Source organism: Verrucomicrobiales bacterium (assembly GCA_016793885.1).
Classification (GTDB): Bacteria; Verrucomicrobiota; Verrucomicrobiia; order Limisphaerales; family UBA11320; genus UBA11320.
On the sequence record JAEUHE010000055.1, the window covers coordinates 57,672 to 114,401 of the forward strand.

General features: G+C 58.5%; 32 protein-coding genes and 2 tRNA genes (1 of these 34 cut by a window edge). 10 read left to right on the top strand and 24 right to left on the bottom strand.

Annotation, left to right across the window (positions count from 1 at the left end):
- The 18 genes from JNN07_07330 to JNN07_07415 all read right to left on the bottom strand — a co-directional run.
- Window positions 1-452, bottom strand: partial view of a class I SAM-dependent methyltransferase gene (locus tag JNN07_07330; protein ID MBL9167539.1) — the 5' portion only. It extends 148 nt beyond the left edge of the window; only the first 452 of its 600 coding nucleotides appear in the window; it begins with the start codon at window positions 450-452; its stop codon lies off the left edge, out of view.
- 137 nt (window positions 453-589) lie between these two features.
- Complete coding sequence (locus tag JNN07_07335) at window positions 590-2,326, bottom strand: hypothetical protein (protein ID MBL9167540.1); 1,737 nt, start codon at window positions 2,324-2,326, stop codon at window positions 590-592.
- Between the two features lie 236 nt (window positions 2,327-2,562).
- A complete protein-coding gene (locus JNN07_07340; protein ID MBL9167541.1) occupies window positions 2,563-3,534 on the bottom strand; it encodes a hypothetical protein in 972 nt (323 codons plus the stop codon).
- 10 nt (window positions 3,535-3,544) lie between these two features.
- Window positions 3,545-4,984 (bottom strand): MBOAT family protein, encoded by a 1,440-nt coding sequence (locus tag JNN07_07345; GenBank protein ID MBL9167542.1) that lies wholly within the window; start codon window positions 4,982-4,984, stop codon window positions 3,545-3,547.
- 66 nt (window positions 4,985-5,050) lie between these two features.
- Window positions 5,051-5,851: a polysaccharide deacetylase family protein gene (locus JNN07_07350; GenBank protein ID MBL9167543.1), complete on the bottom strand. Its 801-nt coding sequence runs from the start codon at window positions 5,849-5,851 to the stop codon at window positions 5,051-5,053.
- 16 nt (window positions 5,852-5,867) lie between these two features.
- A complete protein-coding gene (locus tag JNN07_07355) occupies window positions 5,868-6,788 on the bottom strand; it encodes a hypothetical protein (protein MBL9167544.1) in 921 nt (306 codons plus the stop codon).
- 23 nt (window positions 6,789-6,811) lie between these two features.
- Complete coding sequence (locus JNN07_07360; GenBank protein ID MBL9167545.1) at window positions 6,812-8,209, bottom strand: O-antigen ligase family protein; 1,398 nt, start codon at window positions 8,207-8,209, stop codon at window positions 6,812-6,814.
- Between the two features lie 106 nt (window positions 8,210-8,315).
- On the bottom strand, window positions 8,316-9,218 hold the full coding sequence (locus JNN07_07365; protein ID MBL9167546.1) for a glycosyltransferase: 903 nt from the start codon (window positions 9,216-9,218) through the stop codon (window positions 8,316-8,318).
- The gene (locus JNN07_07370; protein ID MBL9167547.1) at window positions 9,215-11,050 is read right to left on the bottom strand and encodes a hypothetical protein; all 1,836 of its coding nucleotides are present in this window, start codon (window positions 11,048-11,050) and stop codon (window positions 9,215-9,217) included. Before JNN07_07370 ends, JNN07_07365 begins: the two co-directional genes overlap by 4 nt.
- A gap of 82 nt (window positions 11,051-11,132) precedes the next feature.
- Window positions 11,133-11,205: transfer RNA gene (locus JNN07_07375), tRNA-Leu, on the bottom strand.
- A gap of 80 nt (window positions 11,206-11,285) precedes the next feature.
- Window positions 11,286-12,173 carry a hypothetical protein gene (locus JNN07_07380; protein ID MBL9167548.1) on the bottom strand — a complete coding sequence of 296 codons (888 nt, stop codon included), beginning with the start codon at window positions 12,171-12,173 and terminating at the stop codon, window positions 11,286-11,288.
- Window positions 12,174-12,188: 15 nt separating this feature from the next.
- A complete protein-coding gene (locus tag JNN07_07385; protein MBL9167549.1) occupies window positions 12,189-13,139 on the bottom strand; it encodes a glycosyltransferase family 2 protein in 951 nt (316 codons plus the stop codon).
- Between the two features lie 8 nt (window positions 13,140-13,147).
- Window positions 13,148-14,362: a hypothetical protein gene (locus tag JNN07_07390; GenBank protein ID MBL9167550.1), complete on the bottom strand. Its 1,215-nt coding sequence runs from the start codon at window positions 14,360-14,362 to the stop codon at window positions 13,148-13,150.
- A gap of 56 nt (window positions 14,363-14,418) precedes the next feature.
- Window positions 14,419-16,527 (bottom strand): glycosyltransferase, encoded by a 2,109-nt coding sequence (locus tag JNN07_07395; protein MBL9167551.1) that lies wholly within the window; start codon window positions 16,525-16,527, stop codon window positions 14,419-14,421.
- Window positions 16,528-16,749: 222 nt separating this feature from the next.
- Window positions 16,750-19,131, bottom strand: a complete 2,382-nt coding sequence (locus JNN07_07400; protein MBL9167552.1) for a hypothetical protein — start codon at window positions 19,129-19,131, stop codon at window positions 16,750-16,752.
- A 436-nt stretch (window positions 19,132-19,567) separates the two neighbouring features.
- Window positions 19,568-20,110 carry an N-acetyltransferase gene (locus tag JNN07_07405; protein MBL9167553.1) on the bottom strand — a complete coding sequence of 181 codons (543 nt, stop codon included), beginning with the start codon at window positions 20,108-20,110 and terminating at the stop codon, window positions 19,568-19,570.
- 3 nt (window positions 20,111-20,113) lie between these two features.
- The gene (locus JNN07_07410; GenBank protein MBL9167554.1) at window positions 20,114-21,166 is read right to left on the bottom strand and encodes a Gfo/Idh/MocA family oxidoreductase; all 1,053 of its coding nucleotides are present in this window, start codon (window positions 21,164-21,166) and stop codon (window positions 20,114-20,116) included.
- Window positions 21,114-21,974 carry a sugar transferase gene (locus JNN07_07415; protein MBL9167555.1) on the bottom strand — a complete coding sequence of 287 codons (861 nt, stop codon included), beginning with the start codon at window positions 21,972-21,974 and terminating at the stop codon, window positions 21,114-21,116. Before JNN07_07415 ends, JNN07_07410 begins: the two co-directional genes overlap by 53 nt.
- Before the next feature lie 593 nt (window positions 21,975-22,567).
- On the opposite strand from JNN07_07415, the gene JNN07_07420 reads away from it, so the two are divergent.
- Window positions 22,568-24,754 (top strand): fibronectin type III domain-containing protein, encoded by a 2,187-nt coding sequence (locus tag JNN07_07420; protein MBL9167556.1) that lies wholly within the window; start codon window positions 22,568-22,570, stop codon window positions 24,752-24,754.
- Window positions 24,755-24,852: 98 nt separating this feature from the next.
- Window positions 24,853-24,926, top strand: a tRNA-Arg gene (locus tag JNN07_07425).
- Between the two features lie 293 nt (window positions 24,927-25,219).
- Here the strand turns inward: JNN07_07425 and JNN07_07430 are convergent.
- Entirely contained in the window at window positions 25,220-25,576 is a 357-nt protein-coding gene (locus JNN07_07430; GenBank protein ID MBL9167557.1) for a hypothetical protein, read from the bottom strand.
- Window positions 25,577-25,719: 143 nt separating this feature from the next.
- Between JNN07_07430 and JNN07_07435 the strand changes: the two genes are divergently transcribed.
- From JNN07_07435 to JNN07_07450, 4 genes are all read left to right on the top strand, one after another.
- Window positions 25,720-26,037, top strand: coding sequence for a hypothetical protein (locus JNN07_07435; protein MBL9167558.1), 318 nt, complete (start codon window positions 25,720-25,722; stop codon window positions 26,035-26,037).
- Between the two features lie 3 nt (window positions 26,038-26,040).
- Window positions 26,041-26,331 (top strand): helix-turn-helix domain-containing protein, encoded by a 291-nt coding sequence (locus JNN07_07440; GenBank protein ID MBL9167559.1) that lies wholly within the window; start codon window positions 26,041-26,043, stop codon window positions 26,329-26,331.
- A 607-nt stretch (window positions 26,332-26,938) separates the two neighbouring features.
- Window positions 26,939-28,876, top strand: coding sequence for a DUF1592 domain-containing protein (locus JNN07_07445; GenBank protein MBL9167560.1), 1,938 nt, complete (start codon window positions 26,939-26,941; stop codon window positions 28,874-28,876).
- A 38-nt stretch (window positions 28,877-28,914) separates the two neighbouring features.
- Window positions 28,915-30,285: a DUF1552 domain-containing protein gene (locus JNN07_07450; protein ID MBL9167561.1), complete on the top strand. Its 1,371-nt coding sequence runs from the start codon at window positions 28,915-28,917 to the stop codon at window positions 30,283-30,285.
- A 322-nt stretch (window positions 30,286-30,607) separates the two neighbouring features.
- On the opposite strand, the gene JNN07_07455 is transcribed toward JNN07_07450, so the two are convergent.
- Window positions 30,608-30,901, bottom strand: coding sequence for a hypothetical protein (locus tag JNN07_07455; GenBank protein ID MBL9167562.1), 294 nt, complete (start codon window positions 30,899-30,901; stop codon window positions 30,608-30,610).
- Window positions 30,902-31,530: 629 nt separating this feature from the next.
- Between JNN07_07455 and JNN07_07460 the strand changes: the two genes are divergently transcribed.
- Together JNN07_07460 and JNN07_07465 are read left to right on the top strand one after the other, a co-directional pair.
- The gene (locus JNN07_07460; protein ID MBL9167563.1) at window positions 31,531-32,244 is read left to right on the top strand and encodes a hypothetical protein; all 714 of its coding nucleotides are present in this window, start codon (window positions 31,531-31,533) and stop codon (window positions 32,242-32,244) included.
- A 117-nt stretch (window positions 32,245-32,361) separates the two neighbouring features.
- The gene (locus JNN07_07465; protein ID MBL9167564.1) at window positions 32,362-39,465 is read left to right on the top strand and encodes a hypothetical protein; all 7,104 of its coding nucleotides are present in this window, start codon (window positions 32,362-32,364) and stop codon (window positions 39,463-39,465) included.
- A 42-nt stretch (window positions 39,466-39,507) separates the two neighbouring features.
- On the opposite strand, the gene JNN07_07470 is transcribed toward JNN07_07465, so the two are convergent.
- Window positions 39,508-48,183, bottom strand: a complete 8,676-nt coding sequence (locus tag JNN07_07470) for a hypothetical protein (protein MBL9167565.1) — start codon at window positions 48,181-48,183, stop codon at window positions 39,508-39,510.
- Window positions 48,184-48,447: 264 nt separating this feature from the next.
- Here JNN07_07470 and JNN07_07475 point away from each other — a divergent pair, with 264 nt between their 5' ends.
- Entirely contained in the window at window positions 48,448-49,272 is an 825-nt protein-coding gene (locus tag JNN07_07475; GenBank protein MBL9167566.1) for a BON domain-containing protein, read from the top strand.
- Window positions 49,273-49,482: 210 nt separating this feature from the next.
- Here JNN07_07475 and JNN07_07480 read toward each other — a convergent pair whose 3' ends face one another.
- The 3 genes from JNN07_07480 to JNN07_07490 all read right to left on the bottom strand — a co-directional run bounded on the left by JNN07_07480 (window position 49,483) and on the right by JNN07_07490 (window position 52,888).
- Window positions 49,483-49,761, bottom strand: coding sequence for a hypothetical protein (locus JNN07_07480; protein MBL9167567.1), 279 nt, complete (start codon window positions 49,759-49,761; stop codon window positions 49,483-49,485).
- A 317-nt stretch (window positions 49,762-50,078) separates the two neighbouring features.
- Window positions 50,079-50,663, bottom strand: coding sequence for a DUF3341 domain-containing protein (locus JNN07_07485; protein ID MBL9167568.1), 585 nt, complete (start codon window positions 50,661-50,663; stop codon window positions 50,079-50,081).
- Window positions 50,664-51,064: 401 nt separating this feature from the next.
- Complete coding sequence (locus JNN07_07490) at window positions 51,065-52,888, bottom strand: hypothetical protein (GenBank protein ID MBL9167569.1); 1,824 nt, start codon at window positions 52,886-52,888, stop codon at window positions 51,065-51,067.
- A gap of 496 nt (window positions 52,889-53,384) precedes the next feature.
- Here JNN07_07490 and JNN07_07495 point away from each other — a divergent pair.
- Window positions 53,385-56,730: hypothetical protein (locus tag JNN07_07495; GenBank protein ID MBL9167570.1), on the top strand; the 3,346-nt coding region annotated here is incomplete at its 3' end.

Genomic DNA, 56,730 nt, shown 5'->3' on the forward strand with positions numbered 1-56,730 from the left:
AAGGCCAACGGATTATTCTTCTTGTGCATCGAGATCACGAAAAAGCCGTTCGGGGACAAAGACTTCTCAAACTGTCGAAGCGGCGACACAGGGTCGTGCATATAATACAAAACCTCGTTGAAGAGAATCACATCCCACTTCCGCGATGGCTTGAACTCCTCAATTGGGCTGCACACATAACTGTCCTGCTCCCGCTTGGGTTGGATGGCATTGAGCGCCGACTCGGCAATATCGAGCCCGGTAAAATGGTTGATTCGCTCCAAATCCAAGTGTTGCAGCATCACGCCGTGGCCACACCCAACGTCCAGGAGGCTCAAGGAGGGGCCAAAAGAATGGATCCAGCCGGCAACGACCTTGTAACGAGCGAAGTCAGGGCTACTTGCCAGGTTCTCCCACTTGCCAGCCTGATACTCATTCTCCCAGGCGGCGCGATCTTGTTTGACGAGCGACATGTCAGCGAAAAGGAAGCAGTTGTCGGGCCGAAGCAACGACCCCTCAGGTCCGACAACCATGAAAGTAGTCGAAAAAAACCGCAAGCGGATACGGATCGAAACTCAGTGGGTCCTGGCGGACATCGTCAGACCCGTCGCTAGGGCGAGGTCACCTGGCGAAGGCGTTGGGGAGCCTCGCTATCAGGGCTGTTAAAGAACCTCCGCTGCGCCGGTATCAATGCCACCATCGGCTGCAGATCCGGTCCGAGAGCAGGCCAACGGAGATCCGACGGCCACCAAGCGGGCTTGGCAGCATGATACAAGGAAGCGGGCAGGACCCGATCGGTGATCTTGCTGTCCCAATTGGTCTTTTTAGTCGCGTAATCAAAATTGCCGTGGCGAAGCAAGGTGCCAGCCACCCCCAGGTCCAGGGCCATGATGTCTTTTGAGGGCGGGTTCGTACCCGTATATCCATTGTTGGCCATGCCGGGATAACCGAGCCGATATATCGTCGGGACGCGATAGCTGTAGTTATTGGTAAAAGTCTCATAGGCTCCAGTCCAATTGGGGAGGCCTAAGACATTGCCCACGATATTGAAATTCCGAGACCAGCGGCAAAGATCCACCGCCTTTTGATTGAGGGTCAAGGTGGGGTGCGACCCGCTGAAAAAATTGCGAAAGGCGGTGATCTCACTGGCCGACCCGAAGTACCCGTCGGACTGCAGCATCGAGCCCACATTGCCCTCGTAGAGATTCATGACGTTGTGGGGCCCGTGATTGCAGTTAAAGTCGCCGCCGATGAGCACCGACCCGCTTTGAGGATTGTGGCTGTAATTGTAGGCCACAACGCAGCCCGACGAACTGCCGGAAAGCATGGTCGAGGGAAAGGCGCTCTCGATGATGTTGTCCTCGATCAGGAAGCCGGTGTTGTGGGTGTAAAGCTCGATTCCGGCGCCGGAGTTGGCTCCGTAGCTGAAGGCCTCATGAACATAACACTCGCGCACCTCGTTCAGCACGGTATAGAAGCCAAACACATGCGCAGCACTGGCCTTGTGGGTCTCGACTCCCTTGAGCCAGCAGCCATAGGTTTGCTGCAGCGAGATAAGATAGGCGGACACGTTCGAAGCGGCGCTGATGGTAAGATCCTCAATGCCGGAAGCGTGGGTCAGAAAAAGATCGTGATGCTTGAACGTGGGCTTGTTCGTAAAGTCGTAAACAAGCGGGGGCCAAATCGTCAACTTGGTCCCTTCAATCTTGACCACCTTGGCCATCTGCCGAGTCATGTTGATGGTGGATCCCGTGTGTTTGACGGTAGGCAGGTTGGTTTGCCAGATCTTTAGCAGGGTTCGGTCCACCGTCAGCCCAGCCGCCGACGAAACCACGATGTTTGAACTTCCCTTGGTAAAGCCCGAGATAATCGCCCGCTCAGCTGCCGGGCTCTCACGGAAGGTGCCCATCGAGAAAAAGCCGCTGCAGTTGTTAACTGTGTCAGCGATGATGACCGTCTTCCCCATGCCCTCTCCCCGCAGCGTCACCCCGTCGCTCCGAATACTCAAACAGCTCTTGGCCAAATACCGCCCAGCCGGGAGGAAAACAACCTTGTTGGAAGGGCAGGCTCGCAGGGCCGCCTCGATCGCCGGAGCGTCGTTGGCAATACCATCCCCTTTGGCCACGATATTAGTACCAGGGATGGAGACCCTGACGTTGCAGAAAATACTGGTCCGGTTCGGGATTCCACCCGGGACGCCTACCATCCCTCGCGACCAGTTAATGCGCCGCCCGGTCGGTATGATCTCCCCTGACGCCGAGCCGGTCAAAAGCACCATCGCCAGCAGCCCTAAAACCGGCATCCATCCGAACAAGCGCCGCCTGCAGGACGAAACCTGCTCAGACACAGGACAAAGATGAGAACTTATCCGACACATGGCAGCCTTAAAGCAGCTTCAATACCATAACAGAACCCAAACCCGGTGACCATCCACCCGGCAACAGAACACCTCAATGCCAGATGTCAAGTGAACGGAGCGAACCGGAAGATGATGCCGGAGTAGACGCGGTTACGTTCGAACCAGACGGGTTTTGCCTCGCACGCTCCGGTCTCCAACAGTCACTGCAGAAATAGCAGCCATGCTCAGGGAACCGAACTAACGGGCTTATTTAGTGAAATAGTATTGTTGAGGCGTTTTGCCAGTTCAAGGGAAAACAGCCTCGAGCCTTGACGGTTAAGATGCTGGGAGTTGTAAAAGTGTTCCCGCTTCGCACAAACCTCCGATTCGCTGAAATCCATGAATGTGGCGTGCCCTTTCTCTGCCACCTGCCTGAACATGCCCATGAGTTCCTGCCGGTTGCTGGTGAGCCGCTGCATCTCGAGATACTCCGGAGAGTAGCACAACACCAAAGGTATTCCTCGGCTATGACAAAGCCGGATCAGGGACTCCACCTGCTCCACCCCCTTGGGGTCAATTTGGATTTTGAAGCCGTCACGATGCTGCTCCTTGAATCGCTCAAAATCACCAGTCCACTGAGTATCCCTCGGGTTGTAGCCTCGGAAATGATCCTCTCTCGGATGAATGCCAAACCAGGCGGCAAAACCCCTGAGCCAGGTAAACCGCATGTCCTCGACGACATACCCGTAGATCGGCAGATACTTCCACCTCCAAGCCTGCGGATGAATTTTCAGCAGAGCCCCATAGAGGGACTCGTCGTGCAAATAGGGCATGTACTGAGCCGGATCATACACCTCGTCGGTCGGAATAAAGGTGTGCGGATCCAGGTTCTGGATAACCAGCTCCGGCTTGTCGTTCTGGCGCAGATACGCCTCTAGAACCGCAACTTGCATATCGATGTGCGATCCATTGCGTCCCAGGTTATAAGCCGTGCGCCCGGTCTGCTGCTGGATCAAGACCGGATCGTAGTGAACCAAGGCCCGCGAGGATCCATTGATGACAATCTGCGCATTCACCTTTCCAGACATGGCGGCGTTGAAGGCGCCCTTGTCCGAGGTTTTGATCCGACGCAATCCCGAGTCGATGGCAGCATCCAAACCAAAGGCCACGACCGCACACAACAGGAAAAACGCGGCTATTCTTGAAAATCCGTGCATGAGTTCAGAGTTAGAACTGGAAATAGATAAACTCAGCCTTCCGATAGACCCCAAAGAAAACCACCGAATAAAAGAAAGTCAAATAGCACGCCCACCGGGGAACCAATGGCAGCCGGACCCAAAGACGATCAAACCAAACCGCCCCACGCAGCAACTGGCCGATCTCCAGAAGCAGAATGCTCAGGATGGCCACCGGCAACTGTCGCAGCAGAAAGTGCTCGGTAGCCACTGCACCCAAATCCCAATTCACGGCCAAATGAGTCAGAATGTAGTGAGCGTCAGACATCGACTTCGCCCTGAAGAGCACCCAAGCAATACAAGTCAGGAAGAACGTGGTCAGCAACATGATTACCTTTCGAGCGAGCGTATCCCGGCCCAATCCAACTCCACCGAACAAACGGTCCCTGAGCGGTAGAGTCAGCGCGCCGCAGACTAGGTAAAGCCCGTTTAAGAAACCCCAAAACACATAGGTCCAGTTGGCTCCATGCCACAAGCCGCTTATCCCAAACGTGATCAAAACATTCCTCGCCCAGCGAACCCGATCCACCCGACTCCCCCCCAAGGGCACATAGACGTAGTCCTTAAACCAAGTCGAAAGGGATATGTGCCAACGTTTCCAGAACTCGCCCACCGACAGCGACCAATACGGTGTGTTAAAGTTTTCCATCAGGTTAAAGCCCAGCACCCGGGCAGTGCCCAAGGCGATGTCGGAGTAACCGGAGAAGTCACAGTAGATCTGATAGGCGAAGAAGACGGTCGCCAGGGTCAGTTGCAAGCCGGTGCACTGTTGGGGCGCCCCATAGACATCGTTGACGTAAATCGCCAACCGGTCAGCAACCACCAGTTTCTTAAAGAAGCCCCACGCCATCCTCCTCAGCCCGATGCATGCATCCGTCGCGTTGAAATCCTTCAGCTCGCTAAACTGATGCAACAGATTCTGCGGCCGCTCAATGGGACCCGCTACGAGCTGAGGAAAAAACATCACGAACGTCGAATACTTGATGAAGTCCGGTTCGGCCTTCTGACGCCCGTAGTAAACCTCCACCACATAGCTCAAACTCTGGAACGTGTGGAATGAGAGGCCGATGGGCAGGAGAATGTTCGAAGCGCCAAGGGAGACTTTCCAGCCAAACAGGCCGGCCAGGCCAACGAAATTTCCCATGAAGAAATCAAAATACTTGAAGACGAACAGCACGGCGCAAGTCGCCACGAGGCTGAATACCAAGAGCGAGCGCCGCCTTGGCCCCTGGCTGGCCTCGATCTTCAGGCCGCAGACATAATCGATCAGGATCGTGACAAACAGGATCAGGATATACTGCGGAACAAAGAACATGTAGAAGACGCAGCTCGCCACCAGAAGCATGGGAAGCCGCATCGACTTGGGCCCCATAAAGAACAGGGCGCAGACGATCGGAAAAAACAGCGCAAACTCAAGTGAATTGAACAGCATGACTCGCTAAGCAGATATCGAAAGACTTGGCCCGGGACTCAAGCAGGGAAACATGGACAATTTTAATTACCGCGAAACTGATGCGGGCTCTGAATGCCTGGCATTCGGCACCAATCCCAGGTGCTCCAACGCGGCCCCCACCGGCAGGACCCGCGCTCCCGAGTCCCCCACCGCAGCGACTACTTCTCGAAAAAACCCGGTTGTAACCCCGTAACGCGTGGGGGACGCTTCCACATCATGGGTGGAAAAAATAAGCCAGCCCTGGCAACGCACCGTCTGCTCGATCGCCTGCCTGACCGCACCCATGTTCTCACCAACCTGCTCCAGGAAGAAGGAACGGAGATGATTCAAATCGAGTCGGCCCTGATTGCAAGCCTGCCCGCCTCCGCGACAGCCGGCAAAACGCGCGCCGGACCGCCGCTTCACGCCGGGGTTGGGACAGCTGATCGGATAGGACAGCGTCGGGAACACAGCACCAGGAAACCGACTGGTCAGGAAGCGCTGGTTTTGCTCGATCCCCGCCTCGAACTCCGCAGCAGGCGTGTCCCAAGAGTGAAGATGCCCAAAGGTATGGCATCCCAGTTCGTGGCGCTGCGCCAACAGAACCGGCAAATCGTCCAGGTCAAAGATCCTGCCTGTCGGAGCGATCGTCCCGGCCAGTCCGAACGAGGTGTAGTAGGTGCCCTGCCAGCCGCGATCGCTGAGCATCGAGCCGGCTGCCAGCAAGGCGGACTTCGGAAAGTCATCGAAGCTGAAGGAAATAATGGGAGTCTCCGTCCTCAGGAACGCGTCCCGCCGGGCAAAGTGTTCGGCTCGCTCCCGCCGCAGCCGATCACGTATCCGCAACCATAAATGCATTCCAGCCATGATGGGTATGCCTGGGTTAGCTGGCCGATTCCGGATAGGAGTTGATCCACTCTCCCTCCCGCTTCGGTCCGGTCTGGAGGCTTGCACGATAGTTGCGGCGACGTGTCGCGTTCTCCCAATAGCGCGCGAGGCGAGTCCTAAGGAAACCCTCCGACTTGCGCCAGGAGGAGCCCATCAAATGCGCGCCATAGTCACCAAACCGGTGCCAGGTTTTAGGCTCGCAAACGTTGGTGGGGAACAGCACCGTGACCGAGCTTCGCAGGCCAGGGTTCTCCGCCAAAGTCCGGGTCACCAAACCGGGACCGGTCGTGTTCGTGACGATGAACTGGCCCCGAAATGGCGATGGGATATTCTGATACATCTGCAGGGCCCAAGCAGGATCCTCGACGGAGCGCACACAATTCTTGATCACCGCCAGGAGGAACGGATGCCCCGCCTCGGCGCCGAAAGCATAGTTCCCCACCTCCCAATCGAACCCGCATCCCTCCCTCAGATGACGACTCAAGGTCAACTCCTCAAACGGGAAGACGCAGGCCTGGTCGCACAATGTCGCCAAACTCCGCGCCAGATAAACATCCAGATCCAGATAAAAGCCGCCCAGGCGGTAGATGGCCAGATACCGAAAAAAATCGAAGCGTTGGATCGGAAAAGGGAACCGACCAAACACGTCTCGATACTCCGGGAACTCCCGCTCCATGAAGTCGGAGATGCGGGCGTCGTCGAACAGACAATAGTCGAAGTCGGGATGAAGCAGCCGAGCATTGACCGCAGCCGCGCGGCACGCCAAGGGAAGCTCAGGCTTGGCCTGGGCGGGGGACTTCCCGCTCGGAGACCCCCAAATATGAATAATTCGTTTGGGGATACGCGGGCTGCGAGCGCCGGTCCCGGAAGGCTCGGTCGCCGGTTTGTCAGGATTGACTGTGCTTGTTAGGCTCATGTTGTGCTTCGCCGGATCACTCTTCAGGCGTTCCGCAGATCACCAAAAGCCGACCCATCCTCAGGTCGGGCCGCCTCTTGCGATCCTCCGTCCTCAGCCTGCTCCGATCCCAACAGATGGTTCCATAGGAGGGACCCGACGGTGACCGCGATCAAAACGAAACTAAACCAGAGCGGTCCGCGCCGGGCAAACGTGGACTCGGAAAAATTATACAGGACGGTAACCAGGAAGAACGCAAACTGCAGCCGGGCAAAATGATGCCTTTGCTGGAGATTTCGATAGATCCCCACCGCCAACACCAGCAGGACCAGGAGCAAAAGCCCCAGGGCGATGAAACCGCCGTCCAGATAAATCTCGAGATAGCCGTTGTGGGCGGTCTTGAGCTCCGCCTCGTAGTCTCCAATCTCAACCACGCCCGTTTTGTCCCAATAGGCCAGATAGCCCGAGCCGAGCAGCGGGTTCACGGGATGTTCCCTTACCACTCTCCAGATTTCGGTGCGTCCGGTGAAGGTCGAGTCCCGACCGATCATCGCCAGGAGGGTGTTCGAGATCTTAAAGAGCTTGTCCAAGCCGAGGAACGTAGGCCCCCCCAACAAGCAGAGCCAAAAAATGGTGGTCGGACTGGTTCGGAGCAAGGGGAGACGATGGCTCACCAGGATCACCGTGCCAGCCACCAGACAGATCATGGCCGTTTTCGAGTCCGAGATCTGCAGACAGTACAACCCCATCAGAATAACAAGAGAGGGATAGAAAAAGTTTTTCCGCTTCGCCTTTCGCTCCGGATCGTCCCAGGACTGCACCATATCCCAGATGAGAATCAGGGAGAAGATCAGCACAATCTCCCCCAGCGAATTCTTCTGTTCGGTCACTCCGCAGTACATCACTCCACCCTGATTGGTGTAGGCCCGGCCAAACTCGGGAACATACTTGATGAAGAGCACCGACAGAGGAATGAGCACATAAGCACAGCGGATATACACCGCCTTCAATGCCTCCATGGGGTTCTTCTCCGTCAGGATCAGCAGCATCACAAAGATCCCGCCGATTTCCTTGAACCAGCGCTTGAAGGTCACAAAAGGATAGCCAGACCAGAGTAGGGTCAGCAGCAGCCAGGCATAAAAGAGGAAGAGGGCGGTGTTGTTGCGAGAAAAATCCCCGAAGGGAAATTGCCGGCGTGCCAAAATCACCATCGAAATCAGAATCTGCACCAAGTAGAAGGTTCGATCAAAGGCGTTGCCCTCCAGGGATCCCCCGCTGGAGGTGAATCCGAACCAGAACGAGAGGGGTCGCGAACCCAGGACCATCAGCCAGATGACGGGTATCCAGATAGCCGGGCTCAGTTCCCGGCGCTGTTGATGGTCCTTGCGCCAAAGCCAGGCGATGAACAGCAACGAGAGAAGGATGGCGAGTGAACGGGGCATTTCTCAGAGGGGATGGAACCAGAACATCAGGGGCGTCACAACGCCTCCCGAAACGGGTTCGAACGCACGAGTCTGGACCGACTGAAGTAAGCGTCTCATCTGGATCCTACATTTCACGCTGCTTGACGGGGTTAAGGCCGACGACCCCCAGGAGTCGTCCAAGATGGTCCATCAGCTTGACCAGATACTTCATAAACAGGTGATGACCCGCCACCAGCAAAAATGGCAGCGAGAGGGTATAAAGTGGGGCGGCTACCATCGACTTCAGGATTCCCTTGATCCGACCTTTGGGATGGCGGAGGGAATTCCTCCCACGCAGGAGCGCACGCTCAATCATGAATCGACGACGCCAGCGGTTCGGCGGAACCGTCTCGTAGGCGACCGCCTCGTCGCACCACACAAACCGCGCCCCAGCCGCCATCGCTCGGCGAAAAAAGTCCTGATCCTCACCACCGTTATTGAATTGAGCCAGAAACGGTTCGGTCATCCGGCTCAGGATTCCCCTCCGAAAGAGAACGTTGCCGGTGCGGCATTCCTGCCAGCCCATCTCAAAGCCGGTCTCATGACGTGGGCGGTCGTAGAAACCGCCCCGACGGATCCAGGCCGGCGGTTCCTCGTCAAAATGCGGAAGAACCGGGCCCAGAACGCCATCCACCTGCAAGCGCTCGCAGGTGCTCATCAGCAGATGGGCCCATTCCCTCACTGCAAACTCGTCGTCATCGATGAACGCAATGAACTCACCCGGGGCATTGGCGATGGCGCAGTTGCGCACCAATGCGATATTCTTTCGCGGCTCGACACAGTAGATGAGCGTGAAGGGGGCTTTGCCCTTGAACGCCTCGACGGTGGAACGTCCCGACTCCGCCGCATCGTTGTCAGCCACCACCACCGAAAGTTCGATGCCATCGGCGTTTGTCTGCGCAGCCAACGATTCCAGGAGCCTGAGCAGCAGCTTAGGCCGCTGATAAGTGCAAATGCAGACACTGAGCGTCACAGGTGCAGTGCTCATGGGTTCCAGGACTTCTCGATGAGCTGGCGAAAAGTCAGCTCGGTGCTCAGCAGGCGGTGGATCTCGCTCGTTCGATTGGCCCGGCCAGAGACATGGTCGTTCACCATCCGTTCTACCATTTTGCCATCCCAGAGCCCGCGATTGAGAGTTCTCCGGTCGAGGAGAACCTCCTTAAGGTAGTTACCCAGCCGATCGCGATACCAAACGCGGAAGTGATAAAACTTGTGTCGACCAAGGAACAACTTCTCCAGATGCAACGGCTGAAGCACACGATCAACCTTCGCCAGCCACTGCGGCATGCCGTAGTCGTAGGCATATTCCGCCCGCACGGTGAACTCCTGATAGCCATTGCGCAACTTCGTGAGCACCGGGGTGGGATGCCAGGACACCCCCCGATCGGTATCGATGCGGGTAAGCGAGGGCGAAGCGTCCTGGATGAGCCGGAGCGAGGGTCCTAAGCTCCGGCGCAACTCCTCGGGCGCTCGGTAAACGCTGGAGACCAGCTCCTTCTCCAAAAATGGGGTCCGCATCACCAGCTGGGACTCCTCTACTGCCAGGCGCGAATAGTGGTGCCAGGGCACCTGCTTGAAGAGAATGAACGAGAGCGGATGCCCGCTGGCCAAGGCTCGGTAAGTCTGCCCCGCTTCGCCGATTTGACGGACAAACTCCGCGTCAAAATGCTCGCCCGCCTCTCGGGAGGGTCGGAAAGCCACATTGTGACGAATCACCTCCGAGCCATAATTTCCTGTCACTCTCACCGGCGCGATCTGGCGCGCGGCCCGGTTGACGTAGAGCTCAACCGCCCCCGTGACATCCATGGTGCCATCGGTCAGATACACCGTCCGAGGAGCCAGTTGCGGGAACTGGCTCAAAAAATCCTCGGCCACGGGGATCAGCTGGTAAGGCTGCTGGCAGAGACGCGCGACCTCGCGCGCGAGGCGGACGTCGGCGCACTCGCGGTAAGCGCCAGCAAACGTGTAACAATCGACAGAATTGGGCGCCAAATGCGCGCCAGCCATGAACATGCGGCTATCGAGCCCACCGGTCAGGGACACGCCCACTTTCTGCGAACCAGACAGACATCGTGGAAGCACCTGTTCAAAACTGGACTTGAGCCCCTGGTAGTAGGTCTCCGCAGTCCCCGCGCCCTGCCCCTCCCACACACTCGGGGAAAAATAGGTCGTCCGCCTGGTTTCGCCCGACCTCGACAGGAACCACAGGGACGCACCCGGAAGGAGCGATATCCCCTGAAACAAGGAGCGATTCTCGAGAACACACCCGCAACTCACCACCTCGGCGAGGCCGCGGGTATCCAAACGTCGCACCTCGGGCAGGACCGCCAGCAGCGCCTTGGCCTCGGAGGCAAAATAAATGCCGTCCGCGTTCTCATGGAGGTAGATCCGACTCAACCCATACCGATCATTGAAAAGCACCGCCGATCCCGCACGCTGATCGATGACCAGACCACTGAACCAGCCCGGAATGTCGTGAACAAAGGATTCACCTTTCTCTTCATACCAGTGCACCAGCGCCGACGGATCAGGGGATATCCCGGCATGCCCGCGAGATCGGAGCTCCTGCAACACCTGGGGATCGAGTGGAAGGTCCCCGCGAAAGATCAGCCCAATGTCCCGAGTTTCGTTCCAATAAGGCTGGGATGCGGCGCCGGATTCGGCGTGCATGGACCAAGCCACCCAGAGACCGAGTTCGGGAAAGGATCGGTGTCCCGAAAGATAGTGGGCCTCGTGCTGCAAAGGAGCCAGCATTCGGCTCAATCGTTGATCGAGATCCGCAGCTCGCTGCTTGGCTATGAATCCAGCAAATCCAGGCATGGGTTTGAGTGAGCTGGAGGCAGTTCAGCTAGCCGACGACGACAGACGCGCGAAGAGAGGCCGAGGTGGCGGCGATGGGAAATGGAGCAGGGAGGGATTGAACTTCCATATTCGCGGCTTGCGCCGAGACGCTCTGCCAATTGAGCTACTGCCCCATCAAAATCGATCTCTATAAGGTGACGGCCGCTTATGCTGCGCAGGTCACCACCATGTGCCGTTCGGAGCGGCAACATTTTCACCGTCCAGCTGCCGTCTGTTGCTTGTAGCGAATGCCGTACCACTTTGCCCGCCAGGCAGTCATCGTGTCCAACATCTTCTCCGGAAGGTAGTCGGTGAGCTGATGATGCAGCTTGCCCTTCAACAGCAGCTCGCCCTTCCAGCTCAACGGAACAAAATACCGCGGAACCTCGACGCATTCGAACTTGTGGTTGATCTTGAACTCGCCAATCCCCCGTCGACTCCACATGCCGTAGTGCAGATTCGGCACCTGCTTCTGGGCACAAATCTCCACCGCCTTGGCGATCAGCGCATTCGTCGGAGCTTTGTCCCGATGCGCCATCAAGGAGAGAATCTGCATCAAATTCGCCACCTGGTTGCCGTGCACCAGCTTGATGAATCCGATCAGCTTGCCTTCAAAAAAGGCCCCGATGAACTCGCTCCTCTCCAGGTAGCTGGCATGGTCGCGCTTCAAGACCTCCAGGGTCTTGCCGTAGTGCTTGAACGGCTTGCCCTGGCGAAGCGGAGACTCATCGTAAAGGACCTTGATCCCCGCCACCAGCTCGTCGTTGAACTCGACCGTTCGAATCTCAACACCGGTCTTTGCGGCCTTGCGAACCATGTTCCGGGTTTTGTCCTTGAGGCTCTTCCACCAAGCCTCGTAGGTGGTGATCGGCATCACCGCGATCCGATCCGGCTCCACATGATACTGAAATCGCGGGGTGCGGTCCGCGACGCTCTGAAGAAAGGTAAACAGATCCGCACGGCCGCCCGCCTCACGAAGCTTCTGAAAAAATGCCGGGGGATCCTGGATCGTGTCGTAATACTCCGCACGCAACCGGCCGCGTCTGAGAAGCTTTCCGGCGATCACCACTTCCTGATTGTCGATCGTCAAATTTGAACTCATAGGAATCTGCGCTGCCTAAGTCTGCGATGCTCGCGCTGCCACCTTCTCCGGCGTAGGCTCAGCCGGGCGAGCAAAGGGGAATAGCCTTCCGAAAACCTTCCGCAGGCGAACCATCTGCTCGCCGCGGTGGAACGCGATCAGTTCTTGAGAAACTGGCCGTTTCATACGGGTGATCATGGCCCAGAGGAAGCCGCTCAGAAAATAGAGACCACCGATCAGATAGGGCCGGTCCTTCATCTGAAAGCAACCCCGCAGCAGCTCCCAAAGCGGATGCCCGCCTACATAGTAGGCCTTCTGACCATAGCGAAAACGCACCATCAAGGGGTTGTCGTTGCCCGTCCCCAACTGACGATGATGCGAGCAACTCTTCTCAACATAGGTGCGGGTCTGCCAGCCTCGCATGCGGGCCGTGGTCACCGCTATCCAATCGATGGCCCCTCCCTTGATGGGTATGTATCCGCCCACCTGCTCGAAGCACTTCCGGCGAAAAAGCTGACAGGCTCCGGAGACATGCTCCAGGTTGGCAAACTGATGGCCGTAGCTGTGGTTGTTGCCGGTGTCGGACTCCACGAAAGGCGTGCCCGTGACGCCGAGCTTCGGGTTGTCCACAAACTTGGAAGTCAGGAACTCCAGGTAATCAGGTTCGAAGGTGATGTCCGCATCGAGATTCCCAATCACATCGAACTCAAGGGACTTGAGCCTCTCGTACCCGGCATTGAAACAATTGGCCTTCGCCGCAAAAGTGCGGTCCCGGCGGTCGGGCATGCGGACGAGCTCGATCCATGAATGCTGCGCCGCATACCGTTGCACAATCTCGTCGGTCCGATCCGTAGATCCATCGCTGACGATCACCCACTTCTTCGGCAGCAGGGTCTGGGCGGCTACGGACCGGATCGTGTTCTCGATCAACGCCTCCTCGTTCCGGGCCGGAGTCACCAAAACATAACTGAGTCGTGAAGTGTTCATGGGAAGGTTCAGCAGGAGAGATGGCCGCTAGGGCGATCCACATGTGCCACTAGATTCATCCGCGTGCCGTTGCAGGGCATTTTGCACAGAAGATGAGCCAGCGCCTTGAACATCGTGGCCTGCCCCCAATGGAAGTACGGGGTCCGCGCAATCATCATCGGATACTGGCGATAGTAGAAATAGCCGGTCGGATCTTGCATCGTGGTGATGGTCCAACGGGCCACTTTCTGCGCCATCTCCAGCGCATCCGGATCGAGCTCAGAGAACAAGGCAAACGTGTCGATGGCCTGGGAAGCGCACTGAATATCCACCGGGAAAGTGTGGTTGTGATAGTACCTCGGCCGGCCGGTGTCTTCAAAAAACACGTCCTTGAAGTACTGATACCCCTTCATCAAGTGCGGCTTGAAGGTTGTGTCCCCCGTCGCGTCGATGTAGCGCTTGATGTTGTCGAGATTGTACGCGGTGTGGAAATTATCGATCCAATGGAACGATGGGTGCTCACCATACCACCAGGACCCGTCCTCACGCTGACGGCTGCAGGAGTAGAGCACCGCCTGACGAGCCAAATCGATGTATTCATCCTTCTTGGCGTGCTTCCATGTCCGGGCGAGCATGCCGGCTCCGAGCAAGCTGGAATTGTGGATGGAGCTTTGTTCGTATCCGACGTAGCTCAAGCAGGTGCCGGTCGCGGTCCGTTCCCGAGGAATGCTCTGAATCCAAGTGCAGATTCCCTTCGCCACCTCGAGCCAGCGCTCGTTCTGAGTTTGCTCGAAGGCTTCGAGAAACCCCTGCCCGATCAGACTGCTCCACACGATGGTAGGCTCGCCCTTCGGAATGCTGCCTCCCCGCGCGGAAAACTTGAAGTGGTTGCCCCAACTGTGTCCGGGGTAAGTGGTGGTGTGATTTTTATCGAGCCAGTCCAGACACGCCTCACCCTTCAACCGGTCCTCATCCCGTCGGAATTTCTGAAAGAGCAGCATATGCCCGAAGGCCATAAAGCCGCGTCCCTTGGTCGAATCCAAGGGCTTCACCCCCAGTACTGGCCGAAGATTGATGGGAAACTTCCAGATGATCTGCTGAAGAACGCGCTCGGCAAACAGATTGCCGAAGGTGAGCGGCGCAAGGAAGGATGTCTGCCCATCCCCGGGATCATAACCCTTGTAGTTGCGCTCTTCCACCCACTTCTGAACAGCAGTCAAGCTGGATTGAAAAGGTTCATTCATAAACTCAAGCCAAACATTACCACGATCTTTTGTGCACGGTATGACCGTGACCCCGACTACTTGTTCTTCCCGTCGATCAAACCATCCACCAAGGCGAGGTATTCCGTTTTCTTGCGACCCCAGCCGTTCTCAGCCACATAGCGATACCCATTGGATGCAAGTTGCTTCCTCAGGCCGGGACTGGAGGCGACCTCTAGCATCGCGTTCGCCAGATCCTCCACATTTTCGCTTTCGAAGAACCTCACTTCTTTCTCTGTGAAATAGAAGCTATCAATTTTAGTTCTCGAAACCACTACCGGCAAGCCTTGCGACATAAACTCCATGATCTTGGTGCTGTAGGCCTCATTGCCAAACGAGTTGGCCCGCTTGGGAACCACCCCGAGATCCGCCTCCGCCAGCAGCTCGGGAATCCGCTCCGTCGGCACCGGTGGATTTATCTTCACCTGGTCCGACAGATGCAACTCCTTGACCAACTGCTCCAACGCCTCGCGCTGATCGCCCTTCCCGTAAACATGGAATTCTGCATTCGGCACCCGCTTGACGAAGAGGCTGAAGGCACGAATCGCCAGATCCAAACCCTGGTGCCACTGAAAGCCGCCCGGAAAGATAACGATGTAACGGTCGTCAAAGCGACGCCGGATACGCGGAGCAAACACACCCAAATCGATGTAGTTGATGTACGTGGAACAGTGTTCCGGCTTCACCGACCGCTTGGTGATCTTGTCGTACCAAAGGTGGTTGGAAATGATAACGTGGTGGGAGAGCCCCGCACAGACCTTCTCCACGAGCAGGAGCGTCTTCTTGAGCAGGCTGTCAGGTCCGGTCTTAAATTTGCTCTCGAAGAACTCTGGGACGATGTCGTGAATATCGAGAATGACCTTGGCGCCGGTGAGCCGGGGAAACAGCGCGCAGAACACCAGGAAATCAGGAACATTGTGAACATGGATGGCATCAAACCCATGGCGGAAATGCCTTCCGGTTAGAACCGCGCCCGCACGCAGGCTGAACAGTAGAATCCTCCTCAGGTAGTCCCACTTCCCGCGCTCGTTGTGGAGCCGCGTCTGCAAATGGGAGACGTGCACTCCCTCATGAAAACCATCTTTCTCCCCATCGCTGCCGTCGCCTAGAGAAAGCACTTCAACCTGATCCCCCCGATCAGCCAAAGCCGTCGCATAGCGCTTGATCCGATTGTCCGACTCGTAGTGGCTGTAGGCCACCATGCAGACATGCCGGCCGACCCGCTGGGGTCTCATCGGTCGCTGCGGCTTGCAATAGCGTGAGAGATCCTTGGCCAAACCGTGCCAGTATTCACCGGCATAGCGGTCCTGAATGTACCTCAGCAAGTCGCGATAATGGCTCGCCGGAAACTCACCGGCCGGGGCATCTCCGCTGCCAAAGAAGACGTAGTCCGGGTGCACGTTGAGCAGGACCATCCCACCTTGCTTGGCCACCCAGTCCACCTTTTGCTTCCAAACATCGATCGTCTTCTCCTTAAGCACCGTAAAGAGCGTAAAATCCTGAACCAAGGTATAAGGCATCTCCATGTAGCCCCCTCCGGTCCGAGGGTTCGGCACCCAGAAGGGAAAGATGGTGTTCATGCCGTCGGGCTGTGGCTCGAAGGGATCCGTGTCGAAGGTGCTGGCGTCGTACTCGATCTCCAGATCGTGGATCCAATCCAGATTGTGGTGCATGAAAGGCGACCGAAAACCGACCGCCTTCCAATCCTTCAGATACTCATTGATCCGCAACGCCCGGCTGCGAAAAATCTCACGAGAGCCATACAGCTTGCCATCGTGCTTGAGCCCGTGAACCCCCACTTCAAATCCGTGCGCCACCACCCGCTCCCGAAGCTCCTTCGGCGTGGTGTAGGCTTCGGGAACGAAGTTGAAGGAAGATTTGTAACCGAGGTCCTGCTCCAATCGCATCAACTGCTCGACCCTGGATACCCCCAAGGGGCCCTCCACATCATGAGTGAGCACGACAGCGAAACGCTTTTGATCAGGCCACCCAGCCCAATTCTCGGGTGGCAGAAAGGAGGAGGCGCTAACCGGCCAGACCTGCTGGTGTGTCGACCGTTTAATGGAGGCGCGCAGCTGACGTGCCGAGATGCGCAACCACCAAGGCAACACCGGCTTCAGCCAATAGTATGCAGTTCGGGCGAACATGGTTTGATGGGCTAACGCGTCGGCAACTAACTTCGTCTACTGAGCGGGCGGCCGGCGTTCAGCCGCCGGCAAAGGTACAGGCTGCCGCCCTTGGTGTCAGCCCTGGCACATCGGCTGACTTGGCACTGGCGGCGTCACCGGTTTCCAACGGCCATGCCTGTGAAAACAACAAAGAGACATTGGCCAACAGTCAGTCAGGCATCCGCAACAGCGGGCTTCCGGTTACGGAAGCTCCTGGCTCAGGCTTTCCGGGACATACTGACGCGTCCGATTCAAAACGGCTCCCACGTGGGTTCCGGTATCGGACAAAATTTGCGCGGACTGGCGAAGCACTGCGGCATTGGTTCGCTCCGACTCAGCGACCACCAAAACCATGTCCATGAAGCGCGCCACTCGCGGTGCAATGCTGGTCTGGCTCATGGGAGGCAGATCAAACAGAATATAGTCGTAACTGCTCAGCTTCAGCTTGGGCAGCAACCCCAGAAAACGCTTGTGCAGAATCTTCGGAAGATTGCCGGTCACATCCTGCTCGGAGACGACAAACAGGTTGTCCTGAACCTGGGCCTCGTTCCGCCGGCTGCCCTCCAGCACATCCACCAGACCTAGCTGAGGCTTGCCACGGAAGAACTGCTGAACCGCACCGCCGTCCTCTTTCATATCGACGACCAGGACATTCCCGTCGCCGCTGTTCGAGAGCGACGCCGCCAAGCCGGCGACCACCGTTGTGACCCCCGCCTCGGCATGACACCCGGTAATCCCGAGCAGCTTGGGCTTATGGGTCAGCTGGTGAGCATCGAAGAACGCGACCAAGCGGTCTCTGAGAGTCTCGAACAAGGGCTGAAGCTCGGCCGACTCGGTAACCGTAGGCAGCACCACCGGCATCACCTCACCTGCGGCAGCCGGCGAATCTGATGGGGCCTTGACAGCGGTAGGCTCACCTCCGGCAGGCAGTAGCTTGCGCGCCTTGGGAGACGCGAGTTCGGCGTTCTCGGGGATGGAAATGAACAACGGAACCCCAGCCTTCTTCTCCACTTCGGAGGGACGACGAATGCTCTGATCCAGGAACAGATCCAGAATAAAGGCCAGCAGCAGAGCAAAAGCAAACGGAATAACCAACGCGGCCGCGCTGAGCTTCAACCGTTGTCCGGAGTCTTTCGCCGCCGTGGCTGGCGCCTGGACGAGACTCAGGTTCATCACCTTGCCCGGCCCCAGCGCCTCATCCACCGCCGCCTGATCCAGATTCTGTTGATAATAGCGGTACTTCGCTTCCTGCAGATCCTTGGTCCGCTTCAGGTCGCCTATTTTAATGTCCGCATCGACCAGTTCCGAGGCTTCGCGCTTGGACTGAGTCAGATAGTCACGCAGGGTGGCGATCTTCGCCTGCAAAGTCCCGATCCGGGAGGTTTCTCGTTGGATGGCCTCGGCGGGATTCAAGGCAATCTCAGCGCTGGTGCGGGCATACCCGCCGCTGGAGCTCGAACTGGCCGGCGTGATGCTCATCTGGAATTGGATGTTCGGAAAGGCCTTCCGCAACTCCTGAACCTGGCGATCGGACTCCACGATTAGGTTTCGCACCCGCTTCACCGCCGGATGGGCTTCGGTGTACTGCTTCAGCAAATCTTTCTCATGCTTCCTCACCAACTCCAGCTCCGACGTCAAGGCTCGGTAGGCATCCAATCTGTCCTGGGGAATCACAGCGAAGGCGGCGGCAACATTGGTAGGACCGAGCGGCGCAGAACCCGGATTGAGGTTTGCGGCGGAACCTTCCGCCGACGGCGCGGAGTTGGAAATCGACTGCGACGCGGCCGCAACGCCTTGCGTGGGCGTCAGGAATGCCAGCGAGACTTTGGCTTCGGCCAACTCGGTCTCAGCTGAGAGCAACTGCTCCGAGAGCTTGCTGATCCGATCCTGCAATGTCCGCTTGCTGTCCTCCACCGAGAGAATTCCCTGGTTGGTCTGGATCTGCACCAGCGCACTCTCCGTCTGAGTCAGAGACATCCGTAGCGCTTCTCGCTGGCGCTTGAGCACATCATCAAGCACTCCCGATTGGCGGTGGATCTCCACGTGCTTTTCCTGATAGGCCGCGACGAATTTCGTCAAAATGGGCTGAACAATCTCGGGATCCGGATGAGTGAATGAGACCAGGATGATGTTGCTGCGCTTCGGGTTGATAGCAACCATCCCTTCCTTCAGGACGGCGGCCGCAGCCACCTTGTTCGTGCCGCCTCCAACCTTGGCCAGAATTCTCTCCGGCCCAAATTCCTGAGCCACTTGCAAAGCGAGGTCGAAGCTGTTGAAGATCTCCACCTCAGAACTCATGACGTTCTCACCATAGCGGTCCGGGGAGACCACCGTCGCATCCGAGCCGGTCGGTGAAATGGAGCGCTTCTCCATCACAAACCGCACCAGAATTTTGGCTTCGGAGGTGTACACCGGTTTGATCACGAGAAAGGCACACGTCGAAGCCACAATCCCGAGCAGCGCAAATCCCAGGATAAGCTTCCAGCGGCGGAACAGCGTGAAATAGATGTCGGTGAGACCAAAACCTTGCGGCTGGTCCGTCACATTTTTGAGGGCTTTTCCGCCCGCCTGATGTAAGGCCATGTGTTTACGAGAAACGTTACGATTTACCGTCACCAAAAGCTGCTCACTCAAGATTCGCCGGGGGCTAGCAAACGATCCGCCTCACCCCGGCACCGTGAGAAACCACCGCCCGCCTGCCACCCCTGGAGATCCGTCCTGGGCGCAAGAGATGCTCCGACCACAATCTAGTAGCTTATCGTCAGAAGGAACTGACGGGTTAAGCTCAAATTCACCACTCCATGGACAGCACAGGCACCCGATCGCCCAACTCTTTGTCACTCTCAGGCCGATGATGTTCAATCGGGCGAGGCCGCTCAGCCAGCCAGGAAACCTTACAGAGTCTTCATATCCAACGGAATACAAACAGGATAGAAAAAATGCAACCCTATCCTGGCCGCCTGGGGGGCCAGAACCGACCGATATCAGGGCAGCAGCCCCTTGCTCCGGGTGATACGAGTTAGCTGGAAAGGGTTCGGAGAACCCGAGCCGGGTTGCCAGCCACAACCGCATAGGGTGGAACGTCCTTCGTCACCACGCTTCCGGCACCCACGATGGCATGCTCCCCGATAGTAACGCCACAAAGTAGAGTGGCTCCCGATCCGATTGAGGCTCCCTTGCGCACAACGGTTGGACGGCACTCCCAATCCGCTTCGGTTTGAAGCCCGCCTGCGCTGGTGGTCGCCCGAGGAAAGAGATCATTGATGAAGGTGACGGAATGCCCAACAAACACCTCGTCTTCGATGGTCACGCCCTCGCAGACAAAACTGTGGCTGGAAATCTTGCACCGGGCGCCGATCTTGGCGCCTTTCTGAATCTCGACGAATGTGCCGATTTTCGTTTCGTCGCCGATCTCGCATCCGTAGAGGTTAACAAAACCGAAGAGCCGGACACCGCGACCCAAACGAACGTCGGGAGCGACCCGGAGGAAGGATTGATTTGCATCCATAGAAAGGACCACGGGACGGAGGTCTGCGACCGCGGCCCCATGGAAAGGATCCATCTGTTAGTGTTTAGCGTCGGAGGCGTCGCTGCTTAATTCATCCAGGCGAACTTCAGCACCGCCGCGCTTCAAGGACTCGGAAGCCGCCTCGAGAATTTTGACGACCTGCATGCCTCTGAGCCCAGAGGTGATCGGAGTCTTGCCATCGCGAATGCAGTCCACGAAATGCTGACACTGCACCTTCAACGGCTCCTCCTGCTTGACGTAGGGCGTGTAAACATCCCCGTAGTGGTAGGAGTAGTGAAACTCCGCGAAGCTATCATAGTGAGGGGGACGTTCCACTCGCGCATCAAAGACCTTGATCTTCTCCAGGGTGGCCACGTCGTCGTACACGATCATCCGCTTCGAGCCCACGATGGTCATCTCCCTGATCTTACGGGGATCTAGCCAACTGCTGTGGATGAGCGCAGACCGATGATTGCTGAAGTTGAGGCAGAGCATGGTGACATCCTCCACCCCGGAAGTGACATGGGGTTCGCCCCGGCAGTTCACGCTGATGGGCTCCTCCTCCATGATGTACAGGATGATCGAAATGTCATGCGGGGCCAAATCCCAGGTGACATTGATATCCTTTTGAAAAAGCCCAAGATTCAGTCGTCGCGCGCTGATATAGCGAAGCTCGCCGATGTCTCCAGAATCAGCAATCTTCTTAATCTTCCGAACCACCTCGGAGTAGAGGAAGGTGTGACCTACCATCAAGGTCACCTTCTTTTCTTTGGCGATCGCAATCAGCTCGGCGCACTGAGCGGACGAAGCAGCCATCGGCTTTTCGATGAAGGTATGCTTGCCCGCCAGCAAGCTGGCTTTCGCCATTTTGTGATGGAACCGAACGGGGGTTGCGATCGCAACTGCGTCGATCTCACTGCTCTTGAGCATGTGCCCATAATCCCGCTCGGGGTGAGCATCCGGATAGAGCTTATGCATGTGAGCCAGCCGCTGCTCACTCGTATCGCAAATAACACTTAACTTACATCCATCAATGCTGTTGAAATTGCGGATGAGGTTAGGCCCCCAGTACCCGCACCCGACCACTCCGACCTTCAGCTGAGTCTTCATTCTCCGTAATTGATTTGGCTTTCGCTAGTTCAGCATCGCCGTTTGAGCCCATCCTGGTCTGTTTCGCAGCCGCTCGGGCCGCAAGGAGTTGAACAACGAGCGCGGGAATCGTTCGGACAATGATGGACAGGTCCAAGGAGAGGCACTTGTGCTTCCCATAGGCAATGTCCATCTGAACCATTTGGCGGAAAGTCGTGCGGTTCTTTCCACAAACCTGCCAGAGCCCAGTGAGCCCCGGAGTCGCGTTGAACCGCTCTTTCTGCCACGTCTCATAGTTCGCAAACTCAAACGTCGTGCAAGGACGCGGCCCCACCAAACTCATCTCACCACGCAGAACGTTAAGCAACTGAGGCAACTCATCGAGCCCACTGGCCCGGATCCACTTACCCAAGGGGATCAGTCGCGAGTCGTTGCCGTCCATCTTCTGCATTGGCTTCTCAGCACCCATAAGCTGCTTGAGATGCTTATCGTGGACCGCAGTGTCCGCTCCACAATGCATCGACCGAAATTTCAATAACCTGAACGTTTTACAGCGAAAACCCACACGCTCCTGCCGGAAAAAGATAGGACCCGGAGAAACGACCTTGATGAAAATGGCGAGGGGAATGCAAACGGTGAGAGTCACCGGCAACGTCACTAGGATAGCTGTCACATCCAAAACCCGCTTCCAGAGTGGGAGCCCCGCTTCCGTGCTTTCCGTGGTTCCACGCTGGACCTGACCGTTCTGACCTGCTGCTACTAACTTCCTACCAATCAACTTCGAAAACTTGTTATTCAACTCAACATCTAACTGCGTCCAATTACTCATAGTTGTTTTTTGTCTGAGGCCGCAACACTACACCTGATTTACGATTTCCTCAAACGACATCTTACAGGCCGCAAAATTAGCTTATGTAAATTGCTGGGTAAGAACAAGCTTTTTCTTAACTTTACCGAAAGAAAATTCTCTCCTGACGGCTGCTCGAAAGAAGCAGGGACGGGCCGAGAATTCACTTGAGTATCCAACGATCGATGCCTACTTAGCTGAAAGACTCGAACCGAATTGAAACGACATGCGTAACCTTTGTATATCAGGCGGTGAGCTCGGCCTGGCAGCGCGGAACCCGGTCCGCCCCCCAGTTCTGTGGTGTCCCATTTCCTATCCAGGCACGTATCGGATTGATACCTTACCCCGAAATTGAAGAGCGACGGACAACTCTCGTGAAAGCCCCTCCCAGCGCATCGCATCCGGCTCTGATTCGGACGTTAGAGCCGTCCATCACCCTCTAAGTCTCTCCAGCCTATCTGCCCCTTCATCGAGCTGATCAACCCCTTCAATGTCCCGGTTCGAGTCAGATTGATGGGGATGGGGTCGCCTGGCAAGGTGTCTGCTAGTCGCTCGCTGGCGACCGGGGTTGCCCTATGAACATGGAAGTAGCAAAACAACGACAATGGATAGCGCTCCTCCTGGGATCGATCCTGGTCGGTTTGCTCCAACCCCAGAGCCAAGCCGAGGACGTCCGATTGGCCTGGGATCCCCCGATTCCCCCAACGAACGTCTCAAGCTACGCCGTGCACATTGGAACCACGTCTCGGCAATACAATACGGTGACGAATGTCGGTAAGGGTACTAACATTGTCTTGAAGGGCCTCGTTCCCGGCCGACGATACTTCATCGCTGCGTCTTCCATCAATAAACAAGGGCGTGAAAGCCGATTCTCCAACGAGTTGATTGTGGATGTTCCGGACACCTACCGGCTTCCGGTCATTGCCGGCATCACCAATCTCACTCTCCGACGCAGCCAGCCCTCGGGGGTGCTCCCTTTCAGGCTGGCCAACGGAGTGGGAGCAAGTTCCAACTGGACGGTCGAGGTCTCCAGTTCCAACCCACTGCTAATCCCCCGCGAAAACATTTCTTTGGGTGGGAGCGCGACGAACCGCACCATCCAAATCTCCCCCGTGACCGGGAAGGTGGGGATCGCCGCGATGATGCTCTCGGTGACCGACGGCCGCCAAACCAATCGAAGTTCGTTCAATGTCACCGTGACCGATACCAATGCCCCTCCGGTAGTCGACGCCGGACTCGGCACCACGGTGCGAACGAATCTGAGCTTCATGCTGCGCGGACGCGCCACCGACGATGGCCTGCCTGTCACACCGGGCCGGCTACAGGTTCAATGGAGCAAGGCGTCGGGCCCCGGGAACGTTTCCTTCGGAAACTCGAACTACGCGCTGACCACCATCCGGTTCAGCTCGCCCGGACTCTATCGTCTGCGACTCACAGCTTTCGATGGCGAGCTAACATCCTCCAGCGAAGTGGTCATCCGAGCCCAACTGGTCTCCGATGTCACCCCGCCCGCCATTACCGACCTGACCGTTACGGACGTGTCCCCCACAAGCATCAAGCTGGCTTGGACCACCGACGAGCTCGCCGATGATCAAGTGAAATACACCACTGCGGGGGAGGGCATCCCAAAATTCTCGCTCCTGAATCAGACTCCTAAGCTAATCCACACCGCCACCGTCACCAACCTTGCTCCCGGAACCACGTACACCCTGTATGCCCGATCCCGCGATGCCGGTGGCAACCAAACATTTTCTGATCCCGTGATCATAGAAACGCTCCACGAAGCTCTCCTCGTGGCGGAGGCGGGGGTAACCGCCAACAACTCCAGCATCCCGAATGGATACGCTTATGACCGTGACGATTTGGCCACCGATGGCTCCGAAACCGCCGCCTTCGGAATCTATGCTCCCCTTCCCGACGCCTACTTCGTGTGGGCGCGAATGGCTTCACCATCCGATATCTATCAACCGTTCGCAGTCTCCATAAACCTCGGCGTTGCCGATACTTTCGATCCTCCGGAGGGATCTTGGAATAACTCACCCCAGTGGGTTCTCTTAAACGGCCGCAATGAATCAGCTCCCCTGACCCTCTCTCCCAGGACGTTAGAGCTGAGCGCGGGGCACCACACGCTGGTTTTCTCGGGAAAGCAAGCCCGGGCGAGTGTGACTCGGGTGCTGCTCAGCAACAACCCCGACTTCGTGCCGGCCGATGGCGAGGCATGCTGTCCGGTATCCAGCGAGTCCGGACTTCCTCAACTCTCTCTGGTGGTCCGCAGCGGGTGGAGCATGCTGGCCTGCCCGTTGGAATCCCAGTTCCCCATCATCGCCAGTCTCCTTCCCAATCCGCCCTCGGGCACAACCTTCTTTCGCTACGATCAGGAGATGGGGACTTTTGTGCAGAACCAGTTTGATGGTGTGGACTGGGAAGACCCCGAGATGCCGCTGCACGCGGGCACGGGAGGCCTGATTTACAATCCAGGAGACCACTTTACCTGGATTCTCCGCGGAGGTTTCGTCAGCACTCCGGATTCGGTGCTTTCCAAGCTGCAGATTGGCCAGAACTTTGTAGCCTTGGACACACCGAAGGCTGGATTGCTTACCAAGGTGCTTTCCGGCTTCACCTTTAAGGCAGGAGACAGCGTTCAGCGGATGGTGGGCGACAACGGCACCTACCAGACGTACACCTACGATGGCACCAGTTGGGATGGGATTCCGGTCATCGACATCGGTGAAGCAATATTCGTCACGTTGGTTCCTCGCTAAGAGGGATACCCGGAACCGGGCTGCGCCTGGCGACAAAATCTTCGTGAAATCGAGCTGGATTTTTTTCTCCATCCAGGTTTGGGTAGTCAGACGCGAATGCGCGCGTAGCTCAACTGGATAGAGTGCCGGCCTCCGAAGCCGTAGGTTGTGGGTTCAACTCCCGCCGCGCGCAATCTCCTTTTCCTGCGGAGAAAAATGTCAGTTCGCAGCGCAAAAAGTGAGCGAAAGCGCGATCACATCGACTTCCCGGCAGTTCCCACCCAACTCGATTCTATGACAGATCTATGACACTCGAGCGCACTTAAGCGATCAAGATTGGTTTCCACTCCAGCGTTTGAGTAATATGGTATATCCATACCGCCACTTTCCTACAGATTCGATGGGTCTGTGCGTATGCCATACGCATTCGGTCCAGAGGCTAGCACCTCGAACGATTCTCGCGTGCTACCTTCACGATCAGTTCCTTCAGGCCGCGAACGGTTGGAGGCCTACCTCTGGTAAGCCCGCCTCTCGACAAGCGTTGATCATCCGGTGGATACCGCTACCCCATTGCTCAATCAACTTCAACTCGTGGAAGACACGACCGATGACGCGATTCCGCAATTTTGAGACACCACGGAGGATGTCGTCGATGGTGAGGCCAGGCGGCAAGTTTACAAGATTCTCTACCTCGATGCGGTCGCGAAACACCCCCAGTCGCAGTGAAGAGCCTCGCTGAGCATAGTCAGCATGGACAAAGGCATTGATGATGGCTTCGCGCAAGGCCACCACTGGACCCCCCCATACCTCTCGATGACGGACGTTCCCGATCATTGGCCCCATGATGTCGGCGAGATAGTCAAAGCCTACACACAGCTCACCTACCAACCTGCCAACCAGCCGCCAAGCGAGTCTTTCCTAGTGACGATCGGGAGCCGTTGCCATCCCTAAGGACCCAGTTGACACTTGTACGCCTTTGGCGTAGTTTGGCACACGTGGTTTTCATCGAAACACCCACGTTCACAAAGCGGGTAGTGGAGTTAATGGATGACGAAAGCTATCGGGAGTTGCAATCCCATCTGGCGGCGCATCCCGAGGCTGGTGACCTCATTCGCGGGACGGGAGGCATGAGGAAGATTCGATGGGCCGGGAGCGGGCGGGGAAAGCGAGGCGGTCTTCGTGTCATCTACTACTGGTGGACGGCAGCGGACCGTATCTCGATGCTGCTTGTTTATCCCAAGAGCGAGCAGGACGAGCTGAGCCCCGTCCAAGTTAAATTGCTACGAAACATCCTGAAGGGTTGAGTTATGAAAAAAGCACTTTTTGACGAACTGCTGCAGAGTGTTAAAGAAGCCGCTGCCATCGAGCGGGGTAGCGCAAAGCCTTCCCGGACGTTCGAGATCAAAACTCCTAACGATGTAACGAAGATCCGGAACAAACTGGGCGTTTCCCAGTCCAGGTTCGCTCAACTGCTGGGCATCAGCGAGAATACCCTGCAGAATTGGGAGCAGGGCCGCCGGAAGCCATCTGGCTCAGCGAAGATCTTGCTTAAAGTCGCGGCTTTACACCCAGAGGTGATCTTGGAAGCCGTCGCTTAGACCTCATCCGATTCTAGCGTAGCTTTGCGGATGGCGACCAGAGAGTTGAACCGCTACGAACGCAAAGAACACCAGGGTAGGAAGCCTCAGCCTCCGGCGACGACGGGCTTCGACGAACATCCCCAGGGGCTACGGCTTGGCAAGCCGACCTTCTAATGGTCTAACCGACACATCGAGCCTTCGCCTTGTGGAACACAAGCAAGGCTGCCACGTCATAGCCTCCGGCGACGACGGGCTTCGACGAACATCCCCAGGGGCTACGGCCGGCAAGCCAGCCTCAAATAGTCTACCAGACATCTCGAACCTTCGCCTTGTGGAACACAAGCAAGGCTGCCACGTCATAGCCTCCGGCGACGACGGGCTTCGACGGACGACTTGTCCTCCATGGTAGGGCGAGACTCCGTCGAGCCCTGAATGGCTCAAGACCACCGAACACCCACCAAGCCCCGTCGCGGAGAGCCTTCGATGTTAGACTCCCATCACTCGTCACTCATCAGCCGATCACCGCCACGTCGTTCTCGATTTCGGTCCGACCGGAGTGGAGCACACCCGGGTCGTGAAGGGATTGCTGGCGTCAGCGGATTCTTTGGGTTACAAACTAACAAGCATGCCACCATCGCCGACCATCCGGATTCTTCCCGCGAAGATTGCGGCCTTGGGCTGTTTGCTGGTCTTGTCAGTGGTGGCTCCGTGTCAGGCGGCGGAGGTCGACGGGGCGGGCGCGGATGAGGCGGCGCTCCGGGCCGACGCCAGGAAGATCTTCAAGGATAACGTGGCCCCCTTCGTGAAGACCTACTGCACGAAGTGCCACGGCGGTGGCCGCGCCAAGGCGAACGTCAACCTCGAGGTGGCGCTGAAGGATCCCGGCCGCGGCGCGGCGTTCCTGCATTGGAAAAAAGCCGTTGCGAACGTCAAGGTGCATGACATGCCACCGGAAGACGCAGCCAAGCAACCCTCCGACGAGGAGCGCCTCCAGTTCATTGACTGGATCGGCAAGCTCAAATACCTGAGCCCAAAAAATCCCGGCCCGTTCGTGATGCGCCGGCTGTCCAAGGTCGAGTACGCCAACACACTTCATGATCTCTACGGGGTGAACACGTCCCTCGCCGACAGCCTTCCGGAGGAAGTCGTCGGCGAGGGCTACCTCAACTCGATTTCTCCGCTGCAAACGGAACTGTTCCTCGAAATCGCCAACGATGTGGTCGAGCAGATCGTCGCTCCGGAAGGCGGGGCCCCGACCGCAGTTCAGAAAAGGCTTTTTGGCAGGAAGCCACCCAAGGGTGCCGATCTTCGCCAGGCCGCACGCCAGGTCGCACGCTCCTTGACCCGCGAGGCCTACCGCCGACCGCCCACCGAGACGGAACTGGACGTCCTCGTGGACGTCTTCGACCTCGCTCGCGAGAAGGACTTGGATTACACGGCATCGCTGGGGTTGATGCTCAAAGCGGTCCTGGTCTCTCCACAGTTTCTCTTCATTGCGCCCGCCGAAGTAGTCGAACGCGACGAACAGATCGTCCGCTTGGACGACCATCATCTGGCGGCGCGCCTGTCCTATCTGTTGTGGTCAGCGCCCCCCGACGCCGAGTTGTCCGCCTTGGCTGACAAGCGTGAACTGCACAAGCCCAAGACCCTGCGGACCCAGGTGAATCGGCTTTTGCTCCACCCTCGCGCACGGGCCCTGTTTGACGGATTCGGCGCCCAGTGGCTGCGTGTGAACGACCTGGAGCGCCAGGTTTTTGATCCTGGCCTATTTCCTCAGATGACGCCGGCGCTACGGGACGCGATGATCGATGAAGCCCGCTTGTTCTTCGAAAGTATCGTGCATGAGAACCAACCGGTAATCCGGTTTGTGGACAGCGACTATACTTTCATGAACAAGCCGCTCGCCGAGTTGTACGGGCTCAAATCCTCCGCGACAGGACCACAAATGCGCCGGGTTAAGGTGAAGAACCCCAACCGGGGCGGTGTCCTCGGCATGCCGGCCACGCTGGCGGCCACGTCGTTCCCCACCCGGACCAGCCCGGTTCGTCGGGGCGTGTGGGTGCTTGAGCAGCTGCTGGGCGAACGCGTGCCGCCGCCACCGCCCGACGTTCCCGTACTCGACGCTCAGGAACCGACGCGTGTGGAGGGCTTGACCCTGCGTCAACGGACCGAACTCCACACCAAGGACCGCGTTTGTGCCAACTGCCATCGGATGCTCGATCCAATCGGTTTCGGTCTAGAGAACTTCGACGCCATCGGCCGCTGGCGTGAGAAGAATGAAGCCGGACTCGCGATCGACTCGGCCGGAAGACTTCCCACGGGAGCAAGCTTCTCCACCCCCGCAGAATTGAAGCGCCTCCTGGCCGGTCGGAAGTCCGACCTGGCCCGGAATCTGACCGAACGGCTGATGGCTCACGCGCTCGGGCGACAGTTGGAAGGCTACGATGAGGTCGTCATCGACCAATTGATGGCCCGGATTGCCGGAGACGAATACCGGGTCAGGACGATCATTACCGAAGTCATTGCCAGTTACCTGTTTACCCATCGCAGGATCGAAGAATGAACAGCCTTCACACCAAGCCGAGCCTAACTATGAACACCATGAGTCACCCGCCTCTTGTGAATCGCCGCACTTTCCTCAAAGGAGTGGGCGTCTCCCTCGCGCTGCCGTTCTTTGATTCCTTCGGCTGGGCGGCCGGCACGACCTCAGCGAAGCCGCCGGTGCGCCTGGCGTTCATGTATATGCCGCACGGGGTGATCATGGACCAGTTCTGGCCCACGAGTCAGGAGGAGTTCCTCAACTCGCCGCCGCCCATCATCCGCTCCCTGCAGCCGATCATGGATCAGTGCCTCATGATGAAAGGCATCTCAGGCGTGCCGACCGTGCCCTTCGGCGGCGCTCCGCATGCGCTGGAGTTGTCCACCTGGCTCACCGCGCGGCTGCCCGACGCCGATTCGCGCGACCGCATCAACATCTCCATTTCCGCCGACCAGATCATGGCCAACTATGTCGGCGCCCAGACCTTGCTCCCTTCGCTGGAGCTGGCCACCATGCCCCAGACTTGGAAGGAGAATCAGGAAGGCCTGCACGAGGGATACTACAATCACTGCAGTTTCCGCTCGCCCACGCAACCCGTGCCGGCCGAGACCGATCCCCGCAATGTGTTGAACCGGCTCTTCGGAAAACGCGGCAAGGAAGGCAAGGTCACGCAGGCCAACCCGCTGGACCGTCAGATGCTCGACCGGGTGCTCGGCGGCGCGCGCGACCTGCGCCGTACCCTCGCTAGGGGAGATCAACAGAAACTGGACGAATACCTCGACAGTGTGCGCTCGGTGGAACGACGCATCGCCGCCATCGAAACCCGCCAACGCGAGGCGGCCCTGGAGCAGAACGGTGTCGCCCCCTCCAAACGCCACGCCCACGACTCGGCGCCCATCGAGGTGAAGATACCCGAGGGCGACAAGCGCAGTGAATACATGCAGGTGATGTGCGACCTGATCATCCTCGCCTTCCAGACCGACACCACGCGCGTCAGCACCTACATCAGTTCCCGGCCCAACGGCGCTTCCTACCCCGAACTGGGATTCTCCGACCAGCACCATTCGCAGACGCATTACGGCAGCGATCAGGAAATGATCCGCAAGGTGGCGGCCATCAACACGCTGAATGTGGATCAATTCGCCTACATGGTGAAGAAGATGCACGCTCTCAAGGAGGGCGAAGGAACCCTGCTCAACAACTGCATCATGCTGTGGGGCTCTGGCCTTGAAGACGGCGACAAACACCGCCGCGACAACCTCCCGTTTATCATCGCCGGAAAAGGCGGGGGATCCATCAAGACCGGCCGATTCCTCTCCATCGTGCAAGGCAACCAGGGCGACCTGCTCACGACGCTGCTGTCCTGTGCCGGCATCCCGCTGGATCGCCCGATCGGCATTGCGACCAAACAACTCCTCGAAATGAAAACCTAAGCCTAAAAAGGAGAATGGAGCGGTATCAAGATGTGCAATAGCTTGGATGGGCATGGCTTGCTTCGGGTGCCCTTGTCAAACCGGACGGCTCTCGAGTGACCCTCAAAGAGGGCGAACTCCGCAAGTTTTCGGGCGCGGGCAACACACGGTGGACGACTCGATTCCGGCAACATTAAGGTCACCTATTGGTGCAGGGTGTCACTTAACACCCTGCACCAGTAGGTGATTCCTGTTCATGCTATCTGGAGCTTCGCATCGGAAGCACGCAGAGGGTTTGGTGCCGACGCGTTCTCCGCCCCTGCCTGTGCTCGAGGCGTGGGAGTCATGACTTTTCTGTGGACCGGCGAAGATCATAGACCCGAAGCCAAAGCAGCAGGTAAAAGAATGCCATCATCGCCGCCGTGGGGCCAGCCCAGACGGACCAGAGAGCGGCCAACACCACGAATACAGGGACCAACTTCCGTAACTTCTCCGCCGACATGAACGGAAACAAGCTGAGCGCGAGGTAAGACAATGCGACGAGGTAAAGAACGGGCACCACATAGGCCAATGGAGAGAACGACCCAGCGCCGAAGGCGTTCGCCATACCGGTGTTGTAATACATCAGAAAAGCCATAGAAAAGACTGAGCTAAAGATTACGATCGCAAAACACGCTGCCGCTATCAGGTAAAGTCTTCGGGTCGGCGTGTGCGTAAGTGAGGCCCCAATGATGACGGCGAATAGGACGGTGGAAATTGAGTTCCAATAAGATGATAAAACTCCGAACATAGAATCTAAGTGAGTGGCTGAGGTCGTTACTAGAGCGGAACGTTCCTGATCTCTTAAAAAATCTTCGTAGGCGAAGGCCGAAGCGTGACCGGCGGCCTTGACAACTTCCGGCAGGTTTCAATCCGAGAGCTTTCGGCTGTCGCCAGGCCCGAAGCGCCGACCCCGACAAGTTGTGTAGGCTTTTGGCTCATGATGCGTGACATCTTTGTATTTATCGATCTCGGTCAAAAGAGGCAATAGGAGAGGAGAGAGCGGCTGTTTTAGCTGAAAGCCAGGCGTGGACGAAATCGACGCCGTGTCTTACGCAAGCTGGTGTCGCTTTATTGATTAGGTGCAGTCCAACCTTGGTCCCCTGCTCTCGCTTTGTGGACGGGAGGTTGCCATGCTCAAGAGTTTATCGATTCTGCCGATGACTGCGGAAGCGACGCGGCGACAGACACGGACATGATCCTGCCGAGTCGGCACCACCGATGACTATGAAGACAACACTCTCGATGCTTGCAGGCCTGACGTTTGGAATGGTTGCGCCCGCAGTCTGTTCGATTTCAGCCGCGGAGAAACCCGCTAGCGGAGAAGTCCAGAGCGTGTCGTTCACAAAAGGTGTGCTCATGGCGGTGATCGACGGCACGTCCGTCGCAGCCACCAATGAGGTCTCGCTGCCGAGGAACATCGTCGTCGAGACCACTGGCACGTTCACCGTGGCCGGCGGAAAGAAGCGCGCTTTGACGGAAGGTCAGGTGCTCAGCCGCGACGGACGTCTGACCAGTCCCGACGGCAGCGTAGTTCCAGTGGACGATCACGTGACGTCCCATGGCGGGAAGATTCTCTTGATTCAAAACGGTGAGCCGCAGCTCTTGACCACCATGACACAACTCGCCGACGGCACGCGCGTGTATCCTGACGGCCGCATGGTCAGCCCGCGCAATGCCACCCGTCGTTTGCTTGATGGCCAGATCGTGCGGCTGAACGCAGGAGGCGTTGAAGCCACGGACACAGCCCGGATCGAAAAGGGCAAAGTGGTGCTCTTCAAGGACGGGGGCCGAATCGAACTGCGGGCCGGGCAGGTCATGGCCATGTCGGATGGATCGCGAATTAACGGCTCGGGTGCCATTGTAAAACCCGACGGCTCTCAACTGGCCTTAAAAGAGGGCGAACTTCACAGGTTTTCCGGCGCAGGTAACACTCGATAGACCTTCAGCCGCGGAATCCCGGCTGGATGCAAGAGGTGGGCCTTGTAACCGGCGGGTAATGCCCAGGTTCCGTCGTGGCTTTCTTGACAGACACGGGGCGAAACTTATAGTGCCACCATGCTCCAAGGATGCGTCGCCCTTCCCCTCTGCCTGGCCATGGCTGTCCACTTCCTGCTGTGGAACTGGGAACATCCTCTGCAAGGCCAATCCCTCCCTGCGTCGTTCGAAATCCGGGTCCTGGATCAGCAGCCAATCGCCGGGCAACCACTGACCCTGTCCGTACAGGCGCTCGATCCAGATGGCAATCCGAGCGAATCCTGGCAGGGGAATGTGACGCTACGGACGCTGATACCAGCTGCAACGACTCCGGTCTTGAGCGAAATCAACCTAGGGCTGGGATCCATAGAGGTAACCAACCCTGGCGATGAGTCTTTGGACGTCAGTCGGTGGCAACTTCAAGCATGGTCTTCGGGATACTACTACAATTTTGGCAATCTATGGACCCAGGTTCCGGAAGGGAGCATCCTGCCAGGCCGGAGCGTGTTTACCTGGACCCCGTTCAGTTCAACCCCCAGCTCCTTCCCCCAACTCTCCGGGAGCCACGGCCTGGGCACAACGGTCGCAGGCAATGTCTTCTTCCGCCTACTAGATGCATCTGGGAACACGATCGATCAGGTGTGGATAGGAACACCACCAACGCTGCTTGCTGACATGGATCTGCGGGGTCCCGTGCTTTTCCCCCCTTCCCTGGGAGGATCCATGTTGCGTCAGGGCCATCAAAACCAAAGCTCAAGTCAAGATTGGACGAATGGCACCCCTTCGCTTGGGGTCACTAACAGCACTCTAAATCTGCCCTGGGCGCCGGTACAAGCCAAGGAACTGGCCCACATCCTCCTGACCGATGGCGCGTGGACGGGTGACGTCCTACTCCCCTCGATCGGTTCAGGCAACTTGACCATACTGGCTGAGGATGCGACGGGCCGCTTTGGCAGCATCTCCTCAATCCCACTGAGAGCGGCTCCGCGGTTAACCCTTTCGCTGCCACTCTCCGCAGCTCAGGCGTCCGAGGCGTCACCAGGCGTAGTGGGTGAAGCGATCATTTCCATGCCAAGCCCACTGACGGCACCTTTGGATATCCACCTGAGCCTGGATGCCTCCGGCGAGTTCAGCATTCCCTCAAGTGTGACTATTCCCTCCGGTTTCAACTCCGTCTCGGTGCCCTTTTCGAATCTCAATGACGGTGTTCCCGATGGCGATGCCCTGGTAACACTCACGGCAAGTGCGCCGGGGTTTATCGCGGCCACCGGAGCCTTGCGAAACAAGGATCACGAGGCCGTATCCCTCACCGTTCTGGCGCCTGCATCTCTCCCCGAGAACATCGGCCTCTCAGCGTTGAATGGACATCTGTTACTTCCGTTCGTAGCCACGCACGCAGTCTCAGTACGTCTGGCGGCCGAACCACCGCTGAGAATACCCGGCGAGCTAGTCATTCCAGCCGGTGCCCGTTCAGCTGATTTTGCGATCGGCTTGGACAACGACTCCGCGGCCAACTTTACGCCCTACAAGTCAACCATCTCTGCACACACCGGCAGCGGAGGGTTGGCGAAAGCCGCGGTGTCGGTCATCGATGATGAACGTCAGTTCTACTCCATCACCTTTCCAACGCTACTGACTGAGGGGTCAACCACCAACGGGCATATCCGTTTGGCAGTTGCGCATGCGGCCGACCTTCAGATTCCCATCTCCTCCTCGAGCACTCGGCTCAGCCTTCCCGCGGTGGTGGTGGTGCGGGCCGGTGTCCTGGATGTCGATTTTCCGGTGGTTGCTCCCAACGACGACGCCACCAACGGAGTGGCTGATGTGTCGGCGGCCTATTCATTCGGAGACGGTGCGCTACAATTCACCCGCATCACGCTATGGGACGACGAGATCGATGTCCGACGCGTCGGCCTCGGCGGGAAGGCGACCTGCTTCCTGGGTTCAATCCCAACCCTCTGGCAGTCAGGGACTCTAAACCAATACAACGGCGTTGAACGTTACAATGGCCCCGGCAGACTCAGCCTGGGCGAGTTGGCAAAAGCCTCGATTCAACCGCAATCAGTTCAATTTGCCAACGGGTTATGGTCCGGCAATGTGACGTTCACTGGCGAAGATCTGAATCTGACCCTGAAAATGAGCGTGGCCGGCACCAACTCTGACCTCATGCATGTGCAGGTGCTGCAGGGAAGTCTGCTGTCGCAGCCGGTGCTGGATTTCGCCAGCGCTCCCGGAATCTCAAAGCTTCTAGCCCTCGCCGCTCCTACGAACAACACTCCCGCGTTGCTGATGGAGGTCGACGCGACCAGCGGAACCACGAGCCGGATTCTGGAGCTGCCGCGGCGCGCCAACCGGATTGCACTCTCGGAGGATGGGGCCGTGGCTTGGCTCGCCTCCTCCACCGGAACTCTTCAGCGTGTGGACCTATCCGCCTGGAAGTTCGATCGCGAGGTGACACTAACCAGTATCGTTCCTTCACCACGGCCACTTGACGTGGTGGTGCTGCCGGGCGGTCGAGAACGGGTGGCGGTCATCGTCGCGGGGAACCGACCCAGCACTACGAAAGTGGCCTTACTCGAGGGCGGCAACCTGGTCGGGGCCACGGTGACGCTTGAAGATCCAGTCTTCAACCTCAACCTGATTTCCGGCCGGAATGGCAATGAGGCGTTCTCCCGGACCACCGGCCTCCTCTCGCGCTACCGACTGGGAGCGGAGGGAGTGACGCTCGTGGCCTCCGTCCAACTCCCCAACAGCTCCAGCGAACAGCCCAACCTCACCCTCTCAGGCAACCGCCTCTACCACGGCGACGGCGCCATTTTCCATGCGGACAATCTGACCCGGATCCTGGAGAATTTTCTTCCCGACGGCCTCACCCTCGTGAGCGAGGCCCGCCACACTCAGCTTCTGGTGGACCGCAATTCCACCAGTGTGAAGGTGCGCGCACTGGATTCCTGGGCTCCCTTAACCGGACACGAACTTCCCTACCGTCCGATGAAAGGGTCTCGATTGGCGCCTTGGGGAGACCGGGGACTGGCTTACATTGAGGAAACCGGCGCGAAGCTCGTCATGGTTGAAAGCCCCCTAATGGATGCGCAACAACCCAACTTGGGTTTACACCTGGACCCCTTTCCGGACATCCAACTCGACCACTGGGAAAGTGGCTACAAGCCAACAGGCGGCCAACTCTCCTATGTGATCAGCAACAGCGGTCCCACTTTTGCGCGAGGGAATATTCTAGAAAGCACCCAATCCCCTCACCAGACCCTGCTGATCCCAGATCTGGCCCCCGGCGAGTCAACACGGGTCAGCCTCCCACTATATGCTAGCACCCCAGGCCTTTTCCGGGTCCGCACCGCCATCCTGAGCGCTAGTGGGAGCAGTAGTCCCAACGCGATCCTGGAAACCACGGTGCGGGCCACTGGCCCGGAGCAGGCCGGCGTGCGCGAACTGATTTTCGGCGCGACCGCCATAGCTGGCAACCCGGCCGGAGATCGTCTTTACGCCTCCATTTCCAAAGCCGCCGGGGACAGTCGCGACGGGGTGGCTATCTTCGATCCGGAGACCGGCACCGAACTCTCCTTCCTGGAAGTGGTGGGCACTCCGGGCAAGCTCCGCACCAGTGACGACGGTAGCATGCTTTACGCGAGGGTAGGGACCAATGGCCTTGTTCGTTGGAATCTCGCCACCGGCTCGAAAGAGGTCTCCATCCTGATACCGAATGACTCGATCCTGGATTTTCTACCGGTGGCCGGCAACCCGCGCTCGGTGGTGGTGGCCACCACCACCCAGGTGCTACTCTACTTGGATGCCGATCCGTTACCGCTCTCCGTCTTTGCGGAGACTGGCGACAGCCGACTGGCGTACTCGGGCACAAACCTGTGGAGCTACACCCCCACCACGCTCCGTCGCCTGTCAGTGAAGCCTGGCGGGTTGGAGACGGAGTTCAGCGGAAACACCTTGCCGACCTCCTTTGGAGAACCATTCTTAATCGGTGATGGAACATACCTGTTTGCCAGTGGACAACCCCTCCACCTCGACACCATGACACTGGCCGACCGCACACCAGAAGCTGAGGGCCTCGTGATCGATCCCTCCTCCGGGGAACTCTTGGGATGCTCCTACGGTGTCCTGAGGCGCTTCGCTCGAGAGACCTTCTCCACGCTGGAGGCTCAAGCGTTCTCTCCGAATGATCGCTGCTGGGGTCCGCCGGTTTTGTGGGGTACGGATGGAATTGCGATCCTGACGTCCAGTCAGCAGATCCTCCTGATCCATTCACCGCTGCGGCACAGCGGGGCCGAGGCCGACCTGGCGGTGTCGATCACGCCTCCGGCGAACCCGGTGGCTGAGGAATCGGCGATCTGGCAAGTCTCCGTCACCAACCAGTCTGCCGCCGCCTCGAGACCGGTGCGGCTGACGATTCGAGCGATAGGATCGCCCGTCGGTCCCTTCAGCTTCGAAGGCCTCACCATGATCCCACGGGCGGATGAGTTCGTCGGGATATTTCCCTCCATACCCGCCCACTCCCGGAGCGTCGTCCTGGTTCACGGGATACCGCTGAATGGCGGCTCCCGCCTGGAGGCTTCCATCTTATCCACCAGTCCGGACCCCACCCTGGAAGATCACTCCGCCGTCAGCGACCTCACGGCCGCCTATCCCAAGGGTGATCTGGCGCTAATGACCCTAGCCCCCCCTGCTCCCATCAAGGTAGGATTCCCATCCCCGTTTGCCCTTACGGTTTCCAACGCCGGGCCCACTACCATCCGGCAGACATCGGTTGCCGTCACGAGCCTTCGAAACGGCATGCACCTCTCAGCCTTCAGATGCGAGGGCTGCCAACTGCAAGACTTTGACGGAACCCTCAGCATTCGCACCCAACCACTCGAGCCACGGCAGACCTGGACACTGCGGTTCGACGCTACCGCAACCCTACCTGGCATCTATGACGTCCGCATGCAGGTAGGTGGGTGGCTAGATGACCTAAACCCCGATAATAATGGAGCCGGAGTCAACCTCTTCACCGAAACCCCTCTGGCTCCCGGCGTCTTGGCTAGCCTAGGCTACTCAGGCATCAGGACCGCAACATGGAGCGCGCAAAGGGATCAACTACTCGTCCTGCCAACAGCAGATCCCGCCCTGTGGATGGTGGATCCGAACAATCTCATCACCACCAACCGCATCGGACTGCCCGGCCTGCCGACCGACGTCAGCGATTGCCAGGACGGCCTCCACGCGTGGGTATTGACGGCAGACCGCCGGGCTTCCTTGGTCAATCTACAAACTTACATGATCGAACATAGCTTCTCTTACGATTCCGAGGGAGGGAGGGCGATCGCGATCGCCAGTCTACCCGGAAGCCACGAGACGGTAGTGATGGCGATCCTAGCGCCGAACGACACGGGCCAAGTCGTGGTCCGTCAATTTGTAAAAGGTGTCGCCACGGGTGAACCTCTCACGGAGGCTCCCACCGGATTCGTCTGGACGAAGTTCCTCTTCCTGAAGAACGGCCACCTTGTCGTGCAAACTCCGAGCACGCTACGAACCTACCTACTCAACCGGGAGGGAATCCAACTGCAGTTGAATCTCGACTCTGCCGCGTGGTCCTCGTCGGTTCCCGATGATCCTCAAGAGATCGAGGGGGGACTGATGCTACGCATGGGACGGAGGGTGCGATTCGACACGCAGCAAATCATTGATCCACCACCCAACTATGCAAGTTACGTTCTGGATGAAACTCATGGGCTGATCCTGCGTGCTAGTAACTTCGACCCGATCCTACGGAATAGGGTTCTGCGCGTGGAGGGTTTTGATCCACTCTCGCTGCAACCACGCTTTCTAGCGGATTTAGAGGACTCGGGATTGACCATCAACCGGGACAAAACCCGCATGCTCACCTTGGGAGCCCATGGCATCCTCATACTTTCCGACCTAGGCTCTGTGTTCCGGTTGAGCGACTTCGAACCCGCACAGGTAAGGCTCTCTGCTGGGTTCAAGCCCACGGAAGCCGTCGAACTCTCTCCAGCGGATCTAGAACTGACACTCTGCGTCACCAACTCCTCCGTTTGGGCCGTTCGACAAGGCGCAATCGACGTCAGCCTCCCGCCCGGCATGACGTTCTCACCCGGAAGTGTCGGCGCGGGTTCGAATCCACTGCGACTGCCGCTCGATGGTTTTCTCGGCGTCAGCAATATCGTGCTCATGGTACGGTCAGAAACCGCGGGAGAGGTTACGGTCACTGCGACCATCCACAGCGACCCTGCCGATGTCTCCAGTAATTCTGTAACCGCCAGCACCACTATCAACGTGCTCCCTCCCCCAATGCTGCTCTTCCCGGATATCGTGGTCAGGGAAGGGACCGCGGCATCACGGGGGTCCCTGACAGTCCGCCTCTCCCGACCCATGGGGCGACTCGCCGAGGTGCAATACACCACATCGTTCGTCACCGCGAGCGCCGCGGATATTGTCTCGCAATCAGGTGTTATTGCGTTTCCGCCCAATCAAACCCTGGCGGTGCTTTCTTTCGTGGTTCGGGACAGTCTGCCGGAGTGGGATGAAACTCTAAGGCTCCGATTGAGTTCCAAAGATATCAGCCTACTCCAATCCGAGGTGGAAATAACCCTCCTCGACGATGACCTGCCTGTCCTCAGCGCGACTCCCGTCGCGCAGATGGAAGGAAACGACGGATCGATCCCCGCGGAGGTGACTCTGAACCTCTCACGGCCCACGCCCCGCCCTGTCCACGTGCACTACGCTACCCTCGAAGGAACGGCTCTTGCAGGTCAGGACTTTCTTACCCGAGCCGGCTGGGTCAGCTTCGCCCCCGGTCAAACTTCCGCCATCGTCCGAGTGCCGATCGTGACGGACACTCGACGCGAACCTAACGAGACCTTCTCACTCGAGCTTCTGGACGCTACGCACGCGATGAGAAGCGTCGACAGAGTGATAGTCACGATCCTCAATGACGACAATCGCCCGGCCATCCTCTCCGTCGACTTGGATCCGCCTTTCGTAAATTTGACGTTCGAGAGCGCCCCCTCGACAGACTACCGGGTGGAGTTCACTGCCGATCCGGGTTCGACGGTCTGGAGCACCTTCCCAGATCCAATCACGGGCACTGGCAGCGCCATGACCATCTCACTCGAATTGCCCGAAGCAAGAAGCCGCTTCTTTCGAATTGTGGGCCAGTGAAGACCTGGACACTCTTAGGCGATTGGGGTTGAACGCTACGATTCAGCCGACCTTCCCATCGGGTGATGCCGCCCTGGGGGTAGCGACTGTTAACTCGACGCTATGATCGCGACGGTCATCGACCAAGGGCACGATTTCTGAAGGAAGTGGCTTTCCGTCGAGTAGGAGTCGACTCGGCGTCGCGACCCCCTCGGAGGGATGGCTGATCGTGATGTGGTACATGGTCTGATGGTACCGATAGTGAATGGTATACTTCCTCCAGGCCTTCGGCAGGCGCGGGGTCAGACGCAATCGATCGCCTTCAATGTTTACACCAAGAAGCGTCTCGACCAGTAGACGGTACATCCAGCCAGCCGAACCAGTATACCAAGTCCAACCGCCGCGACCTGTGTGCGGAGCAACTGCATAGACGTCCGCAGCCACTACGTAGGGTTCAACCTTGTACGTCTGGATTTGCTTCGCCGTGCTTCCATGGTGGATGGGATTCAAGAGCCGGAAGAGCTCCCACGCCCGATCATCTTCGCCCAACAGAGCGAAGGCCATGGCCGTCCAAATGGCGCCGTGCGTGTATTGCCCGCCGTTCTCACGCACTCCAGGAATGTAGCCCTTGATATAGCCCGGGTTCATCGCCGCCTTGTCGAAGGGGGGGTCAAACAGCTGCACGAGCTTCGCGCTTCGCCGCACGAGGCGCTGGTCGACCGCGTCCATCGCCAAGCGGGTCCGGGGCGGATGTCCCGCCCCGCTGATCACCGACCAGCTTTGCGGCAACGAATCGATTTGGCACTCCGGGTTGAGCGCTGAACCCAACGGTTCGCCACTATCGAAATAGGCACGACGATACCATCCGCCATCCCAGGCGTGCTGCTCAATGTTCTCCTGGAGCTTACGAGCTTCTTCGAGGCATCGTTCAGCAAAGGGGATGTCTAGCCGAGCGCGGGCGAGGGACGCAAATTGAGTGAGCACGTCGTAGAGAAAGAACGCGAGCCAGACGCTCTCGCCGCGTCCCTCATTCCCGACCTTGTTCATGCCGTCATTCCAATCGCCGCAGCCCATCAATGGCAAACCGTGCTCGCCAAAGCGCAATCCGCGCTCAATGGCGCGGACGCAATGCTGGTAAAGCGTGTCCGTCTCCTCGGAACGATTCGGCAGGTCGTAATAGGCTTCCTCATCCGGCTTAACCGCACGGGCCTCAATGAAGGGGATTCTCTCCTCGAGCACTCCGGTGTCGGCCACGCACCGGACGTACCGACAGGTCACGTAGGGCAGCCATAGATAATCGTCGGAGATGTGCGTGCGCACTCCCCGTCCAGCCGGGGGATGCCACCAATGTTGAACATCACCTTCGCGAAACTGGTGCGCGGCGACGCGCAGCAGGTGCTCGCGGGAGATCGCCGGTTCGCAATGGACCAAGGCCATGACATCCTGCAGCTGATCCCGAAATCCATACGCACCTCCGGACTGGTAGAACCCGCTCCGACCCCAAACCCGGCAGCTCAAGGTCTGATAAAGAAGCCAGCCGTTGGCCATCACGTTGACCGCCCGATCCGGCGTCTCCACCTGCACGGCCCCAAGGGTCTTCTTCCAATACTCCCGAACACTTTCGAGCGCGGAGCGGCAAGCATCGGCTCTACGGAACCGCCGGATCAAACTCTGCAGTTCGCCGCTATTGCGGCCCACGCCCAGCCGAAAGCTCGTTTCGCGTTCCTGCCCAGGGGAAAGATTAAAGGCAATCTGAACCGCGCCACAAGGATCCAACCCGGCACCTACTCTTCCTGATAGCCGCGCGCGCCTCAGGGCCGCTGGCTGCGACAAGCTTCCGTTTCTCCCGATGAACTCCTTTCGGTCGCCGGTGAGCGTGCGGGTGGCGTCGTTTACATCGATGTACACCAGCCGCTCCGGGAACTCGGTATTGTAGTAATTGCGCGCCAAGAGAGCCCCGGTCTTGATGTCGACCTCGGTCTGCACGTGAAGCAGACTCTTGCTTCGGAGATCACCCAACACCCACTCCCAGTAGCCCGTGACGGAGATGCGGCGCACCCTGCCCGAGACATTGCGCAGCTTTAACACAGTGAACTTCACCGGTGCATCAACGGCCACATACACCCACAACTCGGAGGCAATTCCATGCTCCGTATGCTCGAACACAGTATACCCGAAGCCATGTCGAATGACATAAGGCGTCTGCCCGCGCGACGGCAAAGGCGTCGGTGACCAAAATTCTCCTGTCTGTTCGTCCCGAATATAAAGCGCCTCACCGGCCGTGTCCTGAACGGGGTCGTTGCTCCAGGGGGTCAGACGAAACTCATGCGCGTTCTCCGCCCAGGTATAGGCTGCGCCGCTCTCCGAGACCACGGTGCCGAACGAGGGATTCGCCAGTACATTCACCCAGGGAGCGGGTGTCATCCGGCCGGGTTCGAGAGTGATAACATACTCCTCGCCGTCCGGCGTAAAGCCACCCAATCCATTGTCAAACTGCAGATCGCGAACTGGGAGAGAACCAGAGACCTCGCGAGAATGCGCGCGTGAGACCAGCAAGGGCGGGATTAACGGCTCCAACACACTGCGATGTTCAAGCTGTTCATCAAGTGTTCCCTTCTCGTCATAGAGCACGATGCGAGCCGCCGATTGCAGCAGCACACGATCGTCGTTGGGAATCTGCTCGAGGCGGCGAACAAAGATGCCTCCCGGCTTATCAAGCATTTGCGCCTCGATGCCGGAGGAAATAAGACTCGTGATCTGCTCCTGCAGCGATTGGCGGTAGATCGACGTATCCTCGTTCACAATGACCAGGTCCACCGTCAACCCTTTCATGCGCCAAAACGAATGCGCTTGGATCAGCTGCCTAACAATCTCGATCTTCTCCGAGTCTCCAACGCGGAGCAGCACGATCGGCGCATCACCGGAGATTCCATAGCTCCAGAGTCCGTTCTGTCCCCGCCGATTATTAAGCAAGACGGCCGGGCTGGCCCGCCTCGCAGCGTCGGCATAGATCAAAGCGCCAGCCAAGCGACCATAAACCTGGGCTTCCGCCTCGGTGATGTTGAGCTGGTGCAACGTCACTTGGCTATGAGTCCAAGCCAGATCAAAGACGCGGTCCGCCATGCGCGAACTTTGATATTTCTCCACCTGCTCGAGGGCCGCTTGGCGGCTCTCGGAGACCCCGAGAACCAAGTAGAGTGTGGCTGTAGCTTCCGGGGCTAGCTTGACCCTTCGCCGCAGCGAGACGATCGGGTCGAGCACGGAGCCCGCCGTATTGGAAAGCGGCGCCAGGTCCTGCATCGCCGCCGGGTTCATCAAGCTGCCACCCCGTCCGACGAACCGCGATCGGTCGGTTTCACAGGAAACCTCCCCAAGTTCACCCCCCTGGCCCAGGAGTAGATGCAGAAGCCATGGAGGCCTCTCATCCTGGGATCGAGCGCGCCGAGTGCAGAGAATCGAGGACGAGGCCCGCGCGAACTCGGTTTGCACGAAGAGATTGCTAAATGCAGGATGCGCGGCATCGGCAGCGGGATTGGCAAGCACCACCTCGGCGTAACTGGTCAGTTCAATTTCCCGCGAACCCGTCGAACGATTGGTGATGGTGACGCGCCGCAACTCCACATCGTCCTCCGGCGACACGCTGATCTCGGTATGGATCTCCAGACCGACGTGGCGCTGCCTAAACTCCGCGCGGGCCTGGGTGAAGATGGCCTCATAGCCCTTCGTCGCCCGGAGCGTGGGTTGGAATGCGGTAGACCAGAACTCTCCGGTCGCCACGTCGCGCAAATAGACAAATGTCCCCCAGCAATCCCTGGTGGCATCCTCCCTCCAACGGGTGACCGCCAGGTCGCGCCAGCGACTGTAGCCCCCTCCGGCACTGCTGACCATGACGTGATAGCTCCCGTTGGACAGCAGATGAACCTCGGGCGCCGGGGAGTTGGGGTGGGTGAGGACCCGCATGATCTGCTCACCATCGCCCGCGAAGGCTCGCGGCTCCTCCAGATCCAGGTCTTCCGACAGCACGGTCGGGGCCGTCCTAGGCACCCGTTCCTGCAGAAGCAGGTCGGCCGCCTTCAGCATCGGGCACTCGAGGAAGCGCCTCTGCATCGGCCGGTCATGGATAACATGGACCATCGCCAGAAGGCTCATCGCTTGATGGTGGATCATGAACGACCTGATGGTGGCGCTCCGGCCATCAGGTGGCAGTCGTGCCGGTGTATAATCCACCGCCTCGTAAAAACCACAAGTTCCCACACGTCCCTCCTGCGCTAGCCGTTGCAGGTTCTCGCAGGCGTCAACGGGGGCGACCATTAACGCCATCGCAGTGGCGTATGGAGCCACCACCAGGTCTTCGCTAAGCCCGCGCTTCAACCCTAGCCCCGGGACGCCAAAGGCGCGATACTGGTAGTTGAATTGAACATCAGTGCGATTGTAACCGGACTCGGAGATGCCCCATGGAACCTCACGGACTCTGCCATACTCAATCTGCTGCTCCACCACCGCGCGACAGGTGTGGTCGAGCAGCGTATTCGGGTAATTGGGCATGACCAGCAGGGGCATCAAGTACTCAAACATCGAGCCGCTCCAAGAAACCAGGATCGGTGATCCTTGAACGGCTACCAGCAGACGCCCCAGGGAGAACCAGTGGTCCTGCGGGATTTGTCCCATCGCGATGGCGACATAGCTGCACAGCCGGGCCTCCGAGGCCAGCAGGTCGTAGAACCCCGCATCGCACCGGCCTTCGGTCACATTGAAGCCGGTGCAAAAAAGATCCCGAGAGCGGTTGAACAGGAACGCGAAGTCCATTCCAGTGGCCATTCCCTCGGCCTGAAGAGCCAGCTGCTCAAGGTGGGCGATACGGATCCGAGCGCGGGTGCTGGCCTCCCTCACGGAGGCCAGCAAGTCACCGTGGTCGCCAGCCGCCCCCGGCAACGGCTCCAGCTCTGCGATCTCACGGAGCGTGACTGCCTGATCCAGCCGACCAAGTTCGGCGGCCAGCCCTGATGATCCGATCCCGGTGGAGTGCACAATCCGCAACCACGGCGCAAGGAACAACAACTCCTCCACATGATCCGCACACTGGAGCTTCAGTGCTTGTGACCAGCTGGCCAGCTCGGCCGAACGGTTCTCCAAGCTCACCGCCAACGCCGAAGCCTGCCAGCTGACTTTTCGCAGCAGCGCCAGGGACGCGCGCAAGCCAGCGGGAGTGGCTGTCAGATCAGTAGCCAGCGTCGACAATTCCGGATTGCCAGGCTCCAGCTCCTGCAGAATCTTGACGGTGTCATCAAGCCCGGCGAAGACCCGCGAGCTGAAGATGAGTTCATCGGACTGTTCTCGCAACCCAGAGCCGAGTATCAACAGATGTCCGGCCATGTTGCCACTGTCCACACTCGACACGTAGAGGGGAAGCAACGGCCGCAGCGTTCGGGTTTCATACCAATTGTAAAAGTGACCGCGATTTCGCTCCAAGCCTTGCATGGTGGATAGGGCGGCGCTCGTTCGACGCACAAAGCCTCCGAGTGAAAGATAGCCGAAATCCCTCGCGGCCAAATTGGCCAGGAGCGCCAGTCCCATGTTCGTGGGTGAGGTCCGGGTGGCGACAACGGGGACGGGGACTTCCTGAAAATTGTCCGGCGGAAGCCAGTTCTCCCGAGCCGTTACGAAGGTCTCGAAGTAGCTCCAAGTCCGCCGGGCCGTTCTCCGGAGGAAAAGCACTTGTTCAGCCGACAAGGCCGGATCGAAAGACTCAATCGGCTGACTGATCCACCACGCGATCCACGGAGCAACCAGCCACAATCCGAGCAGTGGAACTGCCTGCGGCAAGTGAGTCGGCTGCAAAAACACCAAAAGGATGCCGGCGGCGACTCCAACCAACGGAGCGATCCACATCGTCGCGTAGAATCCCGCCAGATCCGCATGCGCAACCCGATCCGAGTCGCTCGATGTTTTCCATTCGAGCAGCCGACGGCGCGTGAAAAGCAGCCGGACCGTCGTCCGACCGATTGCATCCACGCTGATAAAAGCATCATAGGGCAGGAAGGCGAGGGTCAGGAAAATCTGGCCCAGTTGCCGGCTGACTGATCCCACCACGCCTTCCAAATGCATCCCCCAAGGCAGATCCACGGGTTTGCGCACCAGCTCCACCAGCGCAGCCAAACAGCTGGGAAGCCCGATGATCCCGAAGACCAGCAGAGTCCCCAGGCTGCTCAGCTGGGGTAAAAAGAGCCAACTGCCAAGCATTAAGCCCAGCAAGCCCAACGGAACAAGGCTGCGCCGCAGATTGTCGAAAATTTTCCACTGCGACAATCCGGAGAGCGGGTTGGTGATCCGGCGAAGGCCGGATCCGGGGACCCGACGGAGGAGCCATTGGGTGATCTGCCAATCGCCGCGAATCCAACGGTGCCGACGATCCATATCCACGTTGTAACGGGACGGAAATTCCTCATACAACTCGACATCACAAACCAGGGCCGAGCGAGCATGACACGATTCGAGGAGATCATGGCTGAGAATTGTATTCTCCGGAAAGCGCCCGTGAATCGCCCGCTCGAATGCATCGACGTCATAGATTCCTTTGCCAATGAAGGAGCCTTCCCCGAAGACGTCCTGGTAAACGTCGGAAACCTCACGGGTATAGGGGTCAATGCCCGCGTCGGCGGCAAAGAGCCGAACAAACCACGACCGTCGTGCACTCGGCAGGCTAACGCTGACTCGTGGTTGCAGAATGCTGTATCCCTCGGCGACGACGCCCCGGCCCTCATCGAACACGGGATGATTCAGAGGATGCGCCATCGTGCCCACGAGCTGACGCGCGGCTTCACGCGGCAAATGGGTGTCGGTATCCAGCGTGATGACATACTTCACCCCGGGCAGAATGGTCGTGTCGCCAACAATCTCCGAGAAGCAGCCTCCTCCTCCCCCTCGAAGCAGCGCATTGAACTCCGTCAGCTTACCCCGCTTGCGCTCGTATCCCATCCACACACCCTCGCTCGCGTTCCAACGGCGCGGCCTGTGAAAGAGGAAGAACCGGGTTTGGGCGGCCGAGGGATACTTCTGGTTCAGTCGCTCCATCCCTTGCCTGGCCCTCTGCAACAAGGGTTCGTCCTCCGGCTGGGTTTCTCCGGATGCATCGCGAAAGTCCGTGAGCAAGGCGAAGTGGAGATGGTCATCGCGGTTGGCCAGCTGATGAATCTCCAAACTCTCGATGAGGCGGTCCACCCCAGCCAAGCTGGTGAGCATAGTAGGGACCACAACCATGGCGCGGCACTCAGGAACGATTCCAGTGGAATAGTCCATGCGCGGGAGCAAGCTGGGCTGCAGAAGCAGCGTGGAGAGCCAATTCATGAGCGCTACTGCCAGCTGGCTGGCGCACAGGAGAAACATCAGGCTAATCAACGTAAGCTTGCCCCCGTGCACACCCATGGTATGTGCGTGGTATACAAAGCCGAGGGTTGCGAGCCCGCTGAAAAGACCAACGCCGCCCGTGTAGAACGTGAGTGGAAAACGCCTAATCAAACGCTCCTTCACAGATCCCCACGGCCACCGAATCTCGACCGCCGCGCCCAAGGAAGTCCGCCCTTTGTCGATCAGGTAGTAGCCAACGTGAGCTTGGCGGAGCGCGTCAGCTCCCTGGGTTCGGCCACCCTGAGCCAGCTGGACAGCCCGGTGCGCCACCTCGGTCTCTGACAGCCGGCTGTGCCGCGAGAAGTACTCGACGGCATGTCGATAGCGATCGCGGGTCGCGAAATCCATCTTGCTGTAAACGTCCATCGAGTCGGATCGCAACGTGGCTTCAACCTGGCTGAGGGATTCGACGAACTCCTTCCAGTCCATGGAACTCAGCAATCGCAGACTCGCGATGCTGTGGCTGACGGAAACCTGGTCAGCCGCTTGGTTCTGGCTTTCCTGGTGGACGAGCTGCTCGATGCCGAGTCCATGATCAGCGAGTCGCTGCTCCAGCCAGCCCCGCGCGAGATGCAAGACCGGGCTCTGCCGGGATAGCCGCTGACAGAATTCAGCTACGAACGAACTAGACACCGGCAGGTCAGCCTTGGCCATATCCGCCACCACGATCACCAGATGGGAAGGGTTCTTTTCAGCCATGTCCTGCAATCGATCCACCCAGAGATCCGCCAGATCACGGTCATCCCTTGCGATATTCAATCGGCTGGTGACACGCTGAAGGTTCTCAATTAAACCCAGCCGCAGCATGATGGGAATCGCCCACAGCTCCCCCAGCTTCAAGGAAACCACTTTCTGGTAGGCTGCCACGAACGCGCTCAGCCCCGGTGCGTCCATCTGGGCGTCGACGTGCGAGATCATCTCGAGGACGATGTCATAGACACGTGGAAGTCCGGCCGAGGGTCCATCGACCAAGCGCGGAAGCTCCCGGCTATAACCACGTGGAAGATGCCGCCTAGCCAGATGGATTTGTTCCTCGATGAGATAAAAATTATCGAGCAGCCATTCAGCCGCAGGGGTCACCCGCCGGGTTTTGTCTACCGTGAGTGTCGCGTGGTTGAACGCTCGCAGGATGTCCTCATTTTGCTCCAAACGACTTAAAAGATTATTCGAGCCCCGCCGCGTAATGACCTGGTGATGGACTGCGAGAGCGGCCGCATGCCGCGCCAGCTGGTCCACGCTGAAGAGCTCGCCCCGCAAAGGCGGTTCCGTCGCAACTGGGCGCAGACCAATAGGACGAGCGATCCAGTTTTGAAGCCGTGAGGACAGGATCTGCATAGTTTTTTCGTTCCAACCGATCCTCCTGAGGCAACAATGCTTTTCGAGAATCAGGCCCAACCATGCAGGAGGACAAGAGCGATGAGTATGGGGTATTACCCGGCCCCATTCTCGGAGGTGTGAGGGTTACACCCCATAGGCAGTGCGACGCTTGGGATTAACCTCAGAAATCGCGATAGGCCAGCACTGACTGCACAGCGGCGATGATCCCAGCCAGCCGAAGTGGAACCTGTCGGAAGCGAACTCTTACAAGAAAAACAACCTATGAAGACCATCCTTAGTCTTGGGACAGTATTGCTGTTGAGCGTGTCGCCAACGCAAGTTCTCGCAGCGATACCGACGATTTCCGAAAGCGATGCCCGAATCGAACGCTCAGCGAGGTCGTCCTACGTTTTCAGGAACTTCCTGAAATACGACTCCATCACGGTAAGCTCGATCACTGGATCGGTGAAAATATCGGGAACTGTCGCCGACGTGGTGCACCGTTCGCTCGCCGAGGACACCGTGGCCAGCATCGCCGGGGTGACGAACATCGAGAACCAAGTGACCGTTCAATCCAAAACTCAGGGGGAGGAATCGGACGGATTGACCTACTCGAGAGTGAAAACTGCACTTCGGTCTGACCGCGACCTGGTCACAAGTCGGATCGCGGTGGAAGTGAAGGATGGATTGGCCACACTTTGCGGCACAGCCTCCGGGTTGCTACAAAAGGACAAGGCAGCACGGATCGCGAAAGAAATTCCGGGAGTCCTAGGGGTTAAGAACCTGCTCATTATTAGGGCGGCCGCCCTCGAAAAGGGAGAGGCCGAACCAGTATCCATCGACGACGCATCTCTAGCGGCTCTGGGCAAGTCAGCACTTCTCTTGCATCGATCCACGGCAAGGGTGACGGCCAAGATTCAGACGACGCATGGAGTCATCACCGCAACGGGAGCGGCCAAGAGCCCCACAGAAAAGGCAGCGGTGACCAGGGTCCTAAGCCAAATCATCGGCAGCAAGGGTGTTGTCAACCAGATGCATGATGAGTCAGGAGAATCCGCAGCGAGCCCCCTGTTGCCCCCCACAAATCTCCGGATCGTTGTTCAGTAGCACTCGTATGGGGTGAACACCCCATTGAGAGATGTGGGCTAGTTGGATAACGTGCGTCCGTCACCAGAGTACCGGTGCAACATGTTGTGCATTCAGGAGGCCCAAACTGGAGCGAGGGCTGTGCGGCTTCGCTCCAGTTATCCTGAAGCGCAGTTCTCCCACCCGGTTGACGATAGCCTGTCCCGCCCGACCCTGGCTGGACTTTAATGGTCAGTCACCCGTGGGTTGAACGGAGTGCTTCAAACGTTCCACAGTGATGAAAGGAGCCGCCATTAACGGTGATTCCTCCGAGGCTCCGTCGGTTAGGGCCCGAGGAGTCACTCCCCAGAGCACTTTGACAATATGCTGTTTCGCGGTGACCCGTAGAGGGCGTCCATCGACCACCACATCCTCAGCAAAGTCATCAGGCGTGTAAGCCATGAACTCGCTTTCGGTTGTGGAAATAAAACGGCGTGCGTATTCCTGGGCTCTACTCTCTGAATGACTCATAATAACGGATAAGGTGTGAGGTAGGTGGAAGACCCCTGGAGCCACCGCGAGGTGGCTCCAGGGGTGAGATACTGCCTAGGACACAGGCCCCGTGCGCTTGCGCTCAGGGGTGGTGCGATCCTTGCCCGCGGCACCCGCTTCGGAAACCGTTTTCTCGACCCGATGCCAGGCATCCCGCGTTGCGTGCTTTGCCTTGTCCCAGCTGAGGGTTGCGTTGCCTTTGGATTTTTCGTAATTGCGCTGCAGGTCCGCTTCTACCTCCTCATAGCGCTTTCCGGGATACTGGCTTGGGCCTTCATATCCGGTGCTGAGACAGCTCAGTGGCCCACGCCGAGGACGGTTTTGTCCTGACCGACGACAGGGTCGACCACGCGACTTCCTTTGGGGGCTGCGGCTTCGCCCGAAGTGCAGATATCCTGGGCTCCCGCTTGAGTGAAGATGTCCTTGGCTCGGGTGATTTCCGCTGAGTTCTCAGTATGAACCGACAGCAGCATGTTGCCCTCCTTGACTTTCCCCTCATAACGTTTGGCCTCGAGCTCTGGAATACCCAAGCCAATCAGACCGCCAGCGATGCCTCCCGCCGCCGCTCCAATGGCCGCCCCGCTAAGGGCTGCCAGAATGGGTCCAGCCGCGATGAACGGTCCAACGCCCGGGATCGCCAACGCGCCAATCCCAACGATCCAGCCTAAGGCACCGCCAACCACACCGCCGGTGCCCGCCCCGGCGACCGCGCCTTCGGGAGCCTTGGTGTTCTTCTCATGCGCAAAGTCACGCGACGTTCCCTTATCAGGGAAAAGCACTGAAATATCGTTATTGGAGAAGTGGGCGGCCTTCAGTTGATCGACAATGCGATCGGCTTGTTCACGGGATGATGAGATGCAGAAGACAGATTTTTTTGACATACTTTATGGTTTGTTTGGTGTTGATGTTCCTGGGGTGTCTGCCCCAGGACAGCGGGCATCGAGTGTTTCATTGCTCTTGCGGCTGTTTTGATTCGTGAACCGCAAAGTATGGGCGGCTTCTCCTGAGTTCTATGGGGTGTAACCCGACTACCGGCAGGGACAGACAATCTCAACTCGCGTCGCCCTGGGGTAAACACCCCAGAGCACGGCCCATTCTTGCGCTACGGTTGCACGTTCATGGCTTTGCAGGACGGTCGCAAGGGTGCGCAACGCGTGGGACTGCTGTTACCACACAACTTTGAGCGCCACACATCGCGACGAGTAACCGTCCTCTGAGCCGGACCGATTCCAGTGGAAGTTAAACTTCCACTGGATCGGTCCGACCTGGTTTGGTTCCGATCTCACCAATAGCGAGCATGAGTGGCGAACCAAGTGCTCGAGGCGTTGTGCCACTGGGGTGAATCCCCGCCCCACCCCATGTTGCACTTGAAGTACCGCTGCGTATTCCAAACGACCGAGCCGGTCTTGTACTGCCGTCCCTTGTACCCATACGCCAGAGGGTAATGCCAATAGAAGCCCAAGCCCACGATCGCCGGTCGCCCCGCCTTGATCGCATCGGCCGCCTTGCTCACAGAGCCCGGGCTCGCGTAGGGAACGCCCCAAGTCCAAGTAATATCCCGTCCGGCATTGCGATGCTGAGCCCATTTCGCCCCATGCTTCATGTTCCATGGCATGGTCGCCGCCTGCCCGTTGACACAGAACGGCCCCACCTCATCGAACACATACCGATTGCAGTCCAACACGCTGTCGTCGTTGTAAAGCGGCGAGTCCGCTTGGCTGGTGCTCTTGAGCAACCGGGGTGAGCCTTTGCGATCCCACCATCCATACAACATCGCCCACGCAGCAGGACCGCATCCGCTCGCCCCGCCGGTGCACATCTGTGGATCATTCTGGTATTGCTGGTAGCGTCGTTGGTCGCTCCAACCGCCGGCGTACCAATACTTCCAGGCCGTCCACCCGGCGCTCGTCGACTGGAGCGTGGGGAGTTGGGGAACCAGGGTTCCAGCGTGCAGCAGAACATGCTCAAAGGTACCGTCCGCGAAGACCACCTCAAGCATGGCTCCGCCGGCCTTCTGGCCCGTCACCCAAAGACCATTGCGGCCAGTAGGAATGGTTAACGCGGCCAGACCAGGCTCGGAGAGTTCGGCCGAACGCACGCGACGATTATCAAACAGCACGGTTCGAGCATTCAAAGGCACCACGATGGATTTCGGAACGTTGCCCAACACGCCGCGCCACTCCAAGGAGGCGTTCTTGGCCCGCAACCATCGCAGCTCGGCATAGAAAGGATTCGTGAGCAGATCGGCTTTGAACTCCCGATAGGAAGCGTGTCCGCGGACGGGAAACTCCACGCGATTGTCGTCCTGAACGCCCTGGCCGTTGTCCCCTCCGGTGAACTCTTTTCCCACAATCTCCAGCACCTTGGGATCGATGGAAATCGGTGCGTTTCCCAGGCTGGCGACAATCTCGCCTTCGGGGTTTTCCCCGACGAGCAAGCCTTCATCCAATCGTACCGCTTTGACCGGACCGGTGGTCCTGGCCTTGCGCAGAAGCGTCTCAACGGGTGTCGGACCATCCTGCGCGAAGCTCGGAACCGGGGAATCGTTCTGGGTTAAGGACACGAGAAGGTAACCTAGCTCATGCTGAGTTTCCGACAGATCGGGGGGACTCATGCCCAAGGGATTGTTGGGCGAGGGCCGGGCCGATGGCTTGGCCGCACGCACCAGTTTGAACTCGAGATAGGCCGGCGTGCGACCCTGGTCGACGGCGGGATCGTAGACCGGATAGCAAATCGGCCCAAGCTGGGCGTCGATCCATCCACCCTCAGGATCACCCCCGTCCGTCTCCGGCCCATCAGCCAGCACTTCCAGGACAAACTGCTTGGCGATCTCAACGGTTTCGCCAGGGGCTTCGCTGAGAGGGAGGGCGGTGATGAACCCCGACTGCTGATCGTCGCGGATGCGCAGACGATAGAGAGCCTTTGGATCATGGGTGTTCTGCAGAACACCGCCGGTCGCATTCAGGGAGGAAGGAGCGAGAATCACTTTCTGCCAATTCTGAGCATCGGTTGAGCGTTCCAGTTCGAGCACGGCAACACCCGCCTGCAGCCAGGAACAGGTTTGAAGGAGCATCGCAGCAACCGAGCAGCGATGAAGAGTTTTCATTAGATCTCGTTTTGTTAGTTTCATGATGTGTGGTGGTTCTATGGTTGGCGTTCCTCAGCAGCCCGTGGTCGACTGCAAGGTGGCCGATGGAACCAAATTCACCGAAGGAGGCGCACGGGAGCGGCCAGGAGGAATAAAACTCCCACCCGATCTGCCGCGCGTCTGCACCGGACAACCGGTTCCATCCATCAAATAAGGATTTCGCGAAGGAGGTTAGTTTGGGAAATACTGCAAGCGTGGCCATCTGGTCCTGCGCAAGCCTCGGCCGTGGATGGCGGTCAGTAAGTGGAGGGACCGTTGGTTGTCGGAACAACGCGCTGCCTGCCGCTGCCTTTTTGCTGGCCTTGCCTCACACAGCCGTGATAGGTCCAGGTCTCGCCCAACTCGCGCTTGATGCTTCTGGCAGAGGACGGAACTTCTGCCGGACGACTTGGACCGCATCGGATTCCGCAAGCGGCCTGAGCTGGCAGCAGGGAGCTACATCCCCCAAAGAACTATGGAACCAGGATACATCACATGGAGGCGCCACGCTAAAAACTCACATCGGAGGTGGAGCGAGGCAGTCACTGCCGTAGCCCTACACGCCATCCTATGGCTGGCCACCGGCAGACTCTTCGGGCAGGCGGGCCAGGTCGACAAAGGCTTTCTGCCCGACCTGCCTGCTGATTCACGGGCCGGCTGGTTTCTACCTCTCCCGGATGGCGGGACGGTCGTGGTGGTGGAACCGACGACACCGCCTGGGCAAAGCTACATCCTCCGCTGGCTCCGGCAGGATGGCTCTGCCCTGCGATCCTTCTCGCTTCCCATGGAGCGCCGCAGCAGGTCCCACAAGGTGGCCCTGAGTTCCGTGGAAGATAAACTACTCATCTCAGGTGGGTTTACTTTTTCAAACAGTAGACAGCTCACCGTGATCCAGATCTCGGCCCAAGGGGACATCGACCCTGCGTTCCATCAGGCCGATTTCACAGGTGGAGCGATCACCGCCCTGACAGTCCAGCGCGATGGGAGAATTCTGGTGTGCGGCAACTTCACCCAGGTGGATGGTGCCCCCCGCAACGGCATTGCCCGTTTAGAGATCAACGGAGATCTGGACTCCAGTTTTCAAGCAGACCTTTGGCTCGGGAGCGTGGTCTCACAGGCCGTCTTTTTGGGGTCTGGTCAGATCCTTATAGTTGGAAACTTCGATGCGAGCCCCGGGCTCGCGAGGCGGGGGATCGCCCGACTGGGCTCGAACGGTGTAGTGGATCGTCGGTGGACGCCCGCTGTGCCTGAATCCTCTCAGCTCAGCGCGATCGCCGTGCAAAGCGACCAAAAAATGTTGATCGGTGGAAGCGGCGGCCTGCTGATGCGACTCAACGCGAATGGGACGCGGGACTCCTCGTTCCAAACAGGCACGGCGTTCGGTACCCAAGGCCTGGCCGCATGGGTGAAGGCGCTGGCCATCCAACCCCAGGATGGAAAGATCCTGGTCGGCGGCGCTTTCGAAACCTATCGGGGGACCTTTGCTGAGGGCCTCGTTCGCTTGGCCTCCAATGGGGCGATCGACCTGGCATTTGACGCGGGGGTGATCTTCCCCGGGGATGGACTCAACACCCGAGTCGAGCAGATCGCCATCGCGCAAGGCGGAGAGCTGATGGTCTCGGGACCCTTCACCACCGTCGGCGGCGGATCCCGCCCCGGCTTGGCTCGATTGATAGGAGGAAACGAGACCAATCACGTGCCTCGCTTTCAGTTTGCTACCTTCGACCTCAGTGTCACCGAAGGTTCAACCTCCCTAACGGGCACGGTGAAACGCCTGCGAAGCTCCGAGGGAATCGCTTCCGTCAGTTTTCATACCACAACCAATCTCTGGTCCACTCCTCGTGACACAGCTCGGCCAGGCATTGATTACACCGAGACGCACGGGGAGCTGGTCTTCCAGGACGGGGAGATCTCGAAGACCTTTGAAGTGCCCATCCTGGACGACACCTTAGGTGAAGCGGAGAAGCGCTTCGGCATCGTCCTGACAAGCGCGTCGCCCGGGGCTGCCTTCGGAAACCCCACCAATGTCCTGGTGACCTTGGTGGACAATGACTCGGCCTACGGGATCGTGCCGGGGCGCAGGTCAGTTGGAGAATCCGAAACCGAAATTCAGCTGGTGTTAATGCGGTTCGGACCGGCAGGAAACGCGGGCACTGTCCGCTATACCACCGTCGACGGAAGTGCACGGGCAGGACTCGACTACACGACCACTTCAGGAATCGCATCATTTCCTCCAGGCGAAGCCAGCTTCACCATCCGTATACCCCTCCTGTCGGACAGCCTCCGGGAAGGAACCGAGTCCTTCCGATTTCGCCTGAGCGAACCCACCCCCACCACCGCGCTTATCAATCCTCCTGCCGAGGTGGAGCTCAACGTGGTGGATGACGACGACGATGGCCCCGGCGCCGTGGATGTCTCGTTCAAACCGACCTACGGCGGGTTGGTCGTGCTCGCTCCACATTCGGGTGGAGGCGCCTACGTTGCCTCGACATTTGATGAGTGGCCGATCACAGGAACCAACGCCGTGTTCAGGCTGGATCCTCAGGGCGGCCTCGATGCGAGCTATGCCTCACCCGACGGACTCTTTGCTTCTTTTTCACACCTGGCGGTGAAATCTGATGGGGAAGCGCTGGTTTATGGCTGGCTTCGCTCCCCGCCCGATGCCGATGTGGTGCCGGGGGTGGCGCACCTGAACCGGGATGGCCGGCTGGCCAACCTGATCCTTAAGCCAGAGTTCTCAGGCCAGAGCGTGAGTGTCCTAGCCTGGGATTCTGAGAGCAGCTTCCTCATCGGGTTCCACCGCGACTCCTTCAGTCCTCCGAGTTCACCATCCCTCCTGAAGTTCAACCTGGATGGATCCACAGCGGCCCACTTCAACGCCGGAATAGTCGCGCCTCAGTCGATTCGAGCCATCGCTCGCCAGACGAACGGGAACTGGATTGTCGCGGGGAAGTTCGGGGAGATCCAGGGGAGGAGTCGCCCTTGCCTCGCGCGGCTGAAATCGGACGGAGGCCTCGACCTGGAGTTCGAACCCGACATCGTCGGACTCGAGGAGGGGTTCTGGGTCACCACCCTTTGTCTGCAACCGGACGGCAAGCTGCTGATCGCAGGTGCGCTGACGCACGTCGATGGCCACCAGTCTGCCGGTCTTGCCCGATTACTTCCCTCAGGACGAGCCGATCCTACGTTCCATCCGGCCACTCTGAAGCCGGCTGTCGTTCCATGGGGAGGATCCATCGCCAGCATAGCACTTCAACCCAATGGCAGGATCGTCCTGTCGGGATGGTTCGAGAAGGTAGGTGGCTTAAGTCGTCGAGGTCTGGCACGCCTGCTACCATCAGGCGAGGTGGATCCAGAATTCGATCAGCTTCAGGCCAACCAGGGTTCCCCCCTCGCGATTTCCGAGACGGGAGAACTCTTCGCCCTAGCGCCCCACTCCGTGAAATTTAAGAACTTCCCTTTCGTTCGCCTGATCCAGGAGAACCCGGCGTTTCCCGGCCGCCTGGAGTTTGAGAACTCGGAATACTCGACATTGCATACGGCCGGGGTTGTGACCGTGAACGTCGTGCGTCATGGAGAAGCCCTTGGCGCGGCGACAGTCCGATGCACGACGTTCGATGGAACCGCCCGGGCCGGCATCGACTACCAAGCCACGTCGGAGATCCTGGAGTTCGCTGCGGGGGAACGGCGGAGAAGCGTCCCAATTCCAGTCCTACCTTCCGCGGGTGATCGTCTGGCCAGGCAAATGGTCGTCCGGCTCGAAGTCCCGACAGGGGCGGTTCTCGGCACCGGATCCGAAACCGTAGTCACCATTCGGAATC

What these genes read in the sequence shown, in the direction of transcription:
- JNN07_07340 (MBL9167541.1), bottom strand. Translation starts at nt 3,534, where the DNA reads ATGCACGGATTTTCAAGAATAGCCGCGTTTTTCCTGTTGTGTGCGGTC.
- JNN07_07345 (MBL9167542.1), bottom strand. Translation starts at nt 4,984, where the DNA reads ATGCTGTTCAATTCACTTGAGTTTGCGCTGTTTTTTCCGATCGTCTGC.
- JNN07_07350 (MBL9167543.1), bottom strand. Translation starts at nt 5,851, where the DNA reads ATGGCTGGAATGCATTTATGGTTGCGGATACGTGATCGGCTGCGGCGG.
- JNN07_07355 (MBL9167544.1), bottom strand. Translation starts at nt 6,788, where the DNA reads ATGAGCCTAACAAGCACAGTCAATCCTGACAAACCGGCGACCGAGCCT.
- JNN07_07360 (MBL9167545.1), bottom strand. Translation starts at nt 8,209, where the DNA reads ATGCCCCGTTCACTCGCCATCCTTCTCTCGTTGCTGTTCATCGCCTGG.
- JNN07_07365 (MBL9167546.1), bottom strand. Translation starts at nt 9,218, where the DNA reads ATGAGCACTGCACCTGTGACGCTCAGTGTCTGCATTTGCACTTATCAG.
- JNN07_07370 (MBL9167547.1), bottom strand. Translation starts at nt 11,050, where the DNA reads ATGCCTGGATTTGCTGGATTCATAGCCAAGCAGCGAGCTGCGGATCTC.
- JNN07_07380 (MBL9167548.1), bottom strand. Translation starts at nt 12,173, where the DNA reads ATGAGTTCAAATTTGACGATCGACAATCAGGAAGTGGTGATCGCCGGA.
- JNN07_07385 (MBL9167549.1), bottom strand. Translation starts at nt 13,139, where the DNA reads ATGAACACTTCACGACTCAGTTATGTTTTGGTGACTCCGGCCCGGAAC.
- JNN07_07390 (MBL9167550.1), bottom strand. Translation starts at nt 14,362, where the DNA reads ATGAATGAACCTTTTCAATCCAGCTTGACTGCTGTTCAGAAGTGGGTG.
- JNN07_07395 (MBL9167551.1), bottom strand. Translation starts at nt 16,527, where the DNA reads ATGTTCGCCCGAACTGCATACTATTGGCTGAAGCCGGTGTTGCCTTGG.
- JNN07_07400 (MBL9167552.1), bottom strand. Translation starts at nt 19,131, where the DNA reads ATGGCCTTACATCAGGCGGGCGGAAAAGCCCTCAAAAATGTGACGGAC.
- JNN07_07405 (MBL9167553.1), bottom strand. Translation starts at nt 20,110, where the DNA reads ATGGATCCTTTCCATGGGGCCGCGGTCGCAGACCTCCGTCCCGTGGTC.
- JNN07_07410 (MBL9167554.1), bottom strand. Translation starts at nt 21,166, where the DNA reads ATGAAGACTCAGCTGAAGGTCGGAGTGGTCGGGTGCGGGTACTGGGGG.
- JNN07_07415 (MBL9167555.1), bottom strand. Translation starts at nt 21,974, where the DNA reads ATGAGTAATTGGACGCAGTTAGATGTTGAGTTGAATAACAAGTTTTCG.
- JNN07_07420 (MBL9167556.1), top strand. Translation starts at nt 22,568, where the DNA reads ATGAACATGGAAGTAGCAAAACAACGACAATGGATAGCGCTCCTCCTG.
- JNN07_07430 (MBL9167557.1), bottom strand. Translation starts at nt 25,576, where the DNA reads ATGGGGCCAATGATCGGGAACGTCCGTCATCGAGAGGTATGGGGGGGT.
- JNN07_07440 (MBL9167559.1), top strand. Translation starts at nt 26,041, where the DNA reads ATGAAAAAAGCACTTTTTGACGAACTGCTGCAGAGTGTTAAAGAAGCC.
- JNN07_07445 (MBL9167560.1), top strand. Translation starts at nt 26,939, where the DNA reads ATGCCACCATCGCCGACCATCCGGATTCTTCCCGCGAAGATTGCGGCC.
- JNN07_07450 (MBL9167561.1), top strand. Translation starts at nt 28,915, where the DNA reads ATGAGTCACCCGCCTCTTGTGAATCGCCGCACTTTCCTCAAAGGAGTG.
- JNN07_07455 (MBL9167562.1), bottom strand. Translation starts at nt 30,901, where the DNA reads ATGGCTTTTCTGATGTATTACAACACCGGTATGGCGAACGCCTTCGGC.
- JNN07_07460 (MBL9167563.1), top strand. Translation starts at nt 31,531, where the DNA reads ATGAAGACAACACTCTCGATGCTTGCAGGCCTGACGTTTGGAATGGTT.
- JNN07_07465 (MBL9167564.1), top strand. Translation starts at nt 32,362, where the DNA reads ATGCTCCAAGGATGCGTCGCCCTTCCCCTCTGCCTGGCCATGGCTGTC.
- JNN07_07470 (MBL9167565.1), bottom strand. Translation starts at nt 48,183, where the DNA reads ATGCAGATCCTGTCCTCACGGCTTCAAAACTGGATCGCTCGTCCTATT.
- JNN07_07475 (MBL9167566.1), top strand. Translation starts at nt 48,448, where the DNA reads ATGAAGACCATCCTTAGTCTTGGGACAGTATTGCTGTTGAGCGTGTCG.
- JNN07_07480 (MBL9167567.1), bottom strand. Translation starts at nt 49,761, where the DNA reads ATGAGTCATTCAGAGAGTAGAGCCCAGGAATACGCACGCCGTTTTATT.
- JNN07_07485 (MBL9167568.1), bottom strand. Translation starts at nt 50,663, where the DNA reads ATGTCAAAAAAATCTGTCTTCTGCATCTCATCATCCCGTGAACAAGCC.
- JNN07_07490 (MBL9167569.1), bottom strand. Translation starts at nt 52,888, where the DNA reads ATGAAAACTCTTCATCGCTGCTCGGTTGCTGCGATGCTCCTTCAAACC.